The sequence below is a fragment of the Streptomyces sp. NBC_01264 genome, assembly GCF_026340675.1.
Lineage (GTDB): Bacteria > Actinomycetota > Actinomycetes > Streptomycetales > Streptomycetaceae > Streptomyces.
In genome coordinates this window covers 113,249-170,919 of record NZ_JAPEOX010000004.1, presented here as the reverse complement: position 1 = coordinate 170,919, position 57,671 = coordinate 113,249, and the positions used below count along the sequence as shown (strand labels likewise).

The 57,671-nt window shown below is 72.5% G+C and carries 48 protein-coding genes and 1 tRNA gene (2 of these 49 running past the window's edge); 13 read left to right on the top strand and 36 right to left on the bottom strand.

Annotated elements, in window-relative coordinates:
- The 9 genes from OG435_RS46210 to OG435_RS46170 all read left to right on the top strand — a co-directional run.
- A protein-coding gene (locus tag OG435_RS46210; RefSeq protein ID WP_266887476.1) for an FkbM family methyltransferase crosses the window boundary here: on the top strand, positions 1-3,736 show its 3' portion. 743 nt of this gene lie to the left of the window's left edge; only the last 3,736 of its 4,479 coding nucleotides appear in the window; its start codon lies off the left edge, out of view; its stop codon occupies positions 3,734-3,736.
- A complete protein-coding gene (locus OG435_RS46205; RefSeq protein ID WP_266887474.1) occupies positions 3,733-7,935 on the top strand; it encodes an amino acid adenylation domain-containing protein in 4,203 nt (1,400 codons plus the stop codon). The genes OG435_RS46210 and OG435_RS46205 overlap by 4 nt, the downstream gene beginning before the upstream one ends.
- 5 nt (positions 7,936-7,940) lie before the next feature.
- A complete protein-coding gene (locus tag OG435_RS46200; protein WP_266887472.1) occupies positions 7,941-13,436 on the top strand; it encodes a non-ribosomal peptide synthetase in 5,496 nt (1,831 codons plus the stop codon).
- Positions 13,433-14,854 (top strand): condensation domain-containing protein, encoded by a 1,422-nt coding sequence (locus OG435_RS46195; protein ID WP_266887470.1) that lies wholly within the window; start codon positions 13,433-13,435, stop codon positions 14,852-14,854. The genes OG435_RS46200 and OG435_RS46195 overlap by 4 nt, the downstream gene beginning before the upstream one ends.
- The gene (locus OG435_RS46190; protein ID WP_266887468.1) at positions 14,851-15,780 is read left to right on the top strand and encodes a phosphotransferase enzyme family protein; all 930 of its coding nucleotides are present in this window, start codon (positions 14,851-14,853) and stop codon (positions 15,778-15,780) included. Before OG435_RS46195 ends, OG435_RS46190 begins: the two co-directional genes overlap by 4 nt.
- A gap of 65 nt (positions 15,781-15,845) precedes the next feature.
- Entirely contained in the window at positions 15,846-17,432 is a 1,587-nt protein-coding gene (locus OG435_RS46185) for a hypothetical protein (protein WP_266887466.1), read from the top strand.
- A gap of 31 nt (positions 17,433-17,463) precedes the next feature.
- Entirely contained in the window at positions 17,464-18,174 is a 711-nt protein-coding gene (gene ureA / locus OG435_RS46180) for an urease subunit gamma (RefSeq protein ID WP_266887464.1), read from the top strand.
- Positions 18,171-19,844 (top strand): urease subunit alpha, encoded by a 1,674-nt coding sequence (locus OG435_RS46175; protein WP_266887462.1) that lies wholly within the window; start codon positions 18,171-18,173, stop codon positions 19,842-19,844. The genes ureA and OG435_RS46175 overlap by 4 nt, the downstream gene beginning before the upstream one ends.
- Before the next feature lie 30 nt (positions 19,845-19,874).
- The gene (locus tag OG435_RS46170) at positions 19,875-20,699 is read left to right on the top strand and encodes a hypothetical protein (RefSeq protein ID WP_266887460.1); all 825 of its coding nucleotides are present in this window, start codon (positions 19,875-19,877) and stop codon (positions 20,697-20,699) included.
- 15 nt (positions 20,700-20,714) lie between these two features.
- Here OG435_RS46170 and OG435_RS46165 read toward each other — a convergent pair whose 3' ends face one another.
- From OG435_RS46165 to OG435_RS46120, 10 genes are all read right to left on the bottom strand, one after another.
- Positions 20,715-21,407, bottom strand: a complete 693-nt coding sequence (locus OG435_RS46165; RefSeq protein ID WP_266887458.1) for a phosphotransferase family protein — start codon at positions 21,405-21,407, stop codon at positions 20,715-20,717.
- 446 nt (positions 21,408-21,853) lie between these two features.
- Positions 21,854-22,627, bottom strand: coding sequence for a tyrosine-protein phosphatase (locus OG435_RS46160; RefSeq protein WP_266887457.1), 774 nt, complete (start codon positions 22,625-22,627; stop codon positions 21,854-21,856).
- 228 nt (positions 22,628-22,855) lie between these two features.
- Positions 22,856-23,629, bottom strand: coding sequence for a PIG-L deacetylase family protein (locus OG435_RS46155; protein ID WP_266887455.1), 774 nt, complete (start codon positions 23,627-23,629; stop codon positions 22,856-22,858).
- Positions 23,630-23,745: 116 nt separating this feature from the next.
- A complete protein-coding gene (locus tag OG435_RS46150) occupies positions 23,746-24,411 on the bottom strand; it encodes a 3'-5' exonuclease (RefSeq protein WP_266887453.1) in 666 nt (221 codons plus the stop codon).
- A complete protein-coding gene (locus OG435_RS46145) occupies positions 24,399-25,235 on the bottom strand; it encodes a class I SAM-dependent methyltransferase (protein ID WP_266887452.1) in 837 nt (278 codons plus the stop codon). The genes OG435_RS46150 and OG435_RS46145 overlap by 13 nt, the downstream gene beginning before the upstream one ends.
- Positions 25,232-25,813 carry a class I SAM-dependent methyltransferase gene (locus OG435_RS46140; protein ID WP_266887451.1) on the bottom strand — a complete coding sequence of 194 codons (582 nt, stop codon included), beginning with the start codon at positions 25,811-25,813 and terminating at the stop codon, positions 25,232-25,234. Before OG435_RS46140 ends, OG435_RS46145 begins: the two co-directional genes overlap by 4 nt.
- The gene (locus tag OG435_RS46135) at positions 25,810-27,096 is read right to left on the bottom strand and encodes an MFS transporter (protein WP_266887449.1); all 1,287 of its coding nucleotides are present in this window, start codon (positions 27,094-27,096) and stop codon (positions 25,810-25,812) included. The genes OG435_RS46140 and OG435_RS46135 overlap by 4 nt, the downstream gene beginning before the upstream one ends.
- A complete protein-coding gene (locus OG435_RS46130) occupies positions 27,093-27,569 on the bottom strand; it encodes an NUDIX domain-containing protein (RefSeq protein WP_266887447.1) in 477 nt (158 codons plus the stop codon). The genes OG435_RS46135 and OG435_RS46130 overlap by 4 nt, the downstream gene beginning before the upstream one ends.
- Positions 27,566-28,450 carry a hypothetical protein gene (locus OG435_RS46125; RefSeq protein WP_266887445.1) on the bottom strand — a complete coding sequence of 295 codons (885 nt, stop codon included), beginning with the start codon at positions 28,448-28,450 and terminating at the stop codon, positions 27,566-27,568. The genes OG435_RS46130 and OG435_RS46125 overlap by 4 nt, the downstream gene beginning before the upstream one ends.
- A gap of 133 nt (positions 28,451-28,583) precedes the next feature.
- Positions 28,584-29,105: a hypothetical protein gene (locus tag OG435_RS46120; protein ID WP_266887443.1), complete on the bottom strand. Its 522-nt coding sequence runs from the start codon at positions 29,103-29,105 to the stop codon at positions 28,584-28,586.
- 40 nt (positions 29,106-29,145) lie between these two features.
- On the opposite strand from OG435_RS46120, the gene OG435_RS46115 reads away from it, so the two are divergent.
- Complete coding sequence (locus tag OG435_RS46115) at positions 29,146-29,523, top strand: HIT domain-containing protein (protein WP_266887441.1); 378 nt, start codon at positions 29,146-29,148, stop codon at positions 29,521-29,523.
- Positions 29,524-29,530: 7 nt separating this feature from the next.
- On the opposite strand, the gene OG435_RS46110 is transcribed toward OG435_RS46115, so the two are convergent.
- The 11 genes from OG435_RS46110 to OG435_RS46060 form a co-directional block, all read right to left on the bottom strand.
- Positions 29,531-30,610: a UDP-N-acetylglucosamine--N-acetylmuramyl-(pentapeptide) pyrophosphoryl-undecaprenol N-acetylglucosamine transferase gene (locus OG435_RS46110; RefSeq protein WP_266887439.1), complete on the bottom strand. Its 1,080-nt coding sequence runs from the start codon at positions 30,608-30,610 to the stop codon at positions 29,531-29,533.
- Between the two features lie 75 nt (positions 30,611-30,685).
- Positions 30,686-30,760: transfer RNA gene (locus OG435_RS46105), tRNA-Ala, on the bottom strand.
- A 196-nt stretch (positions 30,761-30,956) separates the two neighbouring features.
- The gene (locus OG435_RS46100) at positions 30,957-32,627 is read right to left on the bottom strand and encodes a proline--tRNA ligase (protein WP_266887437.1); all 1,671 of its coding nucleotides are present in this window, start codon (positions 32,625-32,627) and stop codon (positions 30,957-30,959) included.
- On the bottom strand, positions 32,624-33,730 hold the full coding sequence (locus tag OG435_RS46095; protein WP_266887435.1) for a glycosyltransferase family 4 protein: 1,107 nt from the start codon (positions 33,728-33,730) through the stop codon (positions 32,624-32,626). The genes OG435_RS46100 and OG435_RS46095 overlap by 4 nt, the downstream gene beginning before the upstream one ends.
- Complete coding sequence (locus tag OG435_RS46090) at positions 33,727-34,467, bottom strand: WbqC family protein (protein ID WP_266887433.1); 741 nt, start codon at positions 34,465-34,467, stop codon at positions 33,727-33,729. Before OG435_RS46090 ends, OG435_RS46095 begins: the two co-directional genes overlap by 4 nt.
- Entirely contained in the window at positions 34,464-35,141 is a 678-nt protein-coding gene (locus OG435_RS46085) for a PIG-L deacetylase family protein (protein WP_266887430.1), read from the bottom strand. Before OG435_RS46085 ends, OG435_RS46090 begins: the two co-directional genes overlap by 4 nt.
- A gap of 62 nt (positions 35,142-35,203) precedes the next feature.
- A complete protein-coding gene (gene dcd / locus OG435_RS46080) occupies positions 35,204-35,728 on the bottom strand; it encodes a dCTP deaminase (RefSeq protein ID WP_266887428.1) in 525 nt (174 codons plus the stop codon).
- Positions 35,725-36,285 (bottom strand): dCTP deaminase, encoded by a 561-nt coding sequence (locus OG435_RS46075; RefSeq protein WP_266887426.1) that lies wholly within the window; start codon positions 36,283-36,285, stop codon positions 35,725-35,727. Before OG435_RS46075 ends, dcd begins: the two co-directional genes overlap by 4 nt.
- A complete protein-coding gene (locus OG435_RS46070; protein ID WP_266887423.1) occupies positions 36,282-37,097 on the bottom strand; it encodes a TauD/TfdA family dioxygenase in 816 nt (271 codons plus the stop codon). Before OG435_RS46070 ends, OG435_RS46075 begins: the two co-directional genes overlap by 4 nt.
- The gene (locus OG435_RS46065) at positions 37,094-38,272 is read right to left on the bottom strand and encodes a phosphodiesterase (protein ID WP_266887421.1); all 1,179 of its coding nucleotides are present in this window, start codon (positions 38,270-38,272) and stop codon (positions 37,094-37,096) included. Before OG435_RS46065 ends, OG435_RS46070 begins: the two co-directional genes overlap by 4 nt.
- Positions 38,260-38,853: an rRNA adenine N-6-methyltransferase family protein gene (locus tag OG435_RS46060; RefSeq protein WP_266887419.1), complete on the bottom strand. Its 594-nt coding sequence runs from the start codon at positions 38,851-38,853 to the stop codon at positions 38,260-38,262. The genes OG435_RS46065 and OG435_RS46060 overlap by 13 nt, the downstream gene beginning before the upstream one ends.
- A 248-nt stretch (positions 38,854-39,101) precedes the next feature.
- On the opposite strand from OG435_RS46060, the gene OG435_RS46055 reads away from it, so the two are divergent.
- Entirely contained in the window at positions 39,102-40,424 is a 1,323-nt protein-coding gene (locus tag OG435_RS46055) for an XRE family transcriptional regulator (protein WP_266887417.1), read from the top strand.
- Positions 40,425-40,630: 206 nt separating this feature from the next.
- Here OG435_RS46055 and OG435_RS46050 read toward each other — a convergent pair whose 3' ends face one another.
- The 15 genes from OG435_RS46050 to OG435_RS45980 form a co-directional block, all read right to left on the bottom strand.
- On the bottom strand, positions 40,631-42,775 hold the full coding sequence (locus OG435_RS46050; protein ID WP_266887415.1) for a tetratricopeptide repeat protein: 2,145 nt from the start codon (positions 42,773-42,775) through the stop codon (positions 40,631-40,633).
- Between the two features lie 31 nt (positions 42,776-42,806).
- On the bottom strand, positions 42,807-43,340 hold the full coding sequence (locus OG435_RS46045) for a hypothetical protein (RefSeq protein WP_266887413.1): 534 nt from the start codon (positions 43,338-43,340) through the stop codon (positions 42,807-42,809).
- The gene (locus OG435_RS46040; RefSeq protein WP_266887411.1) at positions 43,337-44,008 is read right to left on the bottom strand and encodes a hypothetical protein; all 672 of its coding nucleotides are present in this window, start codon (positions 44,006-44,008) and stop codon (positions 43,337-43,339) included. The genes OG435_RS46045 and OG435_RS46040 overlap by 4 nt, the downstream gene beginning before the upstream one ends.
- On the bottom strand, positions 44,005-44,505 hold the full coding sequence (locus OG435_RS46035) for a LuxR C-terminal-related transcriptional regulator (RefSeq protein ID WP_266887409.1): 501 nt from the start codon (positions 44,503-44,505) through the stop codon (positions 44,005-44,007). The genes OG435_RS46040 and OG435_RS46035 overlap by 4 nt, the downstream gene beginning before the upstream one ends.
- A 27-nt stretch (positions 44,506-44,532) precedes the next feature.
- Positions 44,533-45,807, bottom strand: a complete 1,275-nt coding sequence (locus tag OG435_RS46030; protein ID WP_266887407.1) for a cytochrome P450 family protein — start codon at positions 45,805-45,807, stop codon at positions 44,533-44,535.
- Between the two features lie 2 nt (positions 45,808-45,809).
- A complete protein-coding gene (locus OG435_RS46025) occupies positions 45,810-47,081 on the bottom strand; it encodes a cytochrome P450 (protein ID WP_266887405.1) in 1,272 nt (423 codons plus the stop codon).
- A complete protein-coding gene (locus OG435_RS46020; protein WP_266887403.1) occupies positions 47,078-47,677 on the bottom strand; it encodes a GTP-binding protein in 600 nt (199 codons plus the stop codon). The genes OG435_RS46025 and OG435_RS46020 overlap by 4 nt, the downstream gene beginning before the upstream one ends.
- Positions 47,655-48,023, bottom strand: a complete 369-nt coding sequence (locus OG435_RS46015) for a DUF742 domain-containing protein (protein WP_266887401.1) — start codon at positions 48,021-48,023, stop codon at positions 47,655-47,657. The genes OG435_RS46020 and OG435_RS46015 overlap by 23 nt, the downstream gene beginning before the upstream one ends.
- Entirely contained in the window at positions 48,020-48,427 is a 408-nt protein-coding gene (locus tag OG435_RS46010) for a roadblock/LC7 domain-containing protein (protein ID WP_266887399.1), read from the bottom strand. The genes OG435_RS46015 and OG435_RS46010 overlap by 4 nt, the downstream gene beginning before the upstream one ends.
- Positions 48,424-49,704 (bottom strand): ATP-binding protein, encoded by a 1,281-nt coding sequence (locus tag OG435_RS46005; RefSeq protein WP_266887397.1) that lies wholly within the window; start codon positions 49,702-49,704, stop codon positions 48,424-48,426. The genes OG435_RS46010 and OG435_RS46005 overlap by 4 nt, the downstream gene beginning before the upstream one ends.
- Positions 49,704-50,222 carry a hypothetical protein gene (locus tag OG435_RS46000; protein WP_266887395.1) on the bottom strand — a complete coding sequence of 173 codons (519 nt, stop codon included), beginning with the start codon at positions 50,220-50,222 and terminating at the stop codon, positions 49,704-49,706. Before OG435_RS46000 ends, OG435_RS46005 begins: the two co-directional genes overlap by 1 nt.
- Positions 50,223-50,233: 11 nt before the next feature.
- Entirely contained in the window at positions 50,234-52,057 is a 1,824-nt protein-coding gene (locus tag OG435_RS45995; protein ID WP_266887761.1) for a glycoside hydrolase family 15 protein, read from the bottom strand.
- Between the two features lie 182 nt (positions 52,058-52,239).
- Positions 52,240-55,395 (bottom strand): lantibiotic dehydratase, encoded by a 3,156-nt coding sequence (locus OG435_RS45990; protein WP_266887393.1) that lies wholly within the window; start codon positions 55,393-55,395, stop codon positions 52,240-52,242.
- A gap of 52 nt (positions 55,396-55,447) precedes the next feature.
- Positions 55,448-55,645: a hypothetical protein gene (locus tag OG435_RS45985; protein ID WP_266887391.1), complete on the bottom strand. Its 198-nt coding sequence runs from the start codon at positions 55,643-55,645 to the stop codon at positions 55,448-55,450.
- A 137-nt stretch (positions 55,646-55,782) separates the two neighbouring features.
- Positions 55,783-56,310, bottom strand: a complete 528-nt coding sequence (locus OG435_RS45980) for a DUF6415 family natural product biosynthesis protein (RefSeq protein WP_266887389.1) — start codon at positions 56,308-56,310, stop codon at positions 55,783-55,785.
- 481 nt (positions 56,311-56,791) lie between these two features.
- Here OG435_RS45980 and OG435_RS45975 point away from each other — a divergent pair, with 481 nt between their 5' ends.
- A complete protein-coding gene (locus OG435_RS45975) occupies positions 56,792-57,244 on the top strand; it encodes an ATP-binding protein (RefSeq protein WP_266887387.1) in 453 nt (150 codons plus the stop codon).
- A protein-coding gene (locus OG435_RS45970) for an aldo/keto reductase (RefSeq protein WP_266887385.1) crosses the window boundary here: on the top strand, positions 57,244-57,671 show its beginning. 577 nt of this gene lie beyond the right edge of the window; 428 of the gene's 1,005 nt are visible here — the first part of the coding sequence; it begins with the start codon at positions 57,244-57,246; its stop codon lies off the right edge, out of view. Before OG435_RS45975 ends, OG435_RS45970 begins: the two co-directional genes overlap by 1 nt.

Sequence of the window (57,671 nt, the reverse complement as noted above, 5' to 3'; positions counted from 1 at the left end):
CGTCGTCGATGTCGGGGCCAACATCGGGATGTTCGCTCTGTTCGCCGCCGCGCAGGCGAGCAAGGTCACGGTCCACGCCTTCGAGCCGGTCCCCATCGTGGCCCGCGCACTGCAGACGAACATGAGCCTGTACGGGATCAGCGGCACGGTGAGCTGCGCTGCTGCCGGAGCGAGCGCAGGCGTCCGGGCGCTCACCTTCTACCCGCAGTCGTCGCTGCAGTCCGGCTTCTACGCCGACGCCGAGGGCGACCAGCACATCGTGGGGGAGTACGCCCGCCACCAGGCTGAGGCACTTCCCGGACTCCCCGCCGAGCTGCGAGCGGCCGTCGCCGAGGCCCTCGCGCCGACAGCCCGCGCACGTACGGCCGAGCGGCAGGAGCTCCAGGTTCCGGTGATCCGCCTGTCGGACTGGATCCGCGACAACGCCGTGAGCCGCATCGACCTCCTGAAGGTCGACGCCGAGCGCGCCGAGGAGGACGTCCTCGCCGGGCTCGACGACGAGCACTGGCCCCGTATCGGCCAGGTCGTCGCCGAGGTCCACGACCGGGACGGACGGGTGGACAGGCTCAGAACCCTCCTCCAGCGCTGGGGCTTCGAGACGGTCCTCGAACAGGACGCGTTGTTCGCCGGATCGGAGATCTACATGCTGTACGGGCTGCGGCCCGGCGCCTCGCGCCCCGAAGTCCCGTGGATGGAGAGCCAGATCGCGGCCGCCGAACGCTGGGCCCAGACCTCAGCCCTGCCCCTGTATGTGACCTCTCGCCCCGGCGCGATGCCCGCCGAGACGCAGATCGCCCGTAAGGCCGTCGCAGCCCGCGGCCTGACCTGGGTCGAGCCGCCGCCCCTCACACCGGCCGACGTCGCCGCCGAGAAGCCGCGTGTGGTGCTGGCGTGGGCAGAGGCGGTGCTGCGACGGATGACCTCCGCGCATCGGCCAGTGGTCAAGGCCGTGGTCGTGGACGGCGACAACACGCTGTGGGGCGGAGTATGCGGCGAGATCGGGCCCGAGAACGTGGACACGGGCGGCTCCTACCGGCTGGTGCAGGAGGCGCTGCGCGCGCAGCAGGAGGCCGGGCGGGTGCTGTGCCTGTGCTCGCGCAACAACCCGGGCGACCTGGAGGCGGTGTTCGCCGCCCACCCGGACATGCCGTTGGGCCTGGGGGACTTCACGGTGGTGCGAGCGGGCTGGGGCCCGAAGTCCGTCGCCGTCGGTGAGATCGCCGACGAGCTCGGCTTCGGGGTGGAGTCGCTGGTCTTCGTCGACGACAGCGCGGCCGAGCGGGCCGAGGTGGCCATCGCGTACCCGGGAGTCACGGTCGTCGACCTGCCCGCCGAGGCTGAGGCTTTCACCGCCGCCCTGCGTGGTACGTGGCAGCTGGCGCTGGAGGGCACCGGGACCGCGGAGGACCGCGCGCGGGCGGCCCTGATCGCGGGGGAGGCCCGGCGCCGGAGGACTGCGGCGCAGGCGGCGACGACGGCTGAGTACCTGGAGCAGCTGGATCTCCATGTGGAGGTGTCCGAGGCGACGGAGGACGAGGTGGAGCGGATCGCGCAGCTCGCGGCCCGCACCACCCAGTTCAACCTGGCGCTGCGCGGCCATACGCCGGGAACAGTCCGTCAGGTCCTCGGTGCCACTGGGGTGGCGCTGTCGGTCCGGGTGCGCGACCGCTTCGGTGACTACGGGCTCGTCGGCTTCGCCTCGGCCGACGCCGACGGCCGGGTGCTGCGGGTGAGGGACTTCTTCGTCAGCTGCCGCGCCCTGGGACGCAACGTCGAGTGGTGCGTCCTGCGAGAGCTGGCCGGGCGGGCCGGCGCTCGAGGCCTGGACGGCATCGCTCTCACCGGCACGCCGGGCCCGCGCAACCGGCCAGCCCTGGAGTTCGCCGACGCGGCACGGACCCGGTTCAACCTCTCGGATGCGCCCGACCTGGTAGATGCTTCGGCGGCCGCGACCTTGGACTGGCGGCTCCTCACCGCGCCGCAGGCCGCCGCCGCGGCCCCGATCGCCGGTGAGCTCCCGTCCACCGGGGTGTCGTCGCGGGTGCGCTGGCCCGTCTCGCAACAGGCCGCGGCGCTGGCCGCTGAGGCCTACCGGCTCCCCGGCGAGACGGCGTCCACCACCCCGTACGTCGCGCCGCAGACCGAGACGGAGCGCCGGATCGCAGCGGTGTGGGAGGAGACGCTCAAGGTCGCACCGATCGGCGTCCACGACGACCTGTTCACGCTGGGCTGCGACTCGCTGACCGCCGCGGTGATCTGCGCGCGCCTTCGCCGACACGGAGTGGAGCTGGCGGTCCACGAGCTCCTGGCGCATCCGACCATCCGCGGGGCGGCCCGGCAGGCGGGCGCGTGGCAGCGGCCTGCCAACGAGCTGCCGCCGGACGCGGACACCGCGCCTGCGTCGCTCGGGCAGCAGCGCGTCTGGGCTGCGGAGGCGATCGGCGAGCGCGGAAACGCCCAGGTCATCCCCCTGACGAACCGGATCGCCGGCCCGCTCGATCTCGGCCGGCTGCGCTCGGCGCTGGAGGCGCTCGTCGCCCGGCACCCGGCCCTGCGCACCGTGCTGGTCGACGGCGGCGGGGCGCTGATGCAGCGCCGGCTGACCGCCTGCGAGGGGGTCGACATCAAGGTCCACGACGTGTCGAGCCTGCCGGAGACCGACCGTGCCGGCCGGGCGGACCTGCTGGCCCGCCGGTTCTTCCAGGCGACGTTCGACATCGGCCGGGACGTGATGCTGCGCGCGACCGTGCTGCGGCTGGGCCCGGACGACCATGTGCTGCTGCTGATGCTGCACCACAGCGCGGCCGACGGCTGGTCCGTCGACGTCCTCCAGCGCGACCTGGGCGCCGCGTACACGGATCCGCAGGCCCTGGCCGGCGTTCCGGTCGGTGCGACGTTCGCCCAGTACAGTGCTGCGGCCCTCCGGCGGCGCGAGAGCGGCACGTTCGACCCGGGCGCGGCCGCCGTCCGCGCCGCGCTCGACCGGGCAGCCGCCCGCCCCTGGAGCACGCCCTCCGGGCTGCCCACCGAGCCCTGCCACCTTCGCTTCGCACTGGGCTCCGACCTGATGGGCTCGGTTCGGGCGGCGGCGCGAAGCCGGTCTGTCACGCCGGTCGCGGTCCACCTCGCCTCCTGGCAGCTCCTGCTCGCGGCCGCGGCCGGCACGGATGCGGTGGCGACGGGCTGCCCGGTCGCGGGCCGCAACGAGGAGGCGTTCGCCGACACGGTCGGCTTCTTCGCCAACCTCGTCCCCGTCCCGGTCCGCTTCGACTGGTCCGCCACCGCCGGCGGGCACCTTGATACGGCAGTTGCCGCCACGGCCGAGGCGCTGAGCCACGCCGAGGTGCCCTACGGGCTGGTCGCCGACGGCGCCGGTGCGGTCTTCGACACGCTCTTCACCCTCCAGCCACCCGCCACGCACCCGCTGCGCCTCGACGGCTGCACCATCACGGGCAGCGAACCGGCCCTGTGGCCGGTGCCGTACCCGCTGATGCTCGACGTCCAGGAGCACGCTGACGGGGCGAGCGCGCTGCTGCGGTTCGACGCCCACGCCCGCCACCCCGTGGATCCGCCGTGGCTGGTCGAGGCGTACCCGCTCGTCCTGGCCGCGCTCTGCACCCTGCCCGAACTGCCCCTGCAGCGGCTGCGGATCCTGCTGCGGCCCGGCACCGCCACCGTGCACGACCTGCTCCGTGACCGACTGGCCAACCTGCGAGAGGACGGCGAATCCCGGTGACCACCTCGAGCCCCCGACACGCCACCGCCACCACCGTGTGGCAGATCGACGCCGCCGACGGCCCGGCCGTCGCACCGGCCGCACCACAGCACCTCCACTTGGCCTCCCACCCCGAGGCCGCCTTCACCACCCCGATCCTCGAACTGCGGCTGACCGGACCGCTGGACGCCGACCGACTTCGCGAGGCCGCCAAACACACCGTGCGCGAGCACCCCGCGCTGCGCCGCCGCCTCGACGCCACCGCCACCGGCGGGGAGAAGCCCCTGGTCCGGCTCGTCCGCACCGCCGACGGCAGCCACACCCTCTGCCTGAGCCCAGCGCTCGGCTCGGTGGACACCACCGGCCTGCGGCGGGCCGCGGCAGCCCTCGCCGCCGGCTACCGGACCAAGGCCGCCGGGGCGGGCGGCCCGGACCCGCAGACGGTCGACGCCTTCCTCACCGGCCTGCTCACCGACCCGGGAGCCGACGCCGGCCGCGAGCACTGGCAGACCCGCCGGCTGGACCCCCTGGCGGAGGACCTGGCCCGCGCTCTGGTGATGCGCACCGCCGCGCCCGGCCCGCGTCTGCACCTTCCCGTGCCGCTGGACGACGCTGCCGGAGACCGGCTCGTCCGCCTCGCCCGGGACCTGGAGGTCGGCGTGGACGCCGTCGTGGTGACGGTGTGGCGGCTGCTGCTGAACCGCATCGCGCCCGGCGAGGACGGGGCCTTGGGCCTGTTCACCCCCGGACCGGTGGAGCAGCTGCCGGACACGATCGGCCTGCTGGGCCGCTGCGTCCCCATGCCGCTACGCCCGCAGACCGCCGACACGCTGGCGGATGCCGTCCGCGGCTGCCACCGCGAGGACCTGTTCGCCGCCCGGTTCGGCGACTTCTTCACCCACCCGCTGCCGGGCGGCGAGTTCACCGTCGGATTCCGGCACGTGGACGCGCCCCCGCTGGACTTCGGACCGGGCCTGGACGTCACCGTCGAAGCGCTGCGGGCCGCGACCGACCGCATCCGCCTCGACCTGCACTCCCTGCACATCGGCGGCCGGCTCCGCCTCACCGTGGAAGCGGATCGCGCCGCCGTCACCGAGGAGAGCGCCCGACGCCTGGCCGACTGGCTGGCCGCCCTGTGCACCGGCCTGCCGGACCACCTCGACACCCCGGCCGGGCTCGCGGCCGCGCGGATCCTTGACCCGTACGCCTCCGACAGCCGCCTGCACGGCGCCGACCAGGCCAGGGCCGGCACCGTGGCGCCCACCACCCTGGTGGAGGCGTTCGACGCCCAAGTGGTGCGCACCCCGGCCGCCTACGCCGCCCGCGACGACGACCAAGAGGTCACCTACCGCGAACTGCACGACGCGAGCGCCGAGCTCGCCCGGACGCTGGCCAACCGGGGCGTGGCCCCCGGGGACCGGGTGGCCGTTTCCATGAGCCGCCGGGCGCCACTGCTGGCCGTGCTGCTGGCCGTCGCCCGCCGCGGCGCCGCGTTCGTACCGATCGACCCGGCCCTCCCGGCCAGCCGAGTGACCGACCTGCTCGCCGACGCCGACCCGCGACTGTTCGTCACGGACCAGCACCGCCCCGACCTCCCGCCGGCCGACTGTCCGCCCGTGCTCCGCATCGACACGCTGCCGACCGGCACCCCGGCGGCCGGACCCGAGCCGGTCGCGGCCGGACCGGAGACGGACGCGTACGTGATCTACACCTCCGGCTCGACCGGCCGCCCCAAGGGCGTCCCCATCAGCCACACGGCGCTGATGAACTACCTCGGCTGGGCCTCACGCCGCTACGGCACCGCGGACGGCAGCGGCACCCTGGCCCATTCATCGATCAGCGTCGACATGACCATCACCAGCCTGTTCCTGCCGCTGCTGACCGGACAGGCCGTCACCCTGCTGCCCTCCGACGAACCCAAGGACCTGGCCGCAGCCCTCACCCGGGCCCGCGACCTGAGCCCGCTGAAGGTCACCCCCGGCGGCCTGCGCCTGCTCAGCACCTTCCTGACCGGCACCCAGATCACCCGGGCCGCCCGGCACCTGGTCGTCGGAGGCGAGCAGCTGACCGCCGCCACCCTGGACCTCCTGGACGCACCCGGCCTGCTCGTCACCAACGAGTACGGACCCACCGAGGCCACCGTCGGCTGCTGCGCCCACACCCTGCGCCTGGGCGAGCACCCCGCGGCCGGACCGGTGCCCATCGGCACGCCGATCCACAACACGACGATCGAGCTGCGCACGCCGGACGGCCGGCTCGCCCTGCCCGGCACCGCCGGGGAACTCGTCGTCACCGGGCCCGGTGTCGCGGCCGGCTACCTGGACCGGCCTGCCGAGACCGCCGCCCGCTTCACCACCGACCCGCACACCGGCACCCGCTCCTACCGGACCGGCGACCTCGCCCTCCTCGGCCCCGGCGGGCAGCTGGTGATGCTCGGCCGCGGCGACGACCAGCTCAAGATCCACGGCTACCGCATCGAACCCGGCGAGATCGAAGCCGTCCTGACCAGCCACCCCGGGATCACGGCGGCCGCCGTCACCGCCGCCGTCACCACCACCGGCGGCACACCGGTGCTCGCCGCGTTCCTCGTCCCCGCCCCCGACGCCGACCCGGCCGCCCTGCCCGAGGCCGCCGCCGCGCTCGCGGCCGACCGGCTGCCGTTCTACGCCCGCCCCGACCGGTACGAGGTCCTCGACCGGCTGCCGCTGCGCGGCAACGGCAAGGTCGACCGCCGGGCTCTGGCCGAACGCCCCGCGCCCGTCACCGGGGAGGCGCTGGACGCGGCCGACCCGCAGCTCGCCGTGGTCGCCGCGCTGTGGAGCGAGGTCCTCTCCGCGCCGCCGAGCAGCCCGGACGCCAACTTCTTCGCCGAGGGTGGCGACTCCATCAAGGCGGTCCTGCTGGCCGGCCGGGCGCAGAGGGCGGGCCTGGAGCTGACCGTGCACGACATCCTTCAGCGCCGGACCCTGCGCCGGATCGCGGCCGCCGCGCGTCCGGCCGGCGTGCGGGATGCGGTGGAGCCCGGGCCCGTGCCGCTGACGCCCCACCAGGCCGGGTTCCTCGCGCGCGCCGCCGCCCGGCCCGAGCGGTGGACCGTGCGGTGGAGCGCCAACGCTCCCGCCCCGGTCGACACCGGGCGCCTGGAGCGGGCGCTCGCCGCGACCGTCGCCGGGCACGAGGCGCTGTGGACGTCGTTCACGCACGCCGACGGCCGGTGGACGGCCCGGCTGGGCGAGCCCGGCCCGGTGCCCGTGCACGTCCTCGACCTGGACGGCGTCCCGGCCGCCGAGCGGGAGCGGGCCGTGGCCGCCGCCCTGGAGCAGGTGGAGGACGGGATCGACCTCGCCGGCCGGCTGGTGGGCCTGTGCCTGATCCGCTCCGCCGGACAGGCGGAGAGGGTCGTGTGGATCGTCCACCACCTGGTCGCCGACGTCGTCTCCCTGCAGAGCCTGAACCAGGAGCTCTGGCACGCCTACGCGAGCCCGGCCCAGCCGGTGCAGCGGCACGGAGACGGGTACGCGGTGTGGCTGCGGGACCAGGACGGACGGCCCACCACGCCCTTCCCCACCTGGCCCGGGTCCGGCGGGCCGACCGCGTGCCGTACCGCCGCCTCGCGGCTGAGCGTGGACGCCCGCCGGGCCCTGGCCGAAGGACACCGGGACGCTCCGCGTTGGGCTCTCGCCGTGCTGGGGGCCGGGCTGCTGCGTGCGCTCGCCGAGGTGCGCCCGGACCTGCCGCCCGCGCTGTGCGTGGAGCTCCACGGCCGTGACCGGCCCGGGCTCGACCTGGCGGCCGCGGTGGGCTGGCTCACCGACTTCCGGCCGCTGCGGGCCGAGCCGCATGTGCTTGCCGGCCCGGCGGCGCTGGCCGCCGCCCTGCACCGCCGGATCGAGGAGCCCCGGGATTGGAGCGGAGCGCTGCCGCCGGTGGCGCTCAACTACCTGGGCGACCTCGCGGCCGGCCGCGGCCCCGACCTTCCGGACACCGCCGCGAACCCGCTGTTCGGCCTGGAGGCCGTCGTGTGGACCGGGCCGGAGACGGTCGAGGTCAGGTGGCGCTTCGACGAGGCGTTCATCCCGGCCGCCACCGTCCAGCGCCTCGCCGACGCCTTCGCCCGCCGCGCGGCCTCCACGCTCACCATCCGCCCGCATACCGCCACCGGGCCGGCCGGGCTCTCGGCCGCCGACCTGAGCCGGATCACCGCCACGTTCGAGGGATGACGATCATGACCGACCGCACGATCGCCGCAGTCCACCCCGCAACCCCCGTGCAGCAGGGCTTCCTTCTCGGCACGCTCGCCGCCCCCGAGGACGCCCTGTTCGTCGAGCAGGCCGTTCTCCCCCTGGCCGGGCCGCTGGAGGTCTCCCGCCTGGAGCGCGCCCTGGCGGGGATGATCGCCAGCCACGAGATCCTGCGGACCGGCCTCGCCTGGAACCTGGCCGCCGATCCGCAGCAAGTCGTCCTCACCCGGAGTGAGAGCGCGATCGGCGTCGTGGACAGCCGCCGTCACGACACCGACCGCCAGCAGGCCGACCTGGAAGAGCTGCTGCGCGCCCAGCGGGCCGAGCCGTTCGACCTGACGCGACCGCCGCTGCTGCGCCTGGTCGTCCAGCACCTCGACGGTGAGCGGCACCACCTGGTGTGGACCCACCACCATGGCGTGCTGGACGGCTGGTCGCACCTTGCGCTCGTCGACGAACTCCTGCAGCGCTACGCCGGGGGAGTCCCGGCCGAGCGGGCGGGGTTCGGCGTGTACGCGCGCTGGCTCGCCGCCCAGGACCGCGGCCGGCAGCGGGCGTACTGGGCGGGGCACCTGGCCGGCTACCAGCCGTTGCCCGCGGTCGCCGAGCACTCGCTGCTCCCGGACCAGGAGCGGCACGGGCAGCACCACCTCGCCGTGGACGCGGCCACCGCCGAGGCCTTGGACGGCTTCGCCCGCGCGCACGGCACCACGGCGGCGGCCGTGCTGATCTCCTGCTGGGGCTTGGTCGCCGCCCGGCAGCGCGGCCGCGACGACATCGCCGTCGGAGTCACCCTCTCGGGGCGCACGGCCGCCTTCCCCGGCGTCGCCGACCTGATCGGGCCCGTCGCGACGACCATGCCGATCCGGCTGCCCGCCCCGGTAGGGGACGCCGGCCGCTGGGTGAGCGCCATCCAGGACCTGCTCGCCGAGGCCGAGGCGAACAGCGCCTGCTCCACCGCGGACCTGTACGCCGGGGCCGACCTCGCGCCGGGCGGCGCCCTGTACGACAGCGTGGTGTCGATCGCCAACTACCCGCACACCGGCGACCGCGGCTCCCGGCCCGGCCTGGTGCTGGAGACTGCCGGGATCCGGTCCGAGGGCGGACGCACCCGCCACCCGCTCGCCCTGGTCGTCGAGACCTTCGACGGACTGCGGCTGCGCCTGGTCAACGACCGCACCCGCACAGGTGACGACGACGCCCGCGCCGCGCTGCACACCCTGCACACGATGCTGCACCGGCTGGCCGGCGAGGCGACGGTTCAGGTCACCGACTTGGCCGCTGCCACCAGCGACCTCACCCCCTTCCAGCCCCGCCAGCCCCAGACGGGCGACCTCCCGGCGCCCGGCCGGACGGCCGACGGCAGCGACCCGCTGGTGCGGGTGCTGACCGACGCCTTCGCCGACGTCCTCGGCCAGCCGGTCGGCGCCGACGACGACTTCCTCGCAGCGGGCGGGCACTCGCTGCTGGCGCTGCGGCTCGCGACCCGGTTACGGACCGCGCTCGGCGTCGATCTCACCCTCGGCGACCTCCTCACCGGTGGCACCCCCAGGGCGCTGGCCACCCGGGTGCGCCACCTCCTCACCGCCGAGACCACCGCCCCCGACCCGCTACCGCCGCTCACCCCAGCCCCGCCCGCCGGCGCCGGGCAGCCGTTCGCGCTGACCGGCATCCAGCAGGCCTACTGGACCGGACGCAACGCGGACTTCGACCTCGGCGGCGTCGACTCCCACCTCTACACCGAGGCCGACCTGCCCGACGTCGACCTGGAGCGGCTGACCGCCGTGTGGCGGGCCCTGATCGACCGCCACCCGATGCTGCGCGCCGTCACCACCCCCGACGGCCGCCAGCAGATCCTGACCGACGTCCCGCCCTACCGGATCCACACCACGGACCTGCGCACCGACGCCGAAGCCGAAGCGCAGCTCGCCCAGGTGCGCGAGCGCCTGGCCCACGCCCGCCGCGACACCGGCACCTGGCCGCTGTTCACCATCGAGGCGGCCCTACTGCCCGACGGGACCACCCGCCTGTTCCTCAGCTTCGACCTCCTCATCGGCGACGCGCTGAGCTGGCAGATCCTCTACCGCGAGGCCCGCGCCCTCTACGAGGACCCGGGCGCCGAACTGCCCGTGCTCGAGCTGACCTTCGCCGACTACGTGGCCCACCTGCCCGCCCTGGCCACCGGCCCGCGCTTTGAGCGCGACCGCGCCTACTGGCGGGCGAAGCTCCCGGCCCTGCCCGCACCGCCCGCGCTGCCGCTCCTGCCCGAACCCGCTGCCCCGGCCGGCGGGCCGCGGTTCTCCCGGCTGCAACTGCGCCTGCCCGCCGACGACCTCACCGCACTGCGCCGAGTTGCCGCCGCGCACGGCGCGACCCTGTCCGCGCTGCTGATGGCCGTCTTCGCCGAGACGCTGGGACGGTTCACCAACAGCAGCACCTTCCTGCTCAACACCACCATCTACAACCGGCCCGACGTCCATCCGCAGATCAACCAGATCGTCGGCGACTTCACCTCCACCGTCCTGACCGGCATCGACCTGGGCGCGCCGACGTTCGCCCAGCGACTGCGCGCGCTGCAGCGCCAGCTGTGGGCCGACCTCGACCACGCCCGCTACAGCGGAGTCGATGTCCTGCGGGACCTGCGGGAAGCCCGGGACCGGACCGCGGCCGCCGCGCCCGTCGTGTTCACCAGCACCCTCGACCTGGAGGTGCCCGGCTCCGAACCGGCCACCCCGTTCCCCGGCACCATCGGGTTCGGGATCGGCCAGACCCCGCAGGTCCTGGTCGACTACCAGACCTACCAGGCCGACGGCCACCTCGTGATCAACTTCGACACCGTCGACGGCCGCCTGCCCGACGGCCAGGTCCAGGCGATGCTCGACGACCACGCCGCCCAGCTGCGCACCCTGATCGACGACCCCGGCGCCGCCGAGCGGCCCCGCCTCGGCGCTCCCGCGCCGGCACCCGAGCTCGCCGAGCCACTCGGTGGCAACCGGCTCCTGCACGAGCCGTTCATCGAGCAGGCCCGCCGGCACCCGCGGCGCACCGCGATCGTGTGCGACGGCGAGCGCACTACCTACGGCGAACTCGCCGACGCGGCCCGGCAGATCGCCGGCCAGGTCACCGCCGCAGAGCCTGACGGCGAACTCGTCGCCGTACTGTGCCGACCCGGTCGCGAGCAGGTCGCCGCCACGCTGGGCGTCCTGCTCGCCGGATACGCCTACGTTCCCCTGGACCCCGCCTGGCCCGCCGAACGCCTCCACGACCTCCTGGCCGCCACCGGTGCCGCGGTCGTCGTCACCGAGCAGGAGACCCGGGCCAGCACCCGCCTGCCCGGCGGCCTGACCGTCCTCCTCACCGACGACGCCACCCCCGCCGGCGATATGGCGGTGGGCCGGGCGCAGCGCGGCCGCACGGCCGAGGACCTCGCGTACGTGATCTACACCTCGGGCTCCACCGGCCGGCCCAAGGGCGTCATGATCTCCCACCAGGGAGCGCTCAACACGGTCCTCGACGTCAACGAGCGCTTCGGCATCGGTACGACGGACGCGGTGCTGGCGGTGTCCCCGGCCACGTTCGACCTCGCCGTCTGGGACCTGCTCGGCACCCTCGCGGCCGGCGCCACCCTGGTGGTGCCCACCCGCGACCAGCGCCTCGACCCCGCCGCCTGGACCGCCCTGGCCCGCGCCGAGCACGTCACCGTGTGGAACTCGGTGCCGGTACTGATGGACCTGCTCCTGGACACCCTGCCCCCGGGCGACACGGTGCTGGAGGGCCTGCGGGTGTGCCTGCTCAGCGGCGACTGGATCCCACTGCAACTGCCCGGACGGCTGCGCGAGCGCGCCCCGAAGTGCCGCATCGTCAGCCTCGGCGGCGCCACCGAGGGCTCGATCTGGTCGATCCTCCACGAGATCGGCAACCTCGACCCGGCCTGGTCGAGCATCCCGTACGGCACCGCGATGACCGGGCAGAGCGTCCAGGTCCTCGACGACCAGCTGCTGCCGTGTCCCGCACACGTCCCCGGACAGCTGTACATCGGCGGCCACGGCACCGCGCTGGGCTACTGGCAGGCCCCGGAGCTGACCGAGGCCGCGTTCGTCTTCGACGGCCGCACCGGCCGCAGGCTCTACCGCACCGGAGACTGGGGCCGCCTGCGCCCCGACGGCACCCTGGAGTTCCTCGGCCGCCGCGACGCCCAGGTCAAGATCCGCGGCTACCGCGTCGAGCTGCGCGAGGTCGAGACGGCGCTGCGCGCGGTGCCCGGCGTCGAGCAGGCCGCCGTCGTCGCCACCGGCGAGCGCACCAACCTGCGCCTGGCCGCCTTCGCCGTCACCACTCGCCCCCCGGACGCGGTGCGCGCCGACCTCGCCCGCCGCCTGCCCGCCCACATGCTCCCGGCCGCGCTCACCATCCTGCCCGCGCTGCCCCTGAGTGCCACCAGCAAGGTCGACCGCAGCGCGCTGGAACGCCTCGCCGCAGACCCCGGCCACCGGGCACCGCAGCCCGCCACCGGGCACGCCCGCCACGACACCGGCCTGGAGAAGGAGCTGCGGGCGGCGCTGGCCGCGATCATGCCCGGCCGGCCCGGCCTGGACGAGGACCTGCTCGCCTTCGGGATCACCTCCGTCGACGTGATCCGGCTGGCCAACACCGTCGAACAGCACACCGGCCGGCGCCCCGACCTCAAGGCCTTCTACGCCGCCCCGACCCTGCGCACCCTCCTCCAGCACAACTACGCGCCCGCCGATGACCTGGTGCCGGCCGCGCCGGGAGTGTGGTCCGGCTGGCCGCAGCTGACCGACCCCGCCGAGCGGGCCGCCTTCCGCGCCGCCCGGCCCGCACACGGCCCGGCGCCCGCGTCCCGCACCCTGCCCGAACGGGCACCCGGCCACCTGGACATCCGGGCCCGGCGCCGCACCCCGCGCACCTTCGACCCCCGCCCGGTCACCCTGGAGGCGCTCGCCGACCTGCTGGACAGCCTGCGCCGCACCGACGCCGGCGGCCGACCCGCCTTCCTCTACCCCTCAGCCGGCGGCCTGTACGCCGTCCAGGTCCACCTCCACGTGCGACCCGGCCGCATCCAAGGCCTGCCCGGCGGCCTGTACGGCTACCACCCCGACGCCCACGACCTCACCCCCCACGCCCCGGACATCGACCTCGACCCCGGCATCCACCTCGGCCCGGCCAACCGGCCCCTGGCGAACACCGCGGCGTTCAGCTTCTTCCTGACGACCGACCCCGCCGAGTCCGCCCCGCTGTACGGATGCGACGCCGAACCCCTCGCCCTGCTGAACGCCGGCTACATCGGCCAACTGCTGTGCCACACCGCCATCGGAGCGGGCCTCGCTCTGGCCCCGGTGCACGGCCTCGACTTCGACCGCATTCGCTGGCTGCTGCCCGGCGGCGAACGCCTCGTACTGCTGCACACCCTCCTCGGAGGCATCCCCGACCACCCCGCCGCCGAGGGAGAGCCCGCATGACCGCGACCACCGCCGCCGGCGAGCCCTCGCTCGTCACCGACATCGCGCCGCTCTCACCCGGCCAGGAGCGCCTGTTCGACGCCGAGTTCGTCCTACCCGACGGCTCCTGGCCCACTCCGGGCACGCCGACCCCGCTGCGCCCGATCGACACCGGCGCCATCCGCATCGACGGCCCCCTGGACATCGCCGCACTCCGGCGCGCCGTCACCGCGCTCGTGGCCCGGCAGTCCGCGCTGCGCACCACCTTCCGCCGGCGGCCCGATGGCGCGCCCGTCCAGCTCGTCACCGACCGCGCCCCGAACCCGATGAGCCTCGGGGCGCTCGACCTCGCGGCCGGGCAGGAGTTCCCCACGGCCGAGGAACTGCTGCGCCACGCCCCGGCCCAGCTGGTCGACCCCCGCCACGACCCGCTCTTCCGAGTCCACCTGCTACGCCTGGACCAGGAGAGGCACGTCCTGCTGCTGCAGATCCACCACGCCGTCAGCGACGGCTGGTCCATCGGCGTCCTCTACCGCGACCTGTCCGAGCTCTACAACGCCGCCCGGGCCGGGCGGGACGCGGACCTGCCCGCCATCCCCCGCAGCTTCGCCGCCCACAGCCGGCAGATGCGCGCCGAGCGCGGCGGCCCCGAGGAGCAGCGCCAGCTCGCCTACTGGCGCCGCCGACTCGCCCCGCCACTGCCCGGCCACCGGGCCGAGCCACCGGCCGACGGCCTCAGCCGGGTGGACGGCGACCCGGTCCTCGTGCCTGCCGACCTCGTCCGGAGCCTGCGCGAGACCGCGGCCACCAGCGCGCAGCGCGGCGGCGTGGCCGGACCGTTCCTCGCCGCGCTCGCCCTGGTCCTCCACCACGCCGACGGCGAGCGGGACGTGCGGATCGGCATGATGATCTCCAACCGGGCCCGGCCCGGAGCCGAGCACCTGATCGGCTACTTCGTGAACACCGCCGTGATCCGACTGCACGTCGACCCGACGATGACCGCCGGGGATCTGGTGACGCAGGCGAACACCGCCGTCACCGAGGCCATCGAGCACCAGGCCCTGCCCATCCAGGACCTCTACCAGGACCTGCGCGACACCGGCGCCCTCGGGCCGGGCCCGCTGTACCGGGTCACGCTCGCGCTCAACACGATGCGCACCACCTCGCTGACCCTGGACGGCCTGCACTGCCAGGACGTCGACCTGGAGCGGGTCGGCCCCCGCCTCGCGCCGACCAGCATCGAGCAGCGCTGGGTCCTGGACGAGCACGCCGGCCATCTGGCCGGAACGCTGACCTGGCGCACCGACACCGCCACCCGGCCCGCCATCAAGGCCACGCTCACCGGCCTCGACCAGGCGCTGCGCGCCGTCACCAACCCCCGCACCACCCTCGCCGACATCACCGCTACCCTGCCTACGCCCCGGCCGGAGGCCCGGTGAGCACCGCTGCGGCAGCGGAGCCGCTCTCCGAGCTGGACGCCGCCGAGCTGCTCGACGCGTACGGCCTGACGCTGCGCCGGGCACGACCTCTGCCGGGCGGAATGGAGAACGCCCACCTCAAGGCGCAGACGGCCACCGGCACGGTCGTGGTGACCGTGCTGAACAAGAAGTCGCCGGCGCAGGCCGAGGAGTACGCACGCTTCCTGCGTCACCTGGAGCTCACCGGCGCCCCGGCACCGCGGCTGCGGCCGCTGCGCGCCGGCGGCTGGGTCACCCGCCACCGCGGCCGGCCGGTCATCGTCTGCGACTTCGTCGACGGGCGCAGCCCCGCCCGGCTACCGGTCCGCCTGGTCCACGAGGCCGGGCTCCTCCTCGGGCGGGTGCACCGCACCGCGGCGGCCGGCTTCGACAATGCGCTGCCCCCGCACCTGCGACTGCACGGCGACGACGCCGACACCCTCGCCACGCTGCCCGACGGGCCGTTCGCCCAGTGGGCGCGCTCCACCTGGCACGCCGTCGGCCACGTCACCGAGCACGACGGCCCCCATGTTCCGGTCCACGGCGATCTGTTCCCGGACAACATCGTCGTCCGCGGCGGCCGGAGCCTGGTCTTCCTCGACTGGGAGGACGGCTCGCTGGACTTGCCCCACTTGGACGTGGGGATGGCGCTGCTCGGCCTGTGCGGCCGGCGCGGATTCTCCCCCCGACGCGCCCGCCACCTCCTGGCCGGCTACCAGCAGGGCAGCACAGCCGCGCTGAACGGCGACCTGGTGCGCGACGCGGCCCTGTACGCGGCCGTGCTCGTCGCGCTGCGCCGCCACCGCTGGCAACGGGAGCACCGCCGCCTGCCCGCCGGGCGCTCAGCCGCCGCCATGCACCACCTCGCGAAGTCTCTGTCCGACCGCTGGCCGCAGCTTCAGCCGTAGGCCGGCCACCCGTGATCCGCGCGCCCCGCCGGGCGCGCCCCCGACCCTGCAGAGAGCAGACCGCCATGCCCCGTGATCTTGTCCTGGTCGTCGTCCCGCCGAACTCCAACACCGTTATCACCGGCCGGCTGCTGACCGTCACCCGCCCCGAGGAGCACTCCGACTGGTCGGACTTTCTGTGCCTGGGCGCGCTGTCCCTCGTCTCCTCGCTGGCGACGAATCCCGCCCTGGAGCCGGTCTACGTCGACGGCACGATCACGCCCCTGGACGACGTCCTGGAGTACATCACCGCCCACGCCGACCGGATCCTGGCGGTCTGCCTGGGCATGCTGACCGCGAACTACGAGGCCGGCGTCCTGATCGCCCGGCACGCCAAGGACACCGACGCCCGGATCACCACCGTCGCGGGCAACGACCACTTCAGCTCCCTGGCCACGGCGTGCATGAACGCGTCCCCCAGCCTGGACTACGGATTCGTCGGCAACGAGGTCGTGGGGCCCTTCACCGACCTGATCGGCGCCCTGCGGGCCGCGGCGCCGATCGACCCGACGGCGTTCCCCGGTCTGGTGTACCGCGCCGACGGCCTCGTCCACGCCACCCCTTCGCGGGCCGAGCCGGTGTTCTCCGGCTACGACTACACCCTGGTGGACCGGGCCTTCCCCCAGACGCCGCTGTACACCCGGCAGTTCGGCCACCGGATCGCCCCGCGGATCCACGAACTTCTCGGCCGAACCGTCACGGCCGGCATGCCGGTCGACATCGGCCGCGGCTGCGTGAAGTTCGCCGCCGACGACGCCTGCTCCTTCTGCTCCATCCACCCCGGACAGCTGTGGCGCAACCAGCTCACCCCCGCTCAGGCGTGGGCCGCCATCGAGGCTGCCTGGAACGCCGGCTACGACTACCACTACCTGACCGCCGACGAACTGCCCCTGACGTTCGCCCAGCTGCTGACCGGCATGGCCGCGAACGCCCCCGCCTGGTGGTCCGCCCTCAGCGAGGACGAGCGGCCCCTCCTGGTCGGGTACGGCCGCGCCGACGGCATCGCCGACCCCCGCAAGACCGCGCTGCTCACCTCTCTCGGAGTGCGCCAGATCATGATCGGCATGGACGCCGGCGCCGCGACATCCCTTGCCGCGATGAACAAGCCGGTCGGCGGCCGCCGCCGCAACGTCCTCGCGGAGGCCGAGAAGCTGTACGAGCTCAACTCGGAGGCGATCACGGTCGCCCGCGACCACGGCATGCTGATCCGCGCCGGTTTCGTCGTCGGCCACATCGGCATGACCCGGGCCCTGCTGACCGAGAACCTCGAGCGGATCCTGGCCCTGATCACCGAAGGCGGCAAGCACGGCGTGTTCTCGGCGATCGACGCGGAGGTGCTCTCCCCGCAGCCCGGCGCCCGCGACTACACCTACCTCACCACCCCCGACGCCGCCCGGCAGGCCGCCGCGAAGCTCGGCCTCACGGTCGCCGACGACGCCACCCTCGCCGCCGTCTCGGCCCGCTGGGCGCACCAGGACGTGGTGATGCCGGAGGACGCGATGCGGGACTACACCCTCGCGCTGATGCCCGAGATCACCTTCGACGACCTCGCCCAGGCCCGCGCCACGATCCGCTCCCACGCCAAGGCGTGCGGCGTGGTCATCGGCGAATGAATCCGACCGCCCCCGTCCGGAAGGAGACGCCGTGCACCTGACCCCCGCCGAGCAGGGACGGCTGCTGCTGTACACGGCCACCCTGCTGGCTCGCGAGCGCCACCAGCGCGGCGTGAAGCTCAACGTGCCCGAGGCGACCGCGCTGATCGCGCACGCCGCGTGCGAGGCCGCCCGGGACGGCGGCCGGCTCGGGGACGCGGTCGCCGCCGGGCGCGCGGCCCTCACCGCCGCGGACGTGCTGCCCGAGGTGCCGGGCATCCTGACCGAGATCCAGGTCGAGGCCGTCTTCGCCGACGGCTCCAAGCTCATCGTCATCACCCACCCCCTCGGGCCGCCCGCCGACCCGGCCCATGCCCCCGGTGCCGTCCTGCCCGCCGACCAGCCGCCGCCCGAGCTGGCCGACGTCGTGCGGGTCGAGGTCACCAACACCGCCGACGTGCCGGTCACCGTCACCTCGCACTTCCACTTCTTCGAGGCCAACCGCGCCCTGGCCTTCGACCGCCGTGCCGCCTACGGCCGCCACCTCGCCCTGCCCGTCGGCGCCAGCACCCGCTTCGAACCCGGCACCACCCAGCAGGTCGAGCTGACCCCGATCGGCGGCGACCGAGTCGTCATCGGCTTCGCCGGCCTGGTCGACGGCCCCCTGGACGCCCCCGGAGCACGCGAGACCGCGCTCACCCGCGCCCACGTCGCCGGCTACCTCGACACCGGCCCCACCACCGATCAGGAAGGCGACCTGTGAGCAGCCACCTCACCTACGCGCAGCAGCACGGCCCCACCACCGGCGACCGCGTCTGCCTGGCCGACACCGGCCTGACCCTGCGCGTCGAAGCCGACGCCCAACGCCGGGGCGAGGAGTTCCTGGTCGGCTACGCCAAGACCGGCCGCGACGGCATCCACTACCAGGCCCGCCTCACCGACCGGACCTGCGACCTGATCGTCAGCAACGTCCTGCTCGTCGACCCCGTCCTCGGCATCCGCAAGGCCTCGATCGGCATCAAGGACGGACGCATCGCCGCCGTCGGCCGCGCCGGTAACCCCGACACCCTGGAAGGCGTCGACGTCCTCGCGGGCACCGGCACCACCGTCATCCCCGGCGAGGGCCTCATCGCCACCCCCGGCATCGTCGACACCCACGTCCACCTCTGCTCACCCGGCATCATGGGCGCCGCCCTCGCCTCCGGGGTCACCACGATCGTCTCCCAGAACTTCGGCCCGACCTGGGGCTGCGGCGTCACCAGCCCCGCCGAACTACGCCACGCACTGCGCGCCTTCGACGCCTTCCCGGTCAACATCGCCATGCTGGCCCGCGGCTCCTCATCCCACCCGGACCCGCTGCTGCGCGCCCTGGAGCAGGGCGGCGCCTCCGGGTTCAAGGTCCACGAGGACATGGGCGCCCACGCCCGCGCCCTGGACACCGCCCTGACCGTCGCCGACGACCACGACGTCCAGGTCGCGCTGCACAGCGATACCCTCAACGAGGCCATGTTCGTCCAGGACACCCTCGCGGTCATCGGCGGCCGCACCCTGCACGCCTTCCACGTCGAGGGCTGCGGCGGCGGCCACGCCCCGAACGTCCTGCAGCTGGCCGGCCTGGCGAACATCATCGGGTCTTCCACCAACCCGAGCCTGCCCTACACCCGCGACACCGCCGCCGAGCACCTGAACATGATCGCCACCGTCCACCGGCTCGACCCGGACGACCCCGACTGTCGGCGGATGGCCCACGATCGGATCCGCACCGGCACGCTCGGCGCCGAGGACGTCCTCCATGACCTCGGGGTCATCCCCATCACCTCTTCCGACTCCCAGGCCATGGGCCGCATTGGGGAGACCGTCCGCCGCACCTTCGCGATCGCCGCCAAAATGCGCGCCCTGGACCCCGAGCCGGGCGGTGACGACAACGAACGCGTCCTGCGCTACATCGCCAAGCTGACCATCAACCCGGCCATCGCCCACGGCATGGCCCACGAGGTCGGCGCGCTCACCCCTGGCCGCCTCGCGGACATCGTGCTGTGGAACCCGGCCTACTTCGGTGCCAAGCCGCAGCTCGTCCTCAAGGCCGGCTACCCCGCCTGGGGCGTCACCGGCGACCCCAACGCCTCCACCGAGACGAGCCAGCCCCTCGTCCTCGGGCCGCAGGTCGGCGCGTACGGGGCAACCGCGGCCGACCTGTCCGTCGCCTTCGTCAGCCGGTCCGCGCACGACAGCGGCACCGACACCCTGCCGACCCGGCGCCGCCGCGTCGCCGTCCGCGACACCCGCACGATCGGCCTGGCCACCATGCTCCGCAACGACCGGCTCAGCGACGTCCGCGTCCACCCGGGCACCGGGCAGGTCACCCTCGACGGCGACCCCATCAGCTCTCCGCCCGCCCAGGCCACCGCCCTCAGCCAGCTCTACTTCCTGTAACCCAGGCCCGAGACACCCAGGAGCGCCCGCATGTCCCTCACCAGCCCGGCCCGCGACCTCCTCGACCGCGGCCACGCGACGATTCCGCTGCCCGCTGCAGACGCCGAGGCCCTCGCGGAGCTGCGCACCCACGCGGCTCGGTTCTTCAGCCAGGACGAGGAGACCAAGCTCCGGCACGGCAGCGGCGACTTCAACTTCGGCTACCGGCCCTACGGACGCCAGTACTCCGTCAGTCCCGAACGGCCCGACATGAACAGCTCGTTCACCTACTGGGCGAACGACCCGGCCAGGGTTCCCGGGCACGAGGCCGACTCCGTCGCCCCGTTCCTCAAAGCCCTGGGCGCGTACTGGCGGGTCGCCGCCGACGCCGCCGACCAGGTGCTGACCGGCCTGGCCGACCACTTCGGCTACCGCGACGACCTGCAGTTCCGCACCTCGTCCTACCTGGAGATCAACTGGTACCTCCGGGAACCCGAGCGGGACCTGCTCCAGGACCGCCACGAGGACGGCCACCTGTTCACCCTCGCCACCTCCGACGGCCCCGGACTGGAGATCGAGACCGACGGGGAGATGAAGCAGGCGGCCGTCGGTGACGGCCGCCTGCTCGTCATGCCCGGCAGCGTGCTCACCGCGATGACCGCCGGCCGGATCCCGCCGCTCTACCACCAGGTCCGCAACCACCAGCTGGAGCGGCGCATCACCACACTCTTCCTGGTCAACCCCAGGCTGGACCGGAACATCTCCCCCTACACCACGGAAGGGGGCGAAGCCGTGGACGTCGCGGCACTGGCACGGACCAGCGGCTCGATGTTCGGACTGCCCCCGGCGCCGGTCCTGGCCCCGCCCACCGTCTGAGCACGAAGTGCCGGCTCAGGCCAGAGCGTCCTCGAACACCGACCGGTTCGATGCGGTGAACGCGAACTCGCGGCGGCTCCACTCGATCCGGGAGGCCAGCACCTCGGGCTCGGCGGGCGCGGTGTCGGGCGAGGCCATCAGCTCCGCCCAGAACCGGGCGTTGCGCGCCTGCCGCTCCAAGATGGCGTCGACCACCGCACCGCGCTCCGGCCCCTGAATGCCGTAGGCGTCGGCGAGGATCTTCACCTGCTCAGCCTGCCGCTCCACCGGGACGGTGCACTTGGACGCGATGCACCACGTCCACGCGGCGTATCCGAGGTCTTCCAGGGGCGAGCCGGGAGCCGAGGTGTCGAAGTCGATCCATGCGGTGGGCAGGCCGTCGACGAAAACGGCGTTGTTCGGGCCCACATCGTGATGACACACCACGGGCGAGCGGCCGGCCAGCGCGCTACCCCGCGTGGCGTCGTGCATGGCCCTCAGCAGCGCACCGGCCGCCGCCACCTGATCGTCCTCCCACACCTGGAAACGCGCCGGAACTTCACCCGGGAGAAAGCTCAGAATGTCCATACCGTCGGCCTGACCGAGATATTTCGGGGCGCCGTCGAATTCCTGCTGCTCGAATACTTTCAGGAGGGTGGCGACGAATTCCGAAGAATCCGATACCGGTCTGCGCACAGAATCGTCGACCTGGACGACGCCGTCGGTCATTCGTCCGCCGGAAAGTGGGACCGCAACACCAGGCGCATCAGTCATTTAAGTCGCTCCCATACCTTGATCCCGAATCGGCCCATGGGTCTACTGGCAGCACATTTCCACGCTAGGACACCAGGGCTCGCCTTGCGACCCAAGCGATGTTATACGAGCCGCCCTGCGCAGCGGCCCCGGGGTGACCAACTCGCCCTGCTGCATGTAGAGTCTGGCATTCTCAAGATCGAATTCAATACTTCCGGCTTCGGAATTGATCAAAGCGCACCGGCGTGGCCTGCGGCGATGCTGGGAGTCGATGTCGGCGGCACGACGTTCACGCGGTGGGTCGCGTAGCGAACGTCACCCGAACGGATGACGTGGCATCGACGCGCGGCTGCGCCGGCCGGAGTGCTCACGCAGCTGCGCCCGCGATCCACCGGATCGCGGGCGCAGCTGGGCGGGTCTGATCAGGCGAGCAGGTTGGAGCGCAGGGCTTCCAGGTCGGCCTCCGTGATTCCGTGGGGTGCCAGGTAGGCGGGGATGGAGCCGAACCCGGTCAGAATCGTGTCCATCGCCGAGGCCAGCAGGGACTCACTGACCGGGTGCGAGTACCGGGTGACCCCCGCCTCGTCCTGGAAGGACGTCGGTCCAGCCGTCAGCTCCAGCTCGACGTTGGACCGCACGTAATCCCCGACGACCTGGTCCCACGGCGCGCCCAGCAGCGACTGGATCACCGCCACCGCGAGACCTGTGCGGTCCTTGCCCACGGCGCACTGCACGACCGCCGGCAGCGCGGTCGGCTCGGCCAGCCGCTTGATCAGCGCTGCGATCGCCGGAGCCCCGTAGGTGGCCATGAAGGGGTACAGGGCGGCGGGGTCCACGGGCCACGGCTTGCCGTCGAAGCCCGAGAAGTCGGTGAAGCCCATCGCCTTGAGGGCGTCCAGTTCAGGCAGCGCCGGAATCGGAACCCATTCAATGTCGAGCCCGTGCGTCTGCCCGGGCCAGACGTTGCTTTCGACACCGCTGCGCAGGTCGATCACCGTGCGAACGCCCAGCTCTCGTATGCGCCCGGCGCCTACTGCGGTCAGCCGGTTCAAAGAACCGGATCGGTAGAGGATCCCGGGCCGCATAGGGGAAATGCATGCGTCCCGGAAGTTGCGCACGTTCGGTACGTCCGGCAGGTTCTTCTGCGCCGGAAGGAGGTGACTGGCCGACCTTGTTCCGCTGTCAGGCTTTGTCATGGGAAAAGAATAGGGCCCACGCCGCAATTTCGTTCCCCTATTGCAGGAAATTGCGTCTAATTGCTTGGTGTGGCCGAAAGGTGCTGCCCGGATTCGAACGCGCTCCCGCATTCTCGACCGCGCGTCATACTGGGACCCCTGCCACGTGCGGAAGTCGAAGTCATCTCGCTCCGATCGGTGAATGCTTGCTCGTGGGTGGTGAAGAGGCGGTCGGCACGGGCCCGGGAGTCAGGCGGTCAGCTGAACTCGGTCGCCCTCTGCGGGACCGGGGGTGAGGCGGGTGAAGTGCTCGGTTCGGATGATCCGGTTGCGGTCGGTTTCGGCAAGCCGGGCGAGGATGCCGGGCAGGGGACGCTCGCGTGCGACTTCGCTGCGGTGCGCGAGGATCGCGGCCCACTTCGCGTCCGCCCAGGGGGTGACGTCGACGCTGGTGGTCACGTACGAGTCCGGGACCGCGAGGACGGTCTTGCCCACCCCTTCGAGTAGCGGGCGGAGCAGGCCGACGCCGGACTCGGGGTGCGTGGCCGCGTACAGCGCGGCTGGCTGCCAGGGCGGGCCCGCTTCGGGATGCAGGTGGGCGAGGCCGGCGGCTTCGACGGCGAGGAGGGTGATCTGGTGCGTGCGTACGTGGTCGGGGTGGCCGGTCAGCTGGCCGAGGGCGTCGTGTCCGACGACGATGTCGGGTCGGAAGTCGCGGATGTGGGCGACGAGGCGGCTGACCGCTTCGTCGAGGGGAGCGTCGACGAGGCGTGGCCGGCCGGGGGCCGCCTCTGGGTTGCGGGCGTCGTTGTAACCGAGCAGACGTGGGGCGCCGGCCCCCAAGGCGGCCAGCGCATCGCTGAGTTCGGGAGCGCGGCGGCTGTCCGGCCCCCAGGTTGCTGTGACGACGGCGGTACGGGCGCCGGCGGCGTGGTGCTGGGCGAGCACGCCCCCGGCCAAGAGGCTCTCGTCGTCCGGGTGCGCGAACACCCCCAGTAGCGAAGGACAGTGCGGGCGGTTCATGGTGAAGAGGCCTCCTTGGAGTGCGTACGGGCGGAATGATCAGCAGCCACCTCGGCAGCGGTGGGCCACCCCACGGGTCGCCAGCGCATCGGGCGCGTCTCCTACGGGCCGCCCCGTCAGAACAGCGCTCCCTGTTCCGCGTCCGGGGCCGCGGGTGGCCGTGTGGGCTGCAATCCGGCGGCCACGTCCAGCTCGAGCAGCGTGCTCCACCGGCCGCCCGCGCACCCGTCGTCCAGGAGCCGGGTCAGCACCTGGGCGGTGACCTCGACATCCGGCATCGCCCGATGCCGTCCGGCAGGCTTTGGGATGCCGTAGTGGCCGAGCAGGCTGTCCAATCCGTAGGAGCCGAGACCGGGCACGACGGCCTTGGCCAGGCGCAACGTGTCCAGCAGCGGTGTCGCGGCGAGTACGGGGCAGTGCTCTGCCTGGCGGGCGATGATTCCGGCTTCCGTCGAGGCGTGGTGGGCGACCAGTCGGTACGGCGGTGAAGTCAAGCGCGCGTCGAGCTGCGCCATCACCTCGGCAGCGGGGGCCGCCGAGGTGAGCATCCGCTGGGTGATGCCCTTGAGCTGGACGTCCCGCGCGGTCACGGGCACGTCGGCAGGCGGTCGCATCAGTTCCTCGAACCGGCCGGCTTCCACCAGTCGGCCATCCAGGGGGCGCAGTGCCAGCGCCGCGACCTCGATCGGCTCGGCGGGCCGTCCTGCTGGGGTGAGGCCCTCGAAGTCGATCACCACGAACGTCATCGCGGCGAAGCGGGGATCATGCATCAGCGCGTCCACGGTGGCGCCTCCCCTGAGGCCGCCGTCGGCTCCCGGTCGACGGTTCGGTCGTCGTTCCGGGGGACTGGCACAGCGTGTCCGCCGCAGGCCGGGTTTGGCTCCCGCTGTGGACGCCGGGCTGCGTACAGCCGGTAGCGGACGGCGTTGTCCGGCGTCGGGGAGTCGATCGCCGTGACCGATTCCATTCTGAGGCCGTGCTGGACCAAGAGGTCCTCCCACAGCTGCGGGGTAAGGACCCACATCGTCACGGGATGGTCTTCGGTGGTACCGGGCAGCCGCAGGATCTCGGGGCGCGGCACCAGCGCGGCCGACGGCCCGATGCCGTCCGAGTTGGTGTGCAGCGCCGAGAACAGCAGTCGGCCGCCCGGCTCGAGGCTGTTGGCCAGGACGGGCAGCAGCCGGTCGGGGTCCAGGTACGGCATGGAGCCGACGGAGTAGATCAGGTCGTACGGATCGGCGTCGCGCAGGTGGGCCACGGCGTCGGCGCACACCAGGTGCAGACCCGGGACGTCCGGGTAGCGGGCGAGGGCACGCTGGTGCTGGGCGGGGGAGGCATCCACGGCGGTGACGTCGGCGCCCCGGGCGGCGAGGTCAGCGGCGTGCCGGCCAAGGCCGCTGCCAAGGTCGAGGACGCGCAGCCCGTTCACGTCACCGAGGGCTTCGATGCCGGGGCGGACGTCCCGAATGCCCCAGTCCCACCGGTCCAGCTTGGGCAGCTCCAGCCCTCTGGCCAGTTGGTGGGCGCCGTAGGCGTTCCAGGTCTCGACGGTGTCCGACTCAGTGGTCACCAGGTTCTCCATCAGATCGCGGGCGGCGGGGGTCATGGGCGTAGGGCGTAGCAGCGCAGGACGTCGAGGTCGGCGGTCTGAACGTTGGACCAGCCCGCGGTGAGGATCTCGGCCTGGGCGGGGGTGATTCCGAGGCCCTGCAAGGGGTCGGTAGCGGCGCGGCGCCCGGAGATCTCGGTGACCACCCAGAAGGTCCCGCCCGGGGCAACGAGGCGGCGGACGCGGTCGAGGAAGGTGGCTTTGTCGTCGATCCACCGGTAGACCAGGCGACAGGTGACGACCGCGTACGCCGGCTCCGGCAGGACGCCGAGGTCGTCGGTGGTGATGTCCATGCACCGCCAGACCGGTTCGTGACCGGGCCCGGGGTTCTGGGCGGCGGCGAGCTCGACGGCGCTGGGGGAGCAGTCGATGCCGGTCGTGCGGTAGCCGAGCCAGGCGAGGCGTCGGGCAAGCGAGCCGTCGCCACAGCCGATGTCGAGGGCGGGGCGTTCGCGGCCGGGGCCGAGGTGGTCCTCCAGCAGCCGGTTCTCAGTGTCGTCGAGTTGCCGGTAGCGGCGGCCCTGGGACCAGAGCCGCTCCCAGTAGGTCACGGCCTCGGTGGACGCTGTGGTCACGAAGGGGCTCCCTCACGGGCGGGCGGCACGGAGACGCGGGCAGGGATTCTCCGCAGCGTGCGGATGGGGGAGGCGACCAGGAGGACGATGGGTACGACTTGGAGGAGCGCGCCGATGGCGAGGGTGGCCCGGACATCGAGGAGGAGGACCAGGCCGCCGGCGGTGGCGGCGGCGAGTGGGCGGGCCCCGGCGGTGAGCGTGGTGCTGGCGGACTGCATTCGGCCCTGGAAATCGGGGTCGCATACGGCCTGGCGCAGGGACCGTTGGCTGGTCCCCGACGCGGTCGCCCAGAACAGCTGCCCGGCCAGCGCGGCGGCCAGGACGATCTGCCACCGCAGTCCGGGCTCTGCGAGGAGCAGGGGTACTTGGGCGAGAGGGCTGACCGCGAACCCCGCGATGATCGTGGGACCGATGCCGATCCGGGCGGCGATCTTCGGTGCGAGTAGCGCACCGGCCACGCCGCCGGCACCGCCGATGCCCATGATCACGCCGAAGGCGGACGGGGAGGCTCCGAGTCGGTCTAGGAGATAGAACGCCCAGTAGGTGTTCATGATTGCCAGGCCGAAGGACAGGGTCGACAGGGCCGCAATCACGGTGCGAATCGTGGGCTGCCGGGCCACGTAGCGCACGCCTTCGGCGATGTCCCGCGCCAGGCTCGGGCGGGCCGCGTCCGGCGCGGTGGCGGTCTCGGGGACACGCATTCGCCAGACGAGCACGGCGGAGACCAGGAAGGACACGGCGTCGACCAGGACCGAGCGGGCCGCGCCGACGGCACCGACCAGGGCGGCACCGGCGTTGGTGCCGATGCTGTCGGCCACCGACGACGCCGCGCCGAGCTTCGCGTTCGCGTCATGGAGTTGTTCCGGATCGACGACGGCGGGCAGGAGGCTGATCGCCGCGGCATCGTGCACCACCTTGGCCGCACCGAGCACGATTGCCACCGCGCACAGCTGCCCGACGGTGAGCGCTCCGGCGAGGGCGGCGACCGGAACGGTCACCAGCGCGCCGGCCGCCGTCAGGTCCGAGGCGATCAGCTGGGGCCGCTTGGGATGCCGGTCGGACAGGGCCCCGGCCCATAGCGCGACCGCGTTCGGAAGCTGTCCGAGGAATGCGAGCACGGCGACCTCGGTGGTGGACGCGTGCAGTTCCAGCACGGCCAGCGCAGGTAGAGCGACGGCGCTCACTGCCGATCCGGACAGGGTCACGGCTTCGCTGCCGAGCAGGAACCGGAAGGCGGGCCTCGACCAAGTGGTGGTCTTCGCGTTCTGGGCGGCGACCGTCACGGAGTCCCACCCCCGCCCTTCAGCTCCGGGGCGATCACGTTGGCGTAGCGAAGGCCTGCGGCGAAGTGTCGCAGGACCTCGTGGGTGAAGGGGTGGCAGTCCTCGGGAGGGCTGCCGGGATCCGTCCAGAGCAGGTCGCTATGGGTGTCCGGCTCCCGGTTGTACGGCTCGCCATCCCACTCCCGCGCCAGGAACACCACACCGGTCACCCGTTCCCCGTCCGCGGCATGCAGGTGAACCAGCTGACAGAACTCCAGCCGCTCCGGGGCGATCATGATGCCGGTCTCCTCGGCGAGCTCGCGCGCGGCGCCCTCGTCGAAGAACTCGCCGGCTTCGAGCCGGCCGCCGACGACCGTGAGCAGGCCCGGGGAATGCCACGAGTGCGGCTGGTGCCTCACGGTAAGCACCCGGCCGTCAACGGGATGCTGGAGCAGGACCATGACGTGCACGATGCTCCGGTGGACTTCGCTCACGGCCGGTCCTCCTTCATGAGCCGGTCCAGGGTCCGCCGGCCCCGGGCGGTGACCTCGGGATGGTCGTTGTCCGGGCCCCAGGCCAGGCAGTTGACCGCGTCCAGCGCGGTCAGACAGCGCAGCGCGTGCCGCTCGGCAGCGGTGAGCCCTCGCCCGTACGAGCGGAGGAAGGCCTGCTTACGGTCGGGGTGGTCGAGCCACGCGGTGACGGCGAGGATGACCAGGTCCTGCACGCGGGCGGCCGGCCGGGTCCGCTCGAAGTCGACGAACGCGACCGCAGACCCCGACCACAGCCAGTACCTCGGCTGGTTGTTGCCGTGGATGTAGCCGAGCGGCACCGGGCCGACGCGGCGCAGCTGGGCCGCGTAGTCACGGACCAGCTGCTGCTCGCCTTTGGTGAGGCGGTCCCCGGCGCGGCCCAGGTACTGTTCCGCGCCGTCGGCCGCGGCCCTCAGAGCCCCCTCGGCCTCGGCCCGGTCGCCGCGGTCAAGCTCACCGGCCTCGTGTAGCTGGGCGCACAGCATGCCGGCCCGCGCGTGCACAGCCCGCCACACGGCGGAGGAAAGGGCCAGAATCTGCGTCGGAGCGCCCGGCGCGACCGTGAGCAGCAAGGCCAGGTCCTCCGCGCGGCTGTCGAGGAGATGGGGAGCCCGGCTGTGCCCGAGCGCGGGAACGACGTGGCGGTAGGCCCTGGTCTCGCGGGCGAGGAACTTCGCCGACGGCGAGACCATCACGTACCAGCGGCCCCCGTCTTCGTCGGCGAGCTCCCACACTCGGGAACGGTGCCAGTCGTGTGAGGCGTCGCGTACGACTTCGGTCGGCCCGGTTCGCTGCTCCGCCCAGTCCCGCACCGTCGCGGGAAGCGGTTTTGTCTGCCTCACGTCGTGCTCCTCGTGCCCGGGCGCGAAGCACGCGAGGAGCGGGGTGCGAAGGCGTCGGCAGCGGAGAGGGCTCGGGGCACGGTGGCGGGCGACGGGGGCGCTGCGGGCTGTTGCTCGTTCGTGGCGGCCGAGGTCAACATGGTCCCTCTCGACGGTCGTGCGGCGTGGTCGTGAAGCTCAACGACCACGCCGCGATATCGAACACATGTGTTTCGGTCGAGTCTGGAATCCCGAGATGGTGCGCGCGTCGACAGGTGGAGGATGCACGGATCCGCCCGCCGCACCGGGTGCGCGCGGAGGCGTGGTTGGCCGAAACGCCGATGATGGAACTCCCGGCTGCCGCGAAGGTCGGCGCCGGAGCGGACGCGTTCAACCCCTGGGTGTCGTCCCCTTTCAGGGGTAGCGGGCAGCACGGACCGGGCCGCGACGGGGATGCCGCCGGCATGGTGGCGGACGCGCAGTTCAGAACGAGACGGAGCCAAGGACTGAGGAGGGTGAGGGAGATAGCTGGGAAGCAGCGGCCGATGACTTGAAGGGCGAGCGATCCCAGTTCCACGAACACCCGTTCGCGGGCCTGGTGTTGAGTCGATTCGGCTACGAGTTGGCTGATCGCTACGCTGGCGTTGAGGCCCTGCCCGATGTCCACGTTGGGCACGCGTCCTTCCGAGACTTCTGCCTAGCGAGGGTGTGCACCTGTGACCGGTACTGCGACCGTTTCCGACTTCTACTGCCATCAGGCGCTGGCCGGCGTGGTTCCCATCGAGAGGGTGAAGGAGACCGAACGGGTCCTGGCCTTCCATCACACCAACCCCTCGTACCCGGTGCACATCGTGGTGATCCCCAAGGAGCATGTCCCCTCGCTCACCGATCTCGGCAACTCCGACGAGGACCTCCTGCACGAGGTCGTGGCGGTGGTACGGGAAGTGGCCGCCGGTGTGGAGAAGGAGTACGGGTCTTGCTCGGTGACGACGAACCTGGGCATGTACCAGGAGTCCAAGCACCAGCACTGGCACGTCGTCTACCGGGGCGAGAGCGAGGCGGCGATCCTCGACATGTACGGCAACCACGACTGACACCGTGCTACCGGCGCGGGTCCGCCGCCTGCAGGACGAGATCGGCGATGAGTTCGGCCGCGGCCTCCGGACGGGCGCGGGTGCCCTGTCCGTCGCGGGGGACGGCGGACAGGGCAGCGCATGCCTGGACGAGTACGCCGGTGTCGGCCAGCTCCTCGTCGGCGATGACGCGGCAGCGCTCCGGGTGCTGAGCGGCGTAGGCCCGCGCGTTGTCGAGCTGGTCCCCGCGGCTGACGGAGGCGGGCAGCGGCACGAGTACGGCAGGCAGGTCCAGGGCGGCGAGTTCGGCCAGGGTGGTGGCCCCCGCCCGGCCGATGACGAGATCCGCCAGGGTCAGGGCGTGAGGCATGTCGTCGTGCAGGTACTCCAGCTGCCAGTACCCGGGCCGGTCGGAGACCTGGGGGTCGAGGTTGCCCTTGCCGACGACGTGTAGCACGCTGTACCGCTCGCACAGCGCGGGGAGTTGGGCGCGGATGGCGGTATTGATCCGCTGGGATCCGCTGCTTCCGCAGAAGATCAGCAGTACCGGCTTGTCGGCGCGAATGCCGAGGCGGTCGCGTAGCACGTCGGGCTTGGCGTCGGTGAGGTCCGCGCGCAGCGGCAGTCCGGTCACCTGGGTCTTGCCGCGCATCCAGCGCGGCATCGGGCCGGAGGCGGGGACGCTCAGGCAGATGGTGGTGGCCAGGCGTCCGAGGATCCTGTTCGCGAGGCCCAGGGAGTGGTCGCTCTCGTGGATGACGACGGGGACGCGGGCCAGGGCGGCCCCGATGCCGACGGGCACCGAGACGTAGGAGCCCTTGGAGAACAGGGCGTCGGGCCGTTCACGCCGCAGCGCCCTGTAGGCGGCGAGGACGCCCCGGGCGACGGTGAACGGCATCAGCAGGTTGCTGGCGGAGCGGTGACGGCGCAGCCCGGCCGAGGGGACGTGGCGGAAGGGGATGCCGGCCCGCTGGGCGTAGTCGTGCTCGATGGTGCTCTCACGCCCGAGGAAGACCAGCTCAGCGCCGCGGTCGCGGAGCTGGCTGGCGACAGCGAGGGCCGGAACGACGTGACCGGCGCTGGCGCCGCCCGTGATGGCGATTTTCATCGGTCCCTTTTCTGAAATGAACGCACCGTGTTTCACCACGGAAGCGCTCTTCCTGGCGCCTTGAAGGTGGCAAATTGGTCGGGTCGGCTGGATTTGAACCAGCTCCTCGGCAACGCTTTTGCCGTGCTCCACCAATTGAGCTACGACCCGTTTCGAGTTGCGATGGCAGGGACGCTAGCCCCCTGGTGAACTGCGGTCAACGGGTCCGTGCGGCCGAGCGAAGATATTCCGCCGCCGTACGGATCCATTGAACTGCCCGCCTGTTCTCCGATTTCGGGTATGGCAATGCGAGACGCCATCAGGGTCGATGTCATCTGGCATTCTTCAGCGGTTTAACGCGGCGAATCTATGTGCGGGTGATGGGATTCTGGTCGGCGATGTGGCTGAGATCGGTATGAGTGGTACGTCCGGTGGAGCGGGTGATGACTTCGATCTCGGTGTCGGGGTGGTCGGGGGAGAGGACGGCGGCGTGGGGCAGGCCGAGGAGGCGGGCGTAGCGGAGTTTGTCGCCGGCGGGTAGGGGCCGGTCGTCGACGAGTACGCTCACCCGGCGCTCGGTGAGGCTGTGGGCGAGACGGTCGGCGCGGTCGCGCATGTCGGGCTGGTCGGCGCGTAGCACCACGAGGTGGACGTCGGCCGGGCCGGTGCGCGGTGCCCATCGCAGGCCGTGCCGGTCGCGGTTGAGGTCGGCGGCGGTTTGCAGACAGCGGGTGATGCCGATGCCTGAGCAGGCCATCCAGGGTGTGGCGGAGCGGCCGTCGGGATCGCTGTAGCGGAGGTTCATCGGGTCGGCGTACTGCGTGCCCAGCTCGAAGACGTGGGCGACCTCGACGGCACGCAGGACGCTGTAGTGGCCCTGGCGACAGGCCCCGCATCCGCTGTGTTCGGTCGCGTGATGCAGGTCGACGCCGCGGGGGTGCAGCGTGGGCAGGCCGCGGCCGCCGCTCCAGCGGACCCCTGTGCGCAGGCCGGCACCTCCGTCGGAGATGGCGAAGGTCTCCAGGTCGGCGACGGACAGGTCGTAGAGCGGCAGGACATCGGAAGCGCCGGCGGCGTCCCAGGGGGTGAGGGTGCCGGCCTTCTTGCCGAGCAGGTCGGGAAGAAGGTCGGGGTCGATGAGGTCGACGCGGGCGGCGCCTGTGGTGGCGGCGATCTTGCGGGGGCTGACGTGGAGGTCGGAGCGGATGGCGACGGTCGCGGTCTGGGTGGCGCCATCGGGCAGGGTGAGGGTGAAGGCGATGACGTTGACGACCGGGTCCGGGCCGGGCGGCGGGGGCCCGGCGGCGACGACGGCGCCGTCGCCGCGGTTGCCGCAGTGGGTGCAGGCGACGATGGTGCCCTGTCCGCTGTCGGCGAGGACGAGGTGTTCGGTGCTGGGGCCGGCGGAGATGCTGCCGCCGTCGGCGGGCGCGGTGAAGGTGCCGCTCAGGCCCATGCCGGTGAGGGCGGCGGTGCAGGCCTCGTTGAGGAAGTCGACGGAGGCGCGCATGGTGTCGGGGCCGGTGTCGAAGGTGTAGGCGTCGGCCATGGTGAACTCGCGGCCGCGCATCAGCCCGCCTCGCGGGGAGAGCTCGTCGCGGAACTTGGTGGTGCTCAGCGACAGGCGGACGGGCAGGTCCCGGTGGGAGCGCAGGTGCTCGCGGACGGTGGCGGCCGCGATCTCCTCTGAGGTGGGGGCCAGGCACATCTCCTCGCCGCTGGAGGAGGACACGGTCAGCAGCGCCCCTTCGCGGCGGTAGACGTCCCAGCGTCCGGTCTGCTCCCACAGGGTGCGGCTCTGCAGCGTGGGCGGGGCGAAGGTCAGGGCGCCGCGTTCCTCGAAGGCGTGCCGGGCGATGGCGGTGAGTCGGTCGTGGACCCGGAGACCGAGCGGCAGGAGGCTGTGCACGCCGGTCGCGTCGGTGCGGGCGATCAGGCCGAGGGTGTGCAGCAGGTCGATGGTGGAGGCGGAAGCGTCGCCGGTGCGCGGCCGGACCGGCGGCCACAGGCGACTGGCGTACAGGGGGACGTCGTTCATCGGGCGCCTTCCCTCGCGGTGCGGGACAGCGCGGCAAGGTGGGCCGCAGTGTGGGCGATGTCGTGGCCGCAGGCGTTGGCGACGGCCGCCTGGTGTAGGAGCCGGCGGGTGGCCGGGCTGGCGGCCAGGTTGTCGATGAGCGAGGCAAGGGCGGCGGCGTCGCCCGGCGGGAAGCTCAGACCGCCGGTGCCGAGCGTGACCGCCAGCCCGGGGACGTCGCTGTGGAGGACGGGCAGGCCGTGCGCTTGGGCTTCGACGGCGACGAGCCCGTAGGCCTCCAGCGTGCGGGTGGTGAACACCATCGCGTCGAAGTCGCCGAACCGCTTGAACAGGTCCTGACGGGGCAGGAACGGCTCGAACATCACGCGGTCGGCGAGGTTGAGCTCGGCGGCGCGCCGGATGAGGGTCTCGAGTTCGCTGCCGCTGCCGATCACGGTGAGGTGATGTCCGGTGGTCCGCGCCAGAGCCTCGATCGCGGTGATCGTGTCCTTGTTGCCGTCGAGACGGCCCGCGTGCACCAGGCTCAGGTGCTTTCCCGGGCGCGGGTGTGCGGTCGGTGCCGCGGGCAGCGGGACACCCCAGGGCACGACCACCAGGCGGTCGGTGTGGCGGCCGTCAGTGAGCCGGTTCACCCCGTCGGCCATGGCCGCGTTCGGGACGATGACGTACACGCTCGCGTCGACGATCTCGTTCAGGACGGCTCGCGCCTGCTCGTGCTCGGTGGCGGCGATGACGTCGGTACCGTGCGCGACGGACACCATCGGCGTGCCGCCGGCCGCCCGCGCGAAGGCGAGAGCGAGGCCGAACCCCAGGTGCTGGGCATGGATCAGGCCCGGCCGGCGTTGGCGTACGAGGCCGCGGACTTCGTCGGTGAGCGCGTCGGCGTACGCGTCGAACCCGGGCCCGTACGGCGCTTTGTCAGCGGTCAGTTGGGCTGTGTCGGCGAAGCCGTGCTGCCAGGTGCCGCTGCCGGGCAGGTGCGCGAACACCGTTTCGAAGCCGTGGCCGGCCAGGCGGGTGTAGACGTCGCTGCACCAGATGGTCGAGCCGCAGGAGGGTTCCAGGGGCAGGTCGATGCCGGTGAGGATCAGCGGGCGCGTCATGCGGTCGCCTCCTTCGGGGCGGGCTGCTGGTGGTAGGCGGCAAGTCCGGTGCGCAGGAGCGCCGCGGTGCCCGCCCAGCCCAGCGAGCAGACGGTGTCGATGACGGACAGGTTGGGCACGAAGCCCTGCCGGCTCCAGGCCTGGCGGTAGACCGGGTGACGGTCGGCGTACTCGTTCCACCGCACCTGCACGCCGTGCTCGGCCAGGGTTGTGGTGTCGAGGTAGGTGCGGGTGCCCGATCCCGCCCACAGGACGTCGGCGCCGGTGGCTGCGCAGATGCCCGCCAGACGTCTGGTTTTGTCGTCGGCGTCGACGGCCAGCTCGGAGGTGAGCCGTAGGCGCGCGGGGGCGCCGAGGGCGGCGGCAAGCTGGGTGAGCAGGTCGAGGTTCAGATCGACCAACCACGCGTGGCTCGCGTCGAGGACAGGCCGCAGGACGTTCAGCAACTCCTCGACGTGCGGGGTACGGGCGTAGGCCAGGCGGATCGCCCGCAGCATGCTGTCGGCGTCGAAGGAGGCGGCGACGGGAGTGTCGCGGATCAGCTGCCCGACGGCGCGGTTGACCGGCACGGTCAGCCACTGCACCCCGTCGGCGGTCTTGATCCGGTTACGGTTCTGGTAACCGCCGTCGGTGTAGGGCACGTCGTCGTAGAGAGCGACGGTCTCGCAGGCGAAGAGCGCCTCGCAGAACCCGAGCCAGGGCGCGAAGGGCGGCTGCTCGATGTAGGTCAAGGTCACGACCGGTCCTCCTGGGTGAACAGGGTGAGCACGGAGGTCTCGAAGGACTCGTACGCGCGCCCGGCGGCTGCTGCCGCCGGGCGCAGGCGCCATCCGGCCTGGACAGCGCGGTGGTTGGTGTACTCCTTGCCGAGGTACCAGCGGCCCGCCTGGGTGCGGTGCGCGGCCAGGGCGGTGACCTTGTCGTCGAGGTGCTCGGTGATGTCGACGAGGACGGTGGGGGTGAAGGTGGAGCGGGGGGCGTGGGGCTCGCCGTGGAGCACGGTGTGGCAGGTGGTCACGCGGGTGGCGGCGTTCGCAGCGGCGAGGGCCAGTGCCCGATGGTCCTGGTGGTCGGTGCTGGCGTTGAGGCTGTGGGTGATCAGCAGCGTGCAGCCCAGGCGCGTCAGTTCGGCCTCCACGGCGGAGATCAGGTGCCGGTCGGCCACCAGGGCGCCATCGGGTAAGCCTAGGAATGCGAGCTGGATTCCGGTGGAGAGCCAGGCCGCGCGGACCTCCTCGGCCCTTTCGCCCGTGCCGAGCCGGCGGCCGTCGGCGGCGTCGGCCAGGGAGACGCCGTTCGCTCCGTGGGTAACCACGACCACCGTCACGGTCGCCCCGGCACCGACGGCCCGGCGCAGCGTTCCGTAGCACAGCAGCTCGGCGTCGTCCGGGTGGGCGACCAGCGCCACCACCCGCTCTCCCCGCCCGCCGGGCACAGGACCCTTCGGCTCGCGGCAGAGGGCCGCAGGGGTGATCACCGGACCTCGAAGTCGAGGTGGGACTTCGAAGGCTGCGGGCCGCGGCTGCCCTGGTACTTGCCGTCGTACAGGACCCGCTCTCCGGTCGTCTCCCAGAAGGTGACCTGGCCGATCAGCATGCCCGGATAGATGCGCACCGGCTGCACGGCGTGCAGTTGCAGAGTGAGCTGGCCGAAGGAGCCGAGGTCGATCAGGTCGGCGGTGACGTGGACGAACAAGCCCAGGCGGGCGATGGAGGAACGGGCCCGGATGACGGGCACGACGAGGTCACTGCCGATCCGCTCCTGTGTGGCGGCCAGGTAGATACGGTGCGGCTGGAGTTCGAACCCGTCCGGGGGGATGGGGTGCTGCTCGAAGGGGTTGTCGCGGGCGCAGTCCAGCACGTGGCTGGTGTACGAGCCGACGGTCTCGCCGAGGTGGAAGTCGTAGGAATTGGGCTGTGCGTGGCTCGCGTCGAACGGCTCGATGCGAATGCGGCCGTCCCTGACGCGGGACGTGATCTCGGGGCCGGTGAGAATCATGCGGTCACCTCCTGAAGGAGCGGGGCGGGGGCCGCGCCGTGGCCGGCGGCCGCGCGCGGGGACCAGGCGGCGGGGACGCTGAGGGTGCCGTAGTGCCCGTTGTAGGGGGAGCGGCTGCCGGCCGGACGCCAGAAGGAAACCTGCCCGACGCGCATGCCCGGATAGATCCGCAGGGGCTGGACCACGGTGACCTCCAGCGTCCAGCGGTGCACGGCGCCGAGCTGGCCGAGGTCGGCGGAGATCTGCAGGAAGCAGCCGAGCCGTCCGAGGGAGGAGCGGCCGATCAGGCTTGTGACGAAGGCCGCGCTGCCGATCGTCTCGACGGTCGTGCCCAGGTAGACGGTGCCCGGCTGGAGCACGAAGCCGTCGGCGCTCAGGTCGATGGTGCGCGTCCGGGCGGGCACGGTGGGGTCGGCTGGCCGACTGACGAGCTCCTCGAGCTGGTCGCCGAGCCGGTAGTTGTAGCTGTTGGGGTTGAGCAGGTCCGGCTCGAACGGGTCGATGGTGATCGTCCCCTTGGCGACGGCCTCGCGGATCGCGGGTCCGGTCAGGATCATCGTGCTCCTCCGGTCGGCTCGGGGCGGTGACCATAGGCCTGCTTCAGCAGTCGGCGCTGGCCGGGCGGCAGTTCGCTCTGGCCCGGACCCATGGGCATGCGGCCGTGGGCGTAGCGCCACTGGTCGAAGAGGAGGAGCTGGCCGGGCTGCAGCCGCACGGTGGTGCGCCGCTCCTCGACGGCGGCCACGAGGCGACCGAACGCGGCAGCGACCTGCTCGGGGGCGCCTCCGTCCACCAGCTCGCCGCGCTGGAGGTGGGGGAGCATCTTGGAGGTGAACCGGATCGGTTCCCGGCCGTCAAGGCGCTCGGGCAGGACGGCGAAGCGGGCCATCCCCGCACCGACGCCGTGCACTCCGTGGTCGGTGAAGTAGGAGAAGACCGGCTGCCGCAGCAGCTCGCGATCCGCATGGTCGAGGTCCCCGGTGGCGGTGTGGAGGTCGGACAGGGCGGAGGCGCCGCCGCCCGCCGGGTCCGCGCGCACGCAGTACAGAGCGATCAGGCGCGGGGCGCGGTCGCGGTCGACGAGGTCGACGTGCAGCCGGTTCTCGCCCACGCCGTGGGTGCGTCCGGGGTCCACGTCATCGCGGACCGTCAGCTCGTCCCAGCAGCCTCGGTCCGGGTAGAGGGCCAGGACCGTGCCGAGCGTGGACAGCAGGCTCAGCGCGAGGTCCAGGTTGGGGCCGTGCTCCTGGGATTCGAAGGTGACGAGCGCCCGGCCCTCACCGGAGCCGTCGAAGGCGTGCGCGAGGGCGTCCGGCGCGGTCGGGCCGAAGGTCAGCTCGCGGGCGTCCAGATGCAGCAGGTCGGTCATGACGTCTCCAGACGAGCGGTGAGGACGCCGTGCAGCGTGCACGGCTGGACAGGAGGCCGGGCGGGCAGTCCCAGTCGTCCGGCGAGGTAGGCGGTGGTGGCGATGCGCCCCGGTGCGTCGCTTGCCGGGGCGGGAGCGAGGGTGAGGTCCTCGCCCAGTTCGCGGGCCCGGTCGGCCAGGGCACGCGGTGGGTGGGTGCCGTCGAGCACCACGAGGTCGCTGTCGAACGGCGCGCAGGCCCACAGCGCCGCGCGGGTCACCTCGGCCGGCAGTCCTCCGCGCAGCGTGTAGGTGTTGAGGATGAAGGCGTCGGCGCCCGTCGCACGCAGCGCGCGGGCCGCCAGAAGACGGGCGACGTCCTGGCGGCCGGGCAGGGCGGCCGCGAGATGGCCCACCGAGTGCTTCCCCCACGCTGTGAACGCCTCGAAATCCGCGTCCAGGTCGGAGGCCACATGTTCGGGGCCGCTGCCGTAGGGGCCGTCGTGGCGGACGCTAAGGGGACCGTCGACACCGAGGTTGAGGCGGAGCAGCCCGGCGCCCTGCGCGGCTGGCTTGGCCACGTGCCGGATGCCCTGCGTCCAATGCGTCCACGGCGAGTGGCAGTGCGAGGAGATCACCGTGGTCAGCGGCCACTCGGCCTCCTGGTCGGCGACATCGGCGAGGAAACCGCTGTGGCTCACTCCCACCACGACGTCAGCACCCGCCAAGCGCAGCACGTCGGCCTCGACGGCGATCAGCGCGGCCGTCGGGGGCCGGTAGGTGAAGCCCGCGCGCTCAGCCGCGGGAATCGCCCCGTACGCCTGCTCCCCCAGGTAACCGACGATCCCGACGCGAAGCGACGCTCCGTGCAGCACCAGCCCGCTCGTCCATCGGCCGGCGAAAGCGGGCGGGGGCGAGACGTTGGCGCAGACGACCGGCGGGAACGCCTCGGGACGGCGCAGCCGCATCAGGTCGGGAAGGTCGTGGTTGCCGGGGATCACCGCGTCGTACAGCTCAGCCAGGAGCTTCTCCTCGACGCGGCCGCCGGAGTAGGTGTGAAAGGCGCTGCCGGAGAAGAAGTCACCGGCGTCGACGGCCAGGGCTCCGGCCTTCCGCGCGGAGCGCAGCGCCGACAGGGCACGGTGGCCGCCGGGTAGCGCGGAGTGGAAGCAGCCCGTGGCGATCAGCTCCTGCACGTCGACCTCCGGCCGATTGCGAGGACTCGCAGCACGGTGGGCGCCGGCGGCCAGAAGGAGGACCTGGCGATGCCGTCGACCTCCACCACGGCCAAGTCCGTGCTCCGGGAGAGCAGTTCGGCGCTGGCGCTGGGTGCGACCACGAGCCCGTACTCCAAGCGGGGACAGGTGAACACGTGGCAGATCAGGTCGGCGGCCAGACGGGGGTCGAACGGCATGATGGACACCAGCGCGCTGCCGGGATCCAGGCCGCTGTCCAGGTCGACGCGGCGTACGTCGTCGAAGGTGACGCGGGCCCTGTCCCCGAACGGGGCAAGGCGCTCTGTCAGGTGGTCTCGCAGACGCTCGTCCTTCTCCACCGCCCAGATGCGGTGTCCGGCGGTCGCGATCGCGGACGAGAGCGTGCCCAGTCCCGCTCCGACCTCGAGCACGGGTGCTCCGGCCGGGATACCGGCCCGCTCCAGGAGGGCGTAAGCGGCGTCCGGGGTTCGCAGGAAGTGCTGCCCGAGATCTCCACGGGTCTGGAAACCGAGAGCGGCGTAACGGTCGGCCACGCCGCCGACGACTTCGTCAACCGTCAAGGGTTGCTTGATCACTGAGGAAGTCCTTTCGCAAGGCACCTGCTCGGCGTCGAGGGACGCAGCCGGGTGCGCACAGGGGCACCGTGCAGACGGTGCCGGGGTGATGCGTCACAGCGCCTGAGAGGTCGCCGGGGTGATCGAGTGTCGGTCAACTGTGCGTCCTGCCACAGGGTTTGACGGGGGTCCCCCGGGGGTCCCGCCGCATCCGGCAGTACGCTCAGGCCGTGCCTGCCTGATTGGATTTCGTCGTGGACGAGGAAGAGCGCACACCCCACCCGCTTGCCGCCCTGCGCCTCGCGCTCGGCTTGGACCGCGTGGAGTTCGCCGAGGCCGTGCACGACGCTGCCCGTCGTCGCGGGCTTCGCTCCGGCGTCGACAAGCACCGGGTGCGGAAGTGGGAGGTCAACGGGGTGCGGCCCGACGCCGTCTCCCAGACCTACATCGCGGAGGTCTTGGGCATCCCGGCCGGTGACGTCGACCATGCCGCCTGGCCTGCCTGGCTTCCTCGCGTCGACCGAGGTGTCGTGCCGCTCGGCCACGCCAACTCCGTGCCCGCACTGCGAGAGGCCCTGCACACTATGGACCGTCGAACCCTGCTCAGCGTCATCCCCGGATCCGCGCTCGTCGTCCTGGCTGGAAGCTGGGCCGGAACCGAACCCACGGCTCTCGCCGCCGGTCCCCCGCGCCCCGGCGCCGCGGTCGGCGAGGACGTCGTGGCCCTGCTGGAGGAGACCAGCGGCCGCCTGAACGCTATGGCCACCGAGCAGCGCCAGCACATCGCTCCCCTCTACGACGCGCACCTTGCTCGCGTGACCGACCTGATCGACGAGCAGCGCTACTCCCGCCCCGTGGGAGTGCGCCTGCACCAGCTCGCCGCCAGCCTCTCCCAGACGGTCGCCTGGATCCGCTTCGACCATGGCCAGCACGGCGCCGCCAGCCGGTACTGGATTGCCGGCCTGCACAACGCCCACGCCGGGGACGACCGGGACATGGGCGCGGCCCTTCTCAGTGACCTCGCCTACCAGGCTTCTTGGCGGGACGATCCCACCACCGCCGCGGGCATCCTCACCAAGGCCCTCCGCCGCACCACCCACCCTGCGGCCAGCTCCCTGCTGCACCTGCGGCTGGCACGCGCTCAAGCGGCGCTCGGCGAACGCCGCGCCACCCTGAACTCTCTGAATACGGCAGAACGCCTGCTCGGTGCCGGGGACGCGGGCGGTAGCCCGGCTTGGTGCTCGTGGATGTCGCCCGCCGACCTCGCCGTCGACTCGGGGCGCTGTCTGCTCGACCTTGGCGATACGACGCAGGCACACCGCCTCATCGCCGAAGGCCAGGCCCTCCTGCCAGCCAGCCGGGACAAGACCCGCGGTATCTTCCTCGCGTACCGGGCTCAGGGGCACCTCAGCCGTCGCGAACCCGAAGCCGCAGCTGCCGACGCTCTCGAAGCGTTCCACCTGGCCGAACGGATCGGAGCTCCGCGGTGCGTTCAGCTCGTCCGCGATCTGGCTCCCGCCTTCACTCCTTACCGGACGGCGGAAGGCGTACCTGAACTGCTGCACGCCGTCGCATAACTCGGGCAGGAATGACACGTGGATGCCGCCGCTGCCGTACCTTCGGCGTCCGGCTTCCAGTCCACTGGTGACCGATTTGTAGTGCCGCTGCGCGCCCATGATGCTTGACCGACTGCTGGTGTCGGATGCCGTTGTCACAGAGGGTGCTCCGGGAGTCAGAGGGGAAACGCACGGCGGCCGCTGGCCAGCCGTGCAGCGGTCGGGTATCAGGACAGGCGAGCGCGGACGCGTGCGGCGTCCGTGGCGCTCAGCGGCTCGTACGCCGCCAGTGCACGGGCGAAGAGCTCTCGGGCCTCTTCCTCGTCGCCTGCCGCTGCGACGCTCTCGCCCAGGAGTTCCAGACTTCGGGCCATCCACTGGCGGGATCCCGTCTGCTCGAACTCCTGCTGCGCCGTCGAACCCGCCGGTCGGGCTTCGTCGTGGCGCCCGGCAGCCGAGTACGCCCGGCCGAGCCAGGCCAGGGCCCGGGCCGCGTCGTGCGGGTCCGCGACCTCGATGAGCGCGGCACGGGCGGCGGCGAGGACCTCGATGGCCGCGGCGGCATCGCCGCGGCCCAGATGGACCTGCCCGAGGAGGATGTCGGTGAGGGCGACTCCGCGGCGGTCCTCCCGGCTCTCGCGCAGGGTCCGGGCCTGCTCCAGGTGCCCCACAGCCTCCTCGGGGCGACCGGCCTCGTACGCGGTGGCGCCGAGCTCGTGGAGCGCCTGCGCCTCGCCCCGGACGTCCTGGCGCTCGCGGGCGCCGGCCAGGACGTCGGCGAAGATCCGGGCCGCCTCGTCGAAGCTGCGGGCTCCGCGCAGGCCGATGCCAAGGGTGTTGGCCATCTCCTGCACGGCGAGATCGCTGTTGTAGAGGCGGGCGGCTTCCAGGCCCAGGCGGTGGGCGTCGATCCAGGCGTCGTACATCCTGGCGGCCCGCCACCAGGGCCACATGGCGTGGACGAGCTGCCACACCAGTCCGTACGAGCCGGCCGCGTGCGCGCTGCGGATCACGGTCAGGAGGTTGGCGGACTGCGCGTCGAGCCAGGACAGGGCCGCCGCGCGGTCCGGGAATTCGACCGGGTGCTCGGCGGGGTAGACATAGGTCCGGTCGAGCCGGCGGTGGCTGGGCGTCAGCAGCCGCTCGGCAGCAGTGGCCGCGGCCAGGTACCAGTCGGCCGCCCGCCGACGGGCCTCGGTCTCCGCTCCGTCCAGCTTCTCCAGCGCGGCGTGGTCTCGGGCGTGCGCGAGAGCGGCACTGGAGTAGCGCCAGACAGGGCCGCGCACGGGATGGTCGCTGTCCCGGACCAGGAGGCCGCCGATGGTGATCTCCTGGAGGAGGTCGGCCGCTTCGGCGGGAGTGAGCAGCGCGACGGCCGCCGCGAGGGAGCCGTCGACGCTCTCCACCGGCAGTTGAGCGAGCTTGCGGTACAGGCGGGCGGCGGGGCGGGAGAGGTCCGCGTACGCGGCGTCGAGAGCAGAGGTCACGATCGCTCCGGGAAGGTCGGGGGCGGGGCTCGTGCTCGCCGCCCAGCGGCGGCGCTCGCTCAGGGCGCGGACAGCGGCGCGGAGTGGCCGGTCCGGGTGCCGGGCGAGCTGGGTGATGCTGAGGGCGAGCGCGAGAGGCAGGCCGGCGGTGAGCCCGATCAGTTCGGTGACGGCCTCCGTCTCGCGCTGAACGCGGTCAGGTCCGAGGCAGCGCGCCAGGTAGGAGCGGGCGGCAACGTGGTCGAGGGGGCTCAGCGCGAGAGTTGCCGCGCCGTGGCGGGCGAGCTCCGGCAGCGGGATGCGGCTGGTCGCGACAACGAGGTGCCCGCTGCCGCCCGGCAGCAGACGGTGGATCTGGGCGGCATCGGAGACCCCGTCCAGGAGCAGGCACATCGGGGGACGGGCGGCCGTCGCGGACCGCCACCAAGCCGCGAGTTCCTCAACTCCGGCGGGCAGCGGGCCCGGCAGGATGGAGCGCAGCATCCGGCCGAGGACCTCCCCAGGGCGGGCGGGACCGTCCGGGTTCTGTCCCCGCAGATCGACGTGGAGCTGGCCGCCCGGGTAACGGCCGGACAGGCCGTGGAGGATTCGCTCGGCCAGCGCGGTCTTGCCGATGCCGGCGGGGCCGGTCAGCACGGCGATGGGCACGGCGTACTCGGGCTGGGTCTCGATCCACCGGGTGAGCTGGTCCTGCTCCCGCTCGCGGTCGGTCCAGGCGGGCGCCACTGGCCGCAACTGCCGGGGCACCGGCGGTTCGTGGCGCGGCTGGTGGAAGTGGACGGCGCCGACCGTGCCCGCCTGCACGCTGGTGTGCACAGCCGCGTTGCCGACGGTGTTGGTCACCACCGCGGGCGGGAGCGGAGTCCCGGGGGCCTGCTCGGTCATCGCCAGATACCTCGTCGTCGTGTCCGGTCGGTCAGATCTGGGTTTCGCCGCGTACGAGCCACAGCCCGGCGCGACGATCGGCGTACCAGGTCAGCTGGTCCGCGTAGAGCCGGTCGGCCGCTGTGATCGCGGTCCGGCTGACCGCGACCACGCCGCGCACCGCGCAGTCGGGGTCGGCCACCATCCGCAGGGCGCGGGCGTAACCGCGCCGCAGGAGGGGGTCGTCGCCGCCGGTGCGGATGTCGACTTCGTCGAGGGTGTCTACGATCGGCGGGCCGGCCACGGTCAGGTGCTGGGTCTGGGCGTAACCCCGGGCGGCGGCCAGGTCGCCGTTGGCTTCCCGGTGGGGTCCGGTCAGGGCGTAGAGCAGCACGTGCAGCGGGCCCGGGGCGGCGAGGGCCGCCTGATTCATCGTGAGGCGCCGTGTCTCCAGCGAGGCGAGAGCCGGTGCGGGCAGCGGCCTAGCCTGCTCGGGCCGCTGACCGTAGGGGCGCGGCGGGAGCGCACGGCTCGGAGCCACGACGGCGAGGTCGGGTACGCGGGCCGAGAGGGTGGAGGCATTCATCGCGAGCCTCCGTTCCCAGGCTCCGGCCGGGTGACGGGGACGGTGCAGTTGATCAGCCCCGCGAGACCGTCCCGCTGCTGAGCGTTCAGCCTCAGGCGCGACACGCGGTGGCCGTCCCGGTTGATCCCGGTGCCGGTGACCAGCCAGCCGAGGGACCGGAGGTAGCGGAGCAGGGCGTCCGCAGCATGGTCACCGCCCGCCGGGGACGGTGCCTCGGCGTGCACCCTCGTCGCACCGGTCCGTGCGGCGAAGTCGCCGGCCCAGACCGTGATCAGCCAGCCGCACTGGTCATCGAGGTCTGGGGCCGTGTAAACGAGGGAGATCCCGAGGCTGGGTTCCTGCGTGTCCGTGTCGCCGGGGCGTGGCTCGGGCTGGCGGTGAAGGAGCAGACAGCCGATGAGGATCTCCTCGCCGGCGGCGTTGTGCTCGTAGAGGCCGACAGCTTCTGCCCAGGCGTCCCGGTACGCGGCGACGTGGTGGTGGGGCACGGTGATGCCGCGCTCGGCGAGCCAGCGGGCACGGCTCTCGACGAGGGCGGCGGCCGCCGTGCGGTCGGCGTCACTGCTCAGCGGTCGCATCTCGTACGGAGCGCCGGCCGGTCGGCTGGCCGACGGCTCCTCGCCCTGGTGTGCGCTCGCGGGTCGGGCGGTGGAGTGGGTGGTGTTCACCGTGCCGCTCCTTCGGAAGCGGCGGGTAGGTCCGTGGTGTCCTGTCCGCCCTCGCCGAGGAGGCCCAGGGCGTGTCCCCAGCCGACGAGTTGCGTGGCGTCGCTGGCGCCCGCCGCGCGTACGAGGTCCTCCGTGAAGGGCTTGACGTCAGCGAGGGGGATCTTCGCGGCGCGGGCGATGTCGGCCGGTGCGGAGTGCTCGGCGATGGCCTTCAGCAGCCGCTGCTGGTTCTCGTCCGCCGTGAAGGACGGCTGCAGCGGGGAGAGCGACGGTACGGCGACCTGCCGGTGCATCAGGAGGGCGTGAGCGAGGACCGGGCGGGAGGAACGGGGCGGGCAGTGGAGGTTCTGGCGCATGCTGCGGACGTGGGAGCTCACCGTGCCGCGGGACAGCTGTTCTTCGCTGGCGATCTCGCTGTTGGTCAGGCCCTGAATCAGGTGTTCGGCGATCCGTCTCTGGGCGGGGGTGACGGGCGTGATGGGGGCTGTGGTGGTCATCTGGGGGTCCTGGTCGGTTGTGGGTAGTCAGGCGGCGGGGGCGCCGAGGCGGACGGGGAGCTCCTGGTGGCCGTTGGAGATGAAGCTGGCCAGGGGCCGGAGCTGATCAGGGGTGACGGCCAGATGAAGGCGGGGGAATCGGGTGAAGAGCGCTTCGAGGGCTATTCGGGCCTCGATGCGCGCGAGTTCGGCGCCGAGGCACAGGTGGGTGGCGTGGCCGAAGGCGAGGTGGTCGCGGGCGCTGTGGCGGGTGATGTCGAACTGGTCGGCGTTGGGGCCGTGGAGTTCGGTGTCGCGGCCGGCGGCGGCGTAGTTGATGGCGAGGGCGTCGCCCTGGGTGAAGGTGATGCCGGTGGCGTCGTCCGTCACCTCGCGTGCGGCGAAGCGCAGGATGATCGTCGCGATCGGGGCCTGGTGGCGGAGGGTCTCTTCGACGACGGGTTCCCAGCCCGTCTGGCCGGAGGTTGCCCGAGTGAGCTGGTCGGGGTGGGTCAGGAGGTTGGTGATGGCGTGGTCGAGAAGGTCGACGGTGGTCTCGTGTCCGGCGCCGATGAGCAGGACGAGGCTGTCGGCGAGTTCCTGTTCGCTGAGCTGGCCACTGTGGTGGGCGGCGATGAGGCCGGAGGTGACGTCGTCTCCGGGCTGTTCGCGTTTGCGGGCCACCAGGGCGGCGATGAGTTCGTAGACCCGTACCGGGGTGGCCTCGGCCTCCTCGGGAGTGAGGTCGGTGGAGAACAGGGCGCCGACCGCGTCGCGGAAGTCGTCGTGGAGGTCCTCGGGAACGCCGAGGATCGCGTTGACGACGAGGAGCGGCAGGCGCCAGGCGAAGCGGGCGCGCAGGTCGACGGTCTCCTCGGGGCCGGCGTGCTGGAGGTCGTCGAGGAGGGTGTGGGTGATCGCCTCGATCTGCGGGGCCAGTGCGCGGACCCGGCGGGTGCTGAACGCGGCGGCCAGCGGGCGGCGCAGGCGCTGGTGCTCGTCGCCGTAGGCGGACAGGGCGTTGCGGACGTCGACCCAGATCCGCAGCGGCCAGTCGGCGGGGATCGTGCCGTTGACGTAGGCGGGCCAGTGCTGGTGGGCGTCCTTGGAGATGTCAGGGTGCGTGAGCAGGCGGCGTATGAGGCCGGGGTCGGTGACGGACCAGGTGGGGATGGTGTCGGGCAGGCCCGGCAGGACGACCCGGGTGGCCGGGCCGCGGGTGCGCAGGGCGGTGGCCTCGCCGTGGATGTCGGAGCCGGTGGCGTCGATGCGGTAGGGGCATCCGGCGGTGGGGGCCTGGGTGCTGTGGGTACTGGAAGTCATGGTCATCGCCTTCTGGTCGTGGGCAGGTGGGTGTCGGGCTGGAAGCGGACGGGCAGTGCGGTGAGTCCGGCGTGGAAGGTCGCGGGCCGGGCGGTGAGCTCGCCCGGGTCCACGGCGAGAGTGAGGCCCCCGAGGCGGTCGACGGCGCATTCGAGGGCGGTCTCGGCGATGATCCGCGCCAGGTCGGGGGCAGGGCACATGTGGACGCCGGCCGAGTACGCGAGGTGACCGCGGTTGCCCGAGCGGGCGCCCGCCGCGAACGGAAGGGCGGGATCGGCGTTGGCCGCGGCGAAGGACACCAGGATCGGGAAGCCTTCCTGGAGGTGGACGCCTTCGTAGCTCTGCTCGCCGATGGCGTACAGGGGGCTGTAGTTGGAGACGGGCGGGGTGTCCCAGAGGACTTCGTCGAGGGCGTCGGCGAGCGGCTTGACACCGGTATGGACGGTGCCCGCGAACCGGTGGTCGGTGATGATCCGCCGCAGCGAGTTCATGATCAGGTTGCTGGAGGGGGTGGATCCGGCGCCGATGACCAGAAGGATCGTCTGGACCATCTCGGCGTCGCTCAGGCCCGCCGCGATCAGGTACGTGGTGACGTCCCGGCCGGGCTGGGCCCGCTTGAGGCGGGTCAGTTCCAGGCAGGCCGCCTCGAGTTCGGCGTTGGCCTGCACGCCGTCGGCGTCCGCGTCGAACAGGCGGGTCACCGCGATGACGATGCGGCGGCCGAGGGCGGGCGGGCACCCGAACATTTCGATCATGGTGAGCATCGGCAGCGGATCGGCGTACTGGGCGACCAGGTCGGCGTGCCCGTCGGCAGCGAAGGCGCTGAGGAGCTGGTCCGCGATCTGGCGGACGGTGGCGGCGAGGGCGTGGGTGTCGACGCGGGCGAGGCTGGAGGTGATCGCCCGGCGCAGCCGGGCGTGCTCCGGCCCGTCCTTCCACAGGGCGTTGTCGCGCGGCTGCATCATCATCAGCGCCGGGCTGTCGGCCGGGACCTGCCCGCGCCGCAGGGCCTCCCAGCGCTGCGGGTCCTTGCCGAAGCGGGACGGGGTGTTCTGCAGGAGGTAGAGGGCCGCCCGGTAGGTGACGGTCAGGTATCCGTACACGCCGGGGGAGATCTCCACCGGCATGATCGGCGCCACGTCACGCAGTCGCTGGTAGGTGGCGTCCGGGTTGGCGTTGAACGCCGGCCCGTAGATCGGCAGCGGCCCGGTGGGCGGTGGTGCGGGGGTGTGGGCCGGGCACTGGCCGGTGCCGGATGTCGGGTGTGTGGTCATCGGGAGGGCTCCGGCGTGAGGGTCAGCAGGTGGTCGGCGAGGGCGATCAGGGCGTCGCGGGCGCTGGGTCGCTCGCGGGCGTCGCACCGCACCAGCGGGGTGTCGGGGGGAAGGTCCATGACGTCGCGCAGCCGCTGGTCGGTGACGGCGGGGGCTTCGTCGAAGGTGTTGATGGCGACGGCGTAGGGCAGCCGGAGGTCCTCGACCAGCTGGAGGATGGGGTAGGTGTCGGCCAGGCGGCGGGTGTCGACCAGGACGAGCGCGCCGAGGGCGCCGATGGCCAGGTCCTGGAGGATCGGGAAAAACCGTGCCTGGCCGGGGGCCCCGAACAGGTAGAGGACCAGGTCGTCGGAGAGCGAGTGCCGCCCGAAGTCCATGGCCACGGTCGTGGTGGTCTTGTCCGGCAGTGCGACGTGGTCGACTCCCGTGCCCGCGCGCGTCATCACCTCCTCGGTGCTGACGGGGGCGATCTGCGACAGGGCGTGGACGTAGGTGGTCTTCCCGGCGCCCAGGTGCCCGCAGACGAGCACCTTCACGGTGCGCTCGTCCCCGCGCAGTCTCGGCGGCGCGGTCTCAGATTCGGCGAAGGCCGGCAAGGACTTCCTCCAGCAGTGCTCGGTCAAGGGTGGTGGTGTCGGTCATGCGCCGCTGGGTGGTGATGTGTCCCATCTCCATGAGGTCGGCCAGCAGGACGCGGGTCACGCTCACCGGCAGGCGCAGGAGCGCGCCGAGTTCGGCGACGGCCTGTGCCCCGCCGGTCAGCACCCGCAGGATCGAGAGGTGCTCGGGGTTGAGGTGGGCACGGCTGAGGTGGCCGGCGGAAGCCGAGAGGCTGATGAGGGTGATGTGGTCGAAGTGGTTACGGCTGGGTTCGGACCGGCCGCCCGTCACCACGTAGGTCCGCACCAGCCGGTCGTCGCCTGCCTGCCGTGCCCCGCTCATGCCAGATCGGCCAGGTTGTGGCGCGGTGCGACGCGCAGCGCCGGGCCGAGGCTGTCGATGGTCTTGCGCATGCGGTACGAGAACGCCTCGATGTCGACGTCCGAGGTCGCGGAGACGACGAGGTAGGCGCCCTCGGCGGCGGTGAGGATGAACAGGAAGCCGCCCGTGAAGCTGACCATCGTCTGCTCCCACGGGGTCGGCTCGTCCTGGACGAACGCCGCGCCGCGCTGGCTGAGGGACTGCATACCGGAGGCGATCGCGGCCACCGTGTCCGCCAGCTCACGGCTCACCTGGTCGGAGGAGCCGACCGCGAGCCCGTCCGAGGAGAGCACGACCGCGTGGCGGGCGCCGGGGAAGTTCACGAGGTCGTTGAGGATCCAGCTGACGTCGGGGGAGGCGCTCATGAGGTCTGCTCCTGATCGGTAGTCGAGGCGGGGCGGGCGGAGGAGGTGCCGCGCATGAACGCGGCGAGGCCCCGGCCGGCGCCGGGCTGCGGGAGGCTGGTGGCGGGTGCGGCAGTCGAGAGCCGGGCTCCGTGCCGGCCCCGGCGCATCGGCAGGCCGTCTTCTTCGGCCACCGGATAGGGGTGGCCGGCTGGCGACGCGTCGGGCACGTGGCCGGCCGCGGGCTCGGAAGCGGGCGCGTGGGCGGGGGCCGCGGCCAGGAGGGCACGCGGCAGGTGGAGGACCGCGCGGACTCCGCCGTGCACGGACTGCTGCTCCACCGAGACCGTGAAGCCGTACCGTGCGGCGAGCAGGCCGATGGCCTGGAAGCCGAAGCGCGGCGGGGTCCGCAGTTCGGTGATCCGCACCGGGTCCTGTCCGGCCAGCAGGCGGGCCGCGCGCTCACGCTCCTCCGGAGCCATGCCGATCCCGGCGTCCTCGATGACGATGCTGATGCCGTTGTGTGCTTCGAGGTACCAGACGTAGACCTTGGTGCCGGGCTCGCTGTGCCGGGCGGCGTTGTCGAGGAGCTCCGCGGCGGCGAGGACCACCGGCTCGACGACGCGGCCGGCCACGTAGGCGGTGGGTTCCCCGGTGATCTCCACTCGGGGGTAGTCGCGGATCCGGGAGACCCCGCCGCGGATGGTTTCCAGCAGGGGGGTGTCGGCGCGCCGGCGCCCGGGCCACATCCCCGTCAGGATGCCAACGATCTGGGCGCGGCGGGCGAGCTGGCTGCTGGCGTGGTCGATGGGGATCGTGATGGCGAGGGTCTTCTCGTCGCTCTGCAGGTCCTGCAGCGCGGTCACGGCGACCTGCTGCTCGTTGATGAGGGATTGCAGCGAGCGGACCACGGCCTGGACCGCCGCGTTGGCCGCGCCTTCGGCCCGCTCGGAGGCCTCGCCCGCCAGTACGGCGACCTGTTCGAGCACGGCGCGGTAGGCCGCACCCGTCTCGGTGTCGGCGAGCTGCGGGTGCATCAGACCGGCGTCACGGTGGCTGCCGTCCCCACGGCTCAGCGCGGAGATGAGCGCGGGCAGCCGGTGCCCGGCAAGGTGCCGGGCGTCCTCGTCGCGCGCCGACACGCGCTGCTCGCCGTCGCGGACCCGGCTCTCCAGCTGGCGGATGACGCCGAGCCGCTCGGCGGCCCGGCGCCGGTAGTGCACCGCCGCCGCGCCCGCCCCTGCGGCGACTGAACTCGGCACCGCCAGCAGCACGATGCCCTCTATCAGGGTGCTCATCAGATCCTCGCAAGCGTGCGGTCGGTTCGGACAGGTCCGTGGTCCGGGGTGCGGACCGCGTGCTGCGGGAACAGCGCGAAGTACAGCAAGATCGGCGCGGAGAAGACCCGGTGTTCGCCGTTGCCGAGACGGACCCAGCTCAGGTCCTCGCCCGGTCCGGCTGCCCGCGGCGGAACCACCAGGACACCCTCGTCACGGTGCTCGACCGGCTGACTCCACTGCAGGCCCTCCCCGGAGCCGGGCGGGAGGATGAGGACCCATTCGTCGGTGAGCGGCCGTGCCACGGCTGCACCGACCGGGTGGGCGCGGCGCTCACCGAACCGGCCGATGAGCCCCACCGCGGTACGGCGGGGCATCGTCAGCGTGTCGAAGCGCTCCCCGATCGCCACCTCGAAGGGCGCCCGCGCCTTCGCCGCGTGGGGGAAGAGGTCGTCCACGCTGACCTGGGTCCCGGCCCGGACCGCGTACGGGATCGGCGGGGTACTGGACTCGGCGGCTTCGGCTGCGGGGGTACGCACGGCGAGCGCCCTCATCGGTCGGCCCCTACGGCCAGGGCGTGGCCGCCCCGCGCGGCATGCACCGCCAGCGCAGCCAGGATGACCGCCAAGTGCGAAAAGCCCTGCGGGAAGTTGCCGAGTTGCCGCTGCTTTTGCGGGTCCCACTCCTCGGACATCAACCCGACGTCGTTGCTGGTGCTGAGCAGACCGTCGAGGAGGATCTCGGCCTCGTCCACCCGCCCGATCCGGGCCAGCGCCGAGACCAGCCAGCCCGAGCAGATCAAGAACGCGCCCTCGTCACCGGGCAGTCCGTCACGGCCGGGCACCGCGCCGCGGGTGTGGTAGCGCAGCAGGAAGCCGCCCTGGATGGACAGATCCCGCTGAACAGCTTCGACGGTGCCGATGATCCGCTTGTCGGTGGGCGGCAGGAAGCCGACGGCCACCATCTGCAGCAGCGCCGCATCCAGCTCCGTCGACCCGTAGGACTGCGTGAAGGTGCCCCGCTGCTCGTCGTAGCCGAGCAGGCACACCTGGGCGTGGATCTCCTCGCGCAAGGCCCGCCACCGCTCCGCCGGACCGCGGGCGTGACCGGCGTCGATGAGCTTGACCGCACGGTCGTACGCCACCCACGCCATCACCTTGGAGTGCACGAAGTGCCGCCGGTCGCCGCGCACTTCCCAGATCCCCTCATCCGGCTCCGACCACAGATCCTCCAGACAGGCGGCCAGGTCGGTGATCATCGGCCCGACGGCCGGCGCCAGCGACGGGTCACGCAGCTGCGCCTCGTAGAGGGCGCTGATGACCTCGCCGTAGACGTCGACCTGGAGCTGCTTGGCGGCGGCGTTGCCGGTGCGGACCGGGGTGGAGCCTTCGTGACCGGGGAGCCAGTCGAGGATGGTCTCGAGCAGGTCGCGTTCGCCGCCCACCCCGTACATCACCTGGATCAGATCGGGGCGTCCGCCGATCGCGATACGCAGCCAGTCGATCCAGGCCCGCGCCTCGTCGATGAATCCGCAGGCCAGGAACGCCTCGACGATGAAGGCGCTGTCCCGCAGCCAGCAGTAGCGGTAGTCCCAGTTGCGGATTCCGCCGATCTCTTCGGGCAGCGAGGTCGTCGCCGCCGCCACGATCGCGCCGGTCGGCGCGTAGGTGAGGGCCTTGAGCGTGATGAGGCACTGCTCGAACGCGTCCCGGTGCGGTCCGGCGTAAGTGGACTGGCTGATCCACTCCCGCCAGAAGTCGACGGTCTCCTTGAGGAGGCCGGTGGTGTCCGGCAGCGGTGGCGGGGCGTCGGTGTCCGGCGACCACGTCAGGGTGAGCGAGAGGGTCTCGCCCTCGGACACCTCGAACTCCGTCAGCAGGTCGTCGTCGGTGGCCTGGGTGGGGGCGGGGGTGTCGAGCCACAGGCGGCCCGGATCGAGGTCGACGCTCGCCCGGCGGCCCTGGGCACGCACGGCCGGGACGTGGCGGCCGTAGTCGGGGCGGGCGCGAAGCAGGGACCGCATCGTGACCCGCCCGCTGATGCCCCGCACGATCCGGACCACGTGCGGCGCCTGCCCGGCGGTCGGCATGAAGTCGACCAGCTGCACGGTGCCGTCCCGGGTGATCCAGGTGGACTCCAGGACCAGGGTGCCCGGCAGGTACCGGCGCCGGTCCGCCACCGGCGCCGGCCCGTCCGCAGCGGGACCCACGCGCCACAGGCCGTGTTCCTCGCTGCCCAGTAGCCGGGCGAAGACCGCCGGCGCGTCGAACCTCCCGGGGGACAGCATGGTGATGGCGCCGTCCCGGTCGACGTGCGCGCCGGTACGCATGTTCCCGATGAACGCCTGGTCCTCGATCCGCCCCACCGACCGCATCGCGGCCGTACGCGCGGCGGGGAACTGCTCAGGGCGCGGGAAACCCGGGAAGACGCCGCCCGCGGGCAGGGGGCCCGGCATCGGACCGCGCACGTCAGCGGTCAAGGCGGCGGGGGAGTGCTGGGACATGTATCAGGTCCTCGGTGTGTCGCTCGGGCAGGGACGGGTGCGGGCGGGAGGGGTCACCGCGGGGGCGGCTTCGCCGCGTTCCTCGGACCCCGATCCGGGGAGGAGCGCGGACGGGGCCCCGTCTCCCGGGCCGCTACAGCGTGGCCGCGGGCGAGCCGCCGCGCGGTCTGCTCGGCGCCCGGATCGGGGCCGAGCATCCGCAGGCAGTGCAGATGCAGGAGTTCATCCAGCACGCGGTCGGCGTCTACCACGTCGGTGCGGCGCACGAGGATCCCGTAGGCGCCGAGCGCACGGTGGCGCACCGCCCACGGTGAGGCCCCCGGGGTGTCCCCGGTGGGCGTCAGCGCGTCCGCCAGGCGGCCGGCCGCCTGCCCGACGCCGGTCGGCAGCCGCTCGCCGGACAGTTTCGGCTGCGCCATCAGCCAGGCCAGCCCGGCCTCCCGGTCACCGAAGAATCCGTGGACGATGCCGAGAAGGTGGGTCGCTGCGAGGAGATGCCGGTCCGTTCCGGGACGCGGGGGAAGGTGGCGGGCGACGGCCGCGGAGTCGGCCGCCGCGATCTCCTCGGCGGCCTCCAGCAGCGGGCCGTCGCCCCACAATCCGGTGTGCGGCCGGTAGGGCACCAGCGTCATCTCGCGCAGGGCTCCCGCCTCGACGAGGTGCTCGGCCCACGTGCCGAGGTGGCGCACCGCGTCCCCGGCCCCGGCGGCATCGGGTAGGCGCAGGGTCAGTTCCAGATGCGGATCCTGACCGGCGCCGGGCCGGGTCCACCACAGCGGTTGCCCCAGGTCGGCCAGCAGCGCGAGCAGGTGATCGGCGATCAGGTCCTCGCGGCCCTGGGACGGTCCATACAGGTGGGCGTGGAGGTAGCGCGAGGCGCCCGGCAGATGCGCCACATGCTCGCGCGGCTCGTTCAGGGTGCGCAGATCGGGCGCGGGTCGGCGCGGGGCAGCCGACCGCAGGAGGGTGACGACCTCGTTGGCTCGGCCGCTGGACCAGCCGAAGGCGCCCGGGGCCGGGCCTTCGACGAGACGGACGGGGCCCGGCCCGACGCCGGTCACCTGATCCCTGAGGAGCGCGAGGTCGCTGGGCGTGCTGAGGTCCAGGGCGATGCGGACGTCGAAGCGTTCCAGCAGCACCCGATCGGGGACGGGGATGCTGCGCTGGGCCCGCCAGGCGGAAAAACCGGCCTCCCACTCGGCGAAGCCTGCGCGGGGGCCGGGCAGTTCGGCGTGGTTGAGGCTCCACATCGCGGGGCTGAGGACGACCCGTCCGGCCTTGAGCCGCGGCAGCTCGGGCAGACGGTCGGCGGCCCCCCAGTTCATGGGCCGCAGAGTGCCCAGCGGGCCGACCATCCGCACGGCCTGGCCACGCGACAGCTCCTCCAGGAACCGGACGACCGCGGGCGACTGGCACTCGATCTGCAGCGGATGCAACTTCCCCACCTCGATGACCTGCCGCCGCGAGCGGGAGACCAGGTGCAGGACGTGTCCGTCGCACAGCACGGCAAGATCGGACAGCTCGATCCGGTCGGTGCCGGCGGCCGGATCCCGGTGCTCTGCCAGGGAGATGACGGTGGGCGAGATGAGGGGCGTGCGGGTGATGTGCAGGCCGGCCGGGGTCAGTCCCGGGAAGGAGAGCTGTGCGCGCTTCGCTCCCGCGGTGCTGACCGGCCGGTCAGCGAGCGTGTCAAGCAGGCGGCTGCCGGGCTGCTGGGCGAGCAGCGCGGCGAACCTCCCGCCCGTGAAGTAGCCCCATCCCCGCGTGCCGCGTACGGCGAGCGCGAACTTCCCGTCCGACAGGGCGCCGAGCGACGCACTGTGCAGCTCGAACAGCAGCTCCAGGTGCGCGGGCGGGGACATGCGGTCCGGGTCGCCGACGGCGATCCGGCCGGCCAGCTCGTCGTCGAGTACGAGATCGGATCCGGTCAGGGCCGCGTGCTGGGTGGCCGCGAGGAGTTCCGTGTCGCGGGTGGTCAGGGTCTCCGCCCTGGCTCCGACGGTCGGCGTGCCGTGGAAACCATCCGGCAGGCCCAGGCCCGTGGGCGCGGTCAGCTCCAGCAGCGGTACCGCGACGCCGATCCCGTACTCGGCGAGGAAGCGGTCGCGGTACGCACGCCAGTCGGGAGTGCCGTAGGGCTCCGGGCTGATCCGCGCGAGCAGCTGTGCGGCCCGTTCGGCCTCCCATGCCACCTGCCGGGGCAGGACCACCTCGGCGTCCAGCAGGGTGTCGATGGCCACCGGCTGCGCCGTCGAGTAGGGGGCCATCGAGTCACGGAGTTGCTGGCGCAGGGGCGCGCGGTGGGCCGCTGGCGCCGCGTTGTGCGCCCTCATCAGCTGGTGGATGCGGTGCAATTCGGCGGCCAGGTCGGCGGCCTCGGGGATCCGGTCCGCGCGCACGCGCTCCAGCTGGTCGAGTACGTAGCGCAGGGCGTCCGTTTCCGTGGCCGGAGGCTGCAGGCAGGTGATCAGGACCCGGTGGGCGATGAGCCCGTCGAGTAACGCGCGTACGTCTTCGGCCGCACGCCGGGGGGCCTCGGCGCGCACCTTGTCGAGGAGGTCGCCGTACGGAGTCGGTGAGGCGGCGAGGTCGACGAGCACCCGCACTTCCGGCTCCAGCCGAAGGGACGTCTCCAGCACCTCGGTACCGGTGGCATCCGGGCGCCGCGACTGCCAGGGCAGGACGAGCCGATCTCCGCGCCGGGTCAGGATGTCCGACGCGACCAGCCACAGGCGCTCCCGCAGAGCGGGAATCGACTCCAGCGTGCCGATGACCTCGGTGAGCCAGCGCCCGTCCGCGCGGGCCACCGCATGGTGTTCTTCACCCCACCGCGCTGTGGCCCCGGAACCGAAGGCGATCTCGGCGACTCCGGCGAAGAGCCCGAACGGCACTGCCCGGGTCAGCAGACGGGTGCGGTACGCGAGCAACGACAACGCCACGCTGAAGATCTCGTCCGTGCTCGCGGCATCGTTCTTCACGAGCAGGTCCAGGCTGTGGGCCAGGTCGGCGCTGGCGTGCCGCACGGGCTCCTGGACCTCCATGAGGCGCCACATCGCCTGAATCCAGGCGCGTGCGGCGGCGACTCCGGACGCCGACCGGTCGGTCAGGTCGGGGACAGCGGGCAGCGGGCAGGTGTCGGGGTGGCAGACGGCCCGCAGCATGGCGGGCTGGGCGCTGAGGTAGCGCAAACGGCGGCCGGCGGTGCTCATGCCTCTCCCTTGCTGGCGAACGTGAACGGCTGGGTGGGGGTTCGGCGGTAGGTCACGCGAGGTCCCGGCCGGTGATGAAGAACTTCTCCAGCGCGTCGGCCGTGCCGGGTACTACGACATTCCGCAGGTCCGTGCGCTCGAGAAGAGACGCTCCGCTTTGGACCAGCTGCGGAACGCGGGGCTCGCGAATCGTGGCGAGCACCCGCTCGGGGCCGTCGTGGCGGGTGTTCCTGTCAGGACTGTTGCTCATGCTCCTCATCCGATTTCGATTCCGGTCCTCTGCGGCGATCGGTCGCCCCCCATCGGGGCCCGAGGACCATCAGGACGGCCATGGCGCCGACGATCACGGCGACCACGGCCCAGCCGGCGCTCGTCATCGCGCGGCCCTCACTGCCGCGGAAGGGAGCTGACGATGATCAGGATGGCCACCGCGACGGCGAACACCATCCCGCGAAGTGCGTTGCGGCTAGGGCGCCGAACTTTCCATCGGCCCGGGCCGAGTGCCCTCCGCTCCTCGCACTGCGGTGGGGAGTTGGCGGCCCGAACGAGGTCCTGAGTCGCCTCCGCCAACTGACGCAGGTAGACCCGCGACGGAACGTAGCCGTCCGGGAGGTCGCCCCCGCTGATCTCCCTTGCGTGGTCCAGCGCGGGCCCGGGGAGGGCAACAGCGCCGAGCTGCATGACGTGCCCGCGGAGACGTTGTACGAGGTCGACGACGTCCTGCTCGCTCTCCGGCAGGGGGGACTCCTCGCCGAGCACCAGGGTGACGGTCTCGGTCACCGCCGCAGCGAGGTTGCGGGAGGGCATCGCCGGACGGACACGCTGCCACCCGGGCTCTGCGTGGGCTCGGGGGAGCGCACCCGGCGGCGGCTCGCCGATCGCGACCTGCCACAGGTGGTGACTCCGTAAGTTCATGGGAACTGCTCTCCAGACGAGAAGACCGCTCGGGCGAATCGTGAGGGGGCTCTGGTGCCGCGCCGTGGCGGGGGAGGCCGGCGCGGCACCGGAACAGGGACGGGTCCCGCGGCTGTCAGGCGGCGCGGAACCGATCTGGACGACGGCCCGGGAGAGAGCTGACCGCCCAGACAGCGGCCCGCAATCCGGTGGCTCCGGGACCGCGGTCGCTGGCGTCACTCCACGGTGACGGAACCGGCGGGACAGCGGTACGCCAAACTGCGGCCACTTGTGGGCCACTTCACCCGCAGCCGGAGCACACAACGCACGTGGATTGGCATGCTTTGTCCGTCGTGGTGGACGTGTCGGAGTGCCTGACGGTCGGCGAAGTGACACAGAAGTGGCCGCGGTTTGGCGTACCGATGCCCGCGGTCTTCCGTCACGGTGGAAGCGGGTCGATTCCGGCCACGCCGCAGGGCGTCTCGATCACGAGGAGACGAGGTTGCCTCCGACTACCGCCGAGCTGGTCCACGACCGGAGCCTCGGAAATCTGTTAGACCACTGCGATGTCGAGCTTGCCGGACTTCCGGCCCCGCAACGCACCGCACGCGTTGCGCTTACCAGCTTCCTGGACGACGTCGACGAGGGACAGGTCGATGACGCCATGCTGATCGCCAGTGAACTCATCGCCAACGCCGTCCAGCACAGCAGCGGCGCGGTCCTCATAAGGATCGAGGTCTACGAGCTCGGCACGGCGCTGGGTGTCGTCGACCTTGGCCGTGACACCGACGTCCTGCCCTCACAACCCCGCAACTCGTCCGTGGAGCCGGACTCCGTGGCTGCAAGCGGACGCGGGTTGTTCATCATCCAGAACCTCGCCGACACCTGGTCGGTCGAGGAAACCGCGAACGGAAAGATCGTCATCGCTGTGCTGACGCGGGAAGGATCTCGCTGATGACCGACTTGGACCTGACGAGTCGTCATCTGGGACAGGGCCTCTTGGCTCACCCCCTGGGCGTCAACCTCGGCGCCGTCGGGCTGCCGGGGAACCTTCCCCGCGAGCGGGATGACGGTCCGTTCCTCGACGGGTTGCGCCGCGCGGTGGAGCTCGGCGCCAACCTCCTGGACACCGCCGACTCCTACGGAGCCGGACGGGCCGAACGACTGGTGGGACGCCTGCTGCGGGAGTATCCGGATCGGACGTTCCTGACCAGCAGCAAGGTCGGGAGGATCCGAGGCTCGGCGCCGCACGCCTACGCCGACCGGCACATCCACCACCAGCTGCAGCAGACACTGGAGAACCTCTACGCCGAGGAGCTGGACCTCTACACCCTGGACTCGTGGGACTTCGGCCCTCAAGACCGCTACCTGGGCACCGCAAT

Excerpts from the sequence above, each read along its gene's own strand:
- OG435_RS46195 (WP_266887470.1), top strand. The coding sequence starts at position 13,433 with ATGACCGCGACCACCGCCGCCGGCGAGCCCTCGCTCGTCACCGACATC.
- OG435_RS46185 (WP_266887466.1), top strand. The coding sequence starts at position 15,846 with ATGCCCCGTGATCTTGTCCTGGTCGTCGTCCCGCCGAACTCCAACACC.
- OG435_RS46025 (WP_266887405.1), bottom strand. The coding sequence starts at position 47,081 with ATGACCACACACCCGACATCCGGCACCGGCCAGTGCCCGGCCCACACC.
- OG435_RS46075 (WP_266887426.1), bottom strand. The coding sequence starts at position 36,285 with ATGATCCTGACCGGACCCGCGATCCGCGAGGCCGTCGCCAAGGGGACG.
- OG435_RS46010 (WP_266887399.1), bottom strand. The coding sequence starts at position 48,427 with ATGAGCGCCTCCCCCGACGTCAGCTGGATCCTCAACGACCTCGTGAAC.
- OG435_RS46155 (WP_266887455.1), bottom strand. The coding sequence starts at position 23,629 with ATGAACCGCCCGCACTGTCCTTCGCTACTGGGGGTGTTCGCGCACCCG.
- OG435_RS46045 (WP_266887413.1), bottom strand. The coding sequence starts at position 43,340 with ATGAATGCCTCCACCCTCTCGGCCCGCGTACCCGACCTCGCCGTCGTG.
- OG435_RS46160 (WP_266887457.1), bottom strand. The coding sequence starts at position 22,627 with ATGACAAAGCCTGACAGCGGAACAAGGTCGGCCAGTCACCTCCTTCCG.
- OG435_RS45985 (WP_266887391.1), bottom strand. The coding sequence starts at position 55,645 with ATGAGCAACAGTCCTGACAGGAACACCCGCCACGACGGCCCCGAGCGG.
- OG435_RS46015 (WP_266887401.1), bottom strand. The coding sequence starts at position 48,023 with ATGAGCGGGGCACGGCAGGCAGGCGACGACCGGCTGGTGCGGACCTAC.
- OG435_RS45995 (WP_266887761.1), bottom strand. The coding sequence starts at position 52,057 with ATGCGGTCGGTGGGGCGGATCGAGGACCAGGCGTTCATCGGGAACATG.
- OG435_RS46165 (WP_266887458.1), bottom strand. The coding sequence starts at position 21,407 with ATGACCGACGGCGTCGTCCAGGTCGACGATTCTGTGCGCAGACCGGTA.
- OG435_RS46100 (WP_266887437.1), bottom strand. The coding sequence starts at position 32,627 with ATGAACGACGTCCCCCTGTACGCCAGTCGCCTGTGGCCGCCGGTCCGG.
- OG435_RS46095 (WP_266887435.1), bottom strand. The coding sequence starts at position 33,730 with ATGACGCGCCCGCTGATCCTCACCGGCATCGACCTGCCCCTGGAACCC.
- OG435_RS46145 (WP_266887452.1), bottom strand. The coding sequence starts at position 25,235 with ATGACCCCCGCCGCCCGCGATCTGATGGAGAACCTGGTGACCACTGAG.
- OG435_RS46070 (WP_266887423.1), bottom strand. The coding sequence starts at position 37,097 with ATGACCGACCTGCTGCATCTGGACGCCCGCGAGCTGACCTTCGGCCCG.
- OG435_RS46005 (WP_266887397.1), bottom strand. The coding sequence starts at position 49,704 with ATGAGCACCCTGATAGAGGGCATCGTGCTGCTGGCGGTGCCGAGTTCA.
- OG435_RS46030 (WP_266887407.1), bottom strand. The coding sequence starts at position 45,807 with ATGACTTCCAGTACCCACAGCACCCAGGCCCCCACCGCCGGATGCCCC.
- OG435_RS46035 (WP_266887409.1), bottom strand. The coding sequence starts at position 44,505 with ATGACCACCACAGCCCCCATCACGCCCGTCACCCCCGCCCAGAGACGG.
- OG435_RS46170 (WP_266887460.1), top strand. The coding sequence starts at position 19,875 with ATGTCCCTCACCAGCCCGGCCCGCGACCTCCTCGACCGCGGCCACGCG.
- OG435_RS46050 (WP_266887415.1), bottom strand. The coding sequence starts at position 42,775 with ATGACCGAGCAGGCCCCCGGGACTCCGCTCCCGCCCGCGGTGGTGACC.
- OG435_RS45980 (WP_266887389.1), bottom strand. The coding sequence starts at position 56,310 with ATGAACTTACGGAGTCACCACCTGTGGCAGGTCGCGATCGGCGAGCCG.
- dcd (WP_266887428.1), bottom strand. The coding sequence starts at position 35,728 with ATGATTCTCACCGGCCCCGAGATCACGTCCCGCGTCAGGGACGGCCGC.
- OG435_RS46110 (WP_266887439.1), bottom strand. The coding sequence starts at position 30,610 with ATGAAAATCGCCATCACGGGCGGCGCCAGCGCCGGTCACGTCGTTCCG.
- OG435_RS46200 (WP_266887472.1), top strand. The coding sequence starts at position 7,941 with ATGACCGACCGCACGATCGCCGCAGTCCACCCCGCAACCCCCGTGCAG.
- OG435_RS45990 (WP_266887393.1), bottom strand. The coding sequence starts at position 55,395 with ATGAGCACCGCCGGCCGCCGTTTGCGCTACCTCAGCGCCCAGCCCGCC.